At 73.4% G+C, this 46,706-nt stretch carries 45 protein-coding genes; 28 read left to right on the forward strand and 17 right to left on the reverse strand.

Annotated elements, in window-relative coordinates:
- Window positions 1-150: 150 nt before the first annotated feature.
- The 3 genes from ORI94_RS32600 (at window position 151) to ORI94_RS32610 (ending at window position 3,962) form a co-directional block, all read left to right on the forward strand.
- Window positions 151-405 carry an acyl carrier protein gene (locus ORI94_RS32600; RefSeq protein WP_042168405.1) on the forward strand — a complete coding sequence of 85 codons (255 nt, stop codon included), beginning with the start codon at window positions 151-153 and terminating at the stop codon, window positions 403-405.
- Between the two features lie 234 nt (window positions 406-639).
- Window positions 640-2,919: a lantibiotic dehydratase gene (locus ORI94_RS32605; protein WP_266082327.1), complete on the forward strand. Its 2,280-nt coding sequence runs from the start codon at window positions 640-642 to the stop codon at window positions 2,917-2,919.
- A 128-nt stretch (window positions 2,920-3,047) separates the two neighbouring features.
- On the forward strand, window positions 3,048-3,962 hold the full coding sequence (locus tag ORI94_RS32610) for a DUF2510 domain-containing protein (RefSeq protein ID WP_266082414.1): 915 nt from the start codon (window positions 3,048-3,050) through the stop codon (window positions 3,960-3,962).
- A gap of 181 nt (window positions 3,963-4,143) precedes the next feature.
- Here the strand turns inward: ORI94_RS32610 and ORI94_RS32615 are convergent, their stop codons facing one another.
- Window positions 4,144-5,346, reverse strand: a complete 1,203-nt coding sequence (locus ORI94_RS32615; protein ID WP_266082329.1) for an amino acid deaminase/aldolase — start codon at window positions 5,344-5,346, stop codon at window positions 4,144-4,146.
- A 752-nt stretch (window positions 5,347-6,098) separates the two neighbouring features.
- Between ORI94_RS32615 and ORI94_RS32620 the strand changes: the two genes are divergently transcribed.
- The gene (locus tag ORI94_RS32620; protein WP_266082331.1) at window positions 6,099-7,376 is read left to right on the forward strand and encodes a hypothetical protein; all 1,278 of its coding nucleotides are present in this window, start codon (window positions 6,099-6,101) and stop codon (window positions 7,374-7,376) included.
- Window positions 7,373-8,548, forward strand: a complete 1,176-nt coding sequence (gene mycP / locus ORI94_RS32625; protein WP_266082333.1) for a type VII secretion-associated serine protease mycosin — start codon at window positions 7,373-7,375, stop codon at window positions 8,546-8,548. Before ORI94_RS32620 ends, mycP begins: the two co-directional genes overlap by 4 nt.
- Here mycP and ORI94_RS32630 read toward each other — a convergent pair.
- Window positions 8,545-9,333: a serine hydrolase gene (locus tag ORI94_RS32630; protein ID WP_266082416.1), complete on the reverse strand. Its 789-nt coding sequence runs from the start codon at window positions 9,331-9,333 to the stop codon at window positions 8,545-8,547. The genes mycP and ORI94_RS32630 overlap by 4 nt on opposite strands.
- 105 nt (window positions 9,334-9,438) lie before the next feature.
- Here ORI94_RS32630 and ORI94_RS32635 point away from each other — a divergent pair, with 105 nt between their 5' ends.
- Window positions 9,439-10,170 carry an SseB family protein gene (locus tag ORI94_RS32635; protein WP_266082335.1) on the forward strand — a complete coding sequence of 244 codons (732 nt, stop codon included), beginning with the start codon at window positions 9,439-9,441 and terminating at the stop codon, window positions 10,168-10,170.
- 17 nt (window positions 10,171-10,187) lie between these two features.
- Here the strand turns inward: ORI94_RS32635 and ORI94_RS32640 are convergent, their stop codons facing one another.
- On the reverse strand, window positions 10,188-10,565 hold the full coding sequence (locus tag ORI94_RS32640; RefSeq protein ID WP_266082337.1) for a DUF1844 domain-containing protein: 378 nt from the start codon (window positions 10,563-10,565) through the stop codon (window positions 10,188-10,190).
- Window positions 10,566-10,970: 405 nt separating this feature from the next.
- Here ORI94_RS32640 and infC point away from each other — a divergent pair, with 405 nt between their 5' ends.
- The 10 genes from infC (at window position 10,971) to ORI94_RS32690 (ending at window position 22,446) form a co-directional block, all read left to right on the forward strand.
- A complete protein-coding gene (gene infC, locus ORI94_RS32645) occupies window positions 10,971-11,639 on the forward strand; it encodes a translation initiation factor IF-3 (protein WP_266082418.1) in 669 nt (222 codons plus the stop codon).
- Between the two features lie 119 nt (window positions 11,640-11,758).
- Window positions 11,759-11,953, forward strand: coding sequence for a 50S ribosomal protein L35 (gene rpmI / locus ORI94_RS32650; RefSeq protein ID WP_015661694.1), 195 nt, complete (start codon window positions 11,759-11,761; stop codon window positions 11,951-11,953).
- Between the two features lie 100 nt (window positions 11,954-12,053).
- The gene (rplT, locus tag ORI94_RS32655; RefSeq protein WP_004933571.1) at window positions 12,054-12,437 is read left to right on the forward strand and encodes a 50S ribosomal protein L20; all 384 of its coding nucleotides are present in this window, start codon (window positions 12,054-12,056) and stop codon (window positions 12,435-12,437) included.
- A 139-nt stretch (window positions 12,438-12,576) separates the two neighbouring features.
- Window positions 12,577-13,455 carry a TrmH family RNA methyltransferase gene (locus ORI94_RS32660; RefSeq protein ID WP_266082351.1) on the forward strand — a complete coding sequence of 293 codons (879 nt, stop codon included), beginning with the start codon at window positions 12,577-12,579 and terminating at the stop codon, window positions 13,453-13,455.
- 129 nt (window positions 13,456-13,584) lie between these two features.
- Window positions 13,585-14,730: a sensor histidine kinase gene (locus ORI94_RS32665; protein ID WP_266082353.1), complete on the forward strand. Its 1,146-nt coding sequence runs from the start codon at window positions 13,585-13,587 to the stop codon at window positions 14,728-14,730.
- Between the two features lie 148 nt (window positions 14,731-14,878).
- The gene (gene pheS, locus ORI94_RS32670; protein WP_062192348.1) at window positions 14,879-16,000 is read left to right on the forward strand and encodes a phenylalanine--tRNA ligase subunit alpha; all 1,122 of its coding nucleotides are present in this window, start codon (window positions 14,879-14,881) and stop codon (window positions 15,998-16,000) included.
- A complete protein-coding gene (pheT, locus tag ORI94_RS32675) occupies window positions 16,000-18,564 on the forward strand; it encodes a phenylalanine--tRNA ligase subunit beta (RefSeq protein ID WP_266082356.1) in 2,565 nt (854 codons plus the stop codon). The genes pheS and pheT overlap by 1 nt, the downstream gene beginning before the upstream one ends.
- Before the next feature lie 514 nt (window positions 18,565-19,078).
- The gene (locus ORI94_RS32680) at window positions 19,079-20,146 is read left to right on the forward strand and encodes a PP2C family protein-serine/threonine phosphatase (protein ID WP_266082358.1); all 1,068 of its coding nucleotides are present in this window, start codon (window positions 19,079-19,081) and stop codon (window positions 20,144-20,146) included.
- A 269-nt stretch (window positions 20,147-20,415) separates the two neighbouring features.
- Window positions 20,416-21,756: a transcriptional regulator gene (locus tag ORI94_RS32685; protein ID WP_266082361.1), complete on the forward strand. Its 1,341-nt coding sequence runs from the start codon at window positions 20,416-20,418 to the stop codon at window positions 21,754-21,756.
- Between the two features lie 144 nt (window positions 21,757-21,900).
- Complete coding sequence (locus ORI94_RS32690) at window positions 21,901-22,446, forward strand: NUDIX hydrolase (RefSeq protein WP_266082363.1); 546 nt, start codon at window positions 21,901-21,903, stop codon at window positions 22,444-22,446.
- A gap of 46 nt (window positions 22,447-22,492) precedes the next feature.
- Here ORI94_RS32690 and ORI94_RS32695 read toward each other — a convergent pair whose 3' ends face one another.
- Together ORI94_RS32695 and ORI94_RS32700 are read right to left on the reverse strand one after the other, a co-directional pair.
- Window positions 22,493-22,750: a hypothetical protein gene (locus tag ORI94_RS32695; RefSeq protein WP_266082365.1), complete on the reverse strand. Its 258-nt coding sequence runs from the start codon at window positions 22,748-22,750 to the stop codon at window positions 22,493-22,495.
- Window positions 22,751-22,990: 240 nt separating this feature from the next.
- Window positions 22,991-23,851: a 3-hydroxybutyryl-CoA dehydrogenase gene (locus ORI94_RS32700; protein WP_266082367.1), complete on the reverse strand. Its 861-nt coding sequence runs from the start codon at window positions 23,849-23,851 to the stop codon at window positions 22,991-22,993.
- A gap of 203 nt (window positions 23,852-24,054) precedes the next feature.
- Here ORI94_RS32700 and ORI94_RS32705 point away from each other — a divergent pair, with 203 nt between their 5' ends.
- Window positions 24,055-25,314 (forward strand): glycoside hydrolase family 10 protein, encoded by a 1,260-nt coding sequence (locus ORI94_RS32705; protein WP_266082369.1) that lies wholly within the window; start codon window positions 24,055-24,057, stop codon window positions 25,312-25,314.
- A 30-nt stretch (window positions 25,315-25,344) separates the two neighbouring features.
- On the opposite strand, the gene ORI94_RS32710 is transcribed toward ORI94_RS32705, so the two are convergent.
- Both ORI94_RS32710 and ORI94_RS32715 read right to left on the reverse strand, forming a co-directional pair.
- A complete protein-coding gene (locus tag ORI94_RS32710; protein WP_266082371.1) occupies window positions 25,345-25,539 on the reverse strand; it encodes a DUF1918 domain-containing protein in 195 nt (64 codons plus the stop codon).
- 299 nt (window positions 25,540-25,838) lie between these two features.
- Window positions 25,839-26,870 carry a DMT family transporter gene (locus ORI94_RS32715; RefSeq protein ID WP_266082373.1) on the reverse strand — a complete coding sequence of 344 codons (1,032 nt, stop codon included), beginning with the start codon at window positions 26,868-26,870 and terminating at the stop codon, window positions 25,839-25,841.
- Here ORI94_RS32715 and ORI94_RS32720 point away from each other — a divergent pair.
- A complete protein-coding gene (locus tag ORI94_RS32720; RefSeq protein WP_266082375.1) occupies window positions 26,869-28,371 on the forward strand; it encodes a PLP-dependent aminotransferase family protein in 1,503 nt (500 codons plus the stop codon). The genes ORI94_RS32715 and ORI94_RS32720 overlap by 2 nt on opposite strands.
- 104 nt (window positions 28,372-28,475) lie before the next feature.
- Window positions 28,476-29,069 (forward strand): histidine phosphatase family protein, encoded by a 594-nt coding sequence (locus ORI94_RS32725; RefSeq protein ID WP_266082377.1) that lies wholly within the window; start codon window positions 28,476-28,478, stop codon window positions 29,067-29,069.
- A gap of 65 nt (window positions 29,070-29,134) precedes the next feature.
- Here the strand turns inward: ORI94_RS32725 and ORI94_RS32730 are convergent, their stop codons facing one another.
- Complete coding sequence (locus tag ORI94_RS32730) at window positions 29,135-29,689, reverse strand: DUF6314 family protein (protein WP_266082379.1); 555 nt, start codon at window positions 29,687-29,689, stop codon at window positions 29,135-29,137.
- 165 nt (window positions 29,690-29,854) lie between these two features.
- Here ORI94_RS32730 and ORI94_RS32735 point away from each other — a divergent pair, with 165 nt between their 5' ends.
- Entirely contained in the window at window positions 29,855-32,356 is a 2,502-nt protein-coding gene (locus ORI94_RS32735) for an alpha-L-arabinofuranosidase C-terminal domain-containing protein (protein WP_266082381.1), read from the forward strand.
- Between the two features lie 75 nt (window positions 32,357-32,431).
- Here ORI94_RS32735 and ORI94_RS32740 read toward each other — a convergent pair whose 3' ends face one another.
- The 3 genes from ORI94_RS32740 to ORI94_RS32750 all read right to left on the reverse strand — a co-directional run bounded on the left by ORI94_RS32740 (window position 32,432) and on the right by ORI94_RS32750 (window position 34,205).
- Window positions 32,432-32,992, reverse strand: coding sequence for a DoxX family protein (locus ORI94_RS32740; protein ID WP_266082383.1), 561 nt, complete (start codon window positions 32,990-32,992; stop codon window positions 32,432-32,434).
- A 536-nt stretch (window positions 32,993-33,528) separates the two neighbouring features.
- On the reverse strand, window positions 33,529-33,915 hold the full coding sequence (locus tag ORI94_RS32745) for a VOC family protein (RefSeq protein WP_266082385.1): 387 nt from the start codon (window positions 33,913-33,915) through the stop codon (window positions 33,529-33,531).
- Window positions 33,912-34,205 (reverse strand): ArsR/SmtB family transcription factor, encoded by a 294-nt coding sequence (locus ORI94_RS32750; protein WP_266082387.1) that lies wholly within the window; start codon window positions 34,203-34,205, stop codon window positions 33,912-33,914. Before ORI94_RS32750 ends, ORI94_RS32745 begins: the two co-directional genes overlap by 4 nt.
- A gap of 193 nt (window positions 34,206-34,398) precedes the next feature.
- Between ORI94_RS32750 and ORI94_RS32755 the strand changes: the two genes are divergently transcribed.
- Window positions 34,399-34,914, forward strand: coding sequence for a Scr1 family TA system antitoxin-like transcriptional regulator (locus tag ORI94_RS32755; RefSeq protein ID WP_323056111.1), 516 nt, complete (start codon window positions 34,399-34,401; stop codon window positions 34,912-34,914).
- Window positions 34,914-35,189 (forward strand): Scr1 family TA system antitoxin-like transcriptional regulator, encoded by a 276-nt coding sequence (locus tag ORI94_RS35425; protein WP_323056112.1) that lies wholly within the window; start codon window positions 34,914-34,916, stop codon window positions 35,187-35,189. Before ORI94_RS32755 ends, ORI94_RS35425 begins: the two co-directional genes overlap by 1 nt.
- 23 nt (window positions 35,190-35,212) lie before the next feature.
- On the opposite strand, the gene ORI94_RS32760 is transcribed toward ORI94_RS35425, so the two are convergent.
- The gene (locus ORI94_RS32760; protein ID WP_266082389.1) at window positions 35,213-36,073 is read right to left on the reverse strand and encodes an AraC family transcriptional regulator; all 861 of its coding nucleotides are present in this window, start codon (window positions 36,071-36,073) and stop codon (window positions 35,213-35,215) included.
- A 457-nt stretch (window positions 36,074-36,530) separates the two neighbouring features.
- Here ORI94_RS32760 and ORI94_RS32765 point away from each other — a divergent pair, with 457 nt between their 5' ends.
- The 6 genes from ORI94_RS32765 (at window position 36,531) to ORI94_RS32790 (ending at window position 41,995) form a co-directional block, all read left to right on the forward strand.
- Window positions 36,531-37,001 (forward strand): DUF998 domain-containing protein, encoded by a 471-nt coding sequence (locus ORI94_RS32765; RefSeq protein WP_266082391.1) that lies wholly within the window; start codon window positions 36,531-36,533, stop codon window positions 36,999-37,001.
- A 45-nt stretch (window positions 37,002-37,046) separates the two neighbouring features.
- Window positions 37,047-38,087, forward strand: a complete 1,041-nt coding sequence (argC, locus tag ORI94_RS32770) for an N-acetyl-gamma-glutamyl-phosphate reductase (protein ID WP_266082393.1) — start codon at window positions 37,047-37,049, stop codon at window positions 38,085-38,087.
- The gene (argJ, locus tag ORI94_RS32775) at window positions 38,084-39,235 is read left to right on the forward strand and encodes a bifunctional glutamate N-acetyltransferase/amino-acid acetyltransferase ArgJ (protein ID WP_266082395.1); all 1,152 of its coding nucleotides are present in this window, start codon (window positions 38,084-38,086) and stop codon (window positions 39,233-39,235) included. Before argC ends, argJ begins: the two co-directional genes overlap by 4 nt.
- Complete coding sequence (argB, locus tag ORI94_RS32780) at window positions 39,232-40,146, forward strand: acetylglutamate kinase (protein ID WP_266082397.1); 915 nt, start codon at window positions 39,232-39,234, stop codon at window positions 40,144-40,146. Before argJ ends, argB begins: the two co-directional genes overlap by 4 nt.
- Entirely contained in the window at window positions 40,143-41,351 is a 1,209-nt protein-coding gene (locus tag ORI94_RS32785; RefSeq protein ID WP_266082399.1) for an acetylornithine transaminase, read from the forward strand. Before argB ends, ORI94_RS32785 begins: the two co-directional genes overlap by 4 nt.
- 104 nt (window positions 41,352-41,455) lie before the next feature.
- Entirely contained in the window at window positions 41,456-41,995 is a 540-nt protein-coding gene (locus ORI94_RS32790; protein ID WP_266082401.1) for an arginine repressor, read from the forward strand.
- Window positions 41,996-42,039: 44 nt separating this feature from the next.
- Here ORI94_RS32790 and ORI94_RS32795 read toward each other — a convergent pair whose 3' ends face one another.
- The 5 genes from ORI94_RS32795 to ORI94_RS32815 all read right to left on the reverse strand — a co-directional run.
- Window positions 42,040-42,840: an FAD:protein FMN transferase gene (locus tag ORI94_RS32795; protein WP_266082403.1), complete on the reverse strand. Its 801-nt coding sequence runs from the start codon at window positions 42,838-42,840 to the stop codon at window positions 42,040-42,042.
- A complete protein-coding gene (locus tag ORI94_RS32800; RefSeq protein WP_266082405.1) occupies window positions 42,833-43,675 on the reverse strand; it encodes an FMN-binding protein in 843 nt (280 codons plus the stop codon). Before ORI94_RS32800 ends, ORI94_RS32795 begins: the two co-directional genes overlap by 8 nt.
- Window positions 43,676-43,714: 39 nt before the next feature.
- Complete coding sequence (locus tag ORI94_RS32805) at window positions 43,715-45,097, reverse strand: ferredoxin reductase family protein (protein ID WP_266082407.1); 1,383 nt, start codon at window positions 45,095-45,097, stop codon at window positions 43,715-43,717.
- Between the two features lie 96 nt (window positions 45,098-45,193).
- The gene (locus ORI94_RS32810) at window positions 45,194-45,844 is read right to left on the reverse strand and encodes a pyridoxamine 5'-phosphate oxidase family protein (protein WP_266082410.1); all 651 of its coding nucleotides are present in this window, start codon (window positions 45,842-45,844) and stop codon (window positions 45,194-45,196) included.
- A gap of 137 nt (window positions 45,845-45,981) precedes the next feature.
- Window positions 45,982-46,706: hypothetical protein (locus ORI94_RS32815; RefSeq protein WP_266082412.1), on the reverse strand; the 725-nt coding region annotated here is incomplete at its 5' end.

Consider the following 46,706-nt stretch of genomic DNA (forward strand, 5'->3'; position numbering starts at 1 on the left):
GCGCGCCGGCCGCCGCGAACGGGCCGTGGTGGTCGTCTCCGGCGGCAACACCCCCGCCCGCCTGCACGCCCTTCTCCGCCCACGCACCGCGACACCCACGGAAAGAGCCGTGGAAGCACCCACCGCCACCACCATCGAGGAGCACACGTCATGACCGAGAACACCGCGACCGCCACCCGCACCGCCGACCTGCTCGTCGGGATCTTCCGCGACGTGCTCGGCCTGCCCGACCTGACCGCGGACACCGACTTCTACGAAGCGGGCGGCGACTCGCTCACCGCCTTCCAGATCACCGGCCGGCTCGAGGAGGTCCTCGGCGCGGAGGTGCCGGTGTCCCTGGTCTTCGCCTACCCCACACCGCGGGACCTGGCCGAGGTCGTCGACGCCGACTACGGCCGCCCCTGACCTCCACGGCACCCGCTGCCCCCTCCACCGTGCGCCCCACCGGTCCCCGGCCCCGACGCGACCGCACGAGGGCCGGGGGCCGGCGCGCGCCGCGCACCGGCCCCCGCCCCGCCCCGCGCCGGCCCGCACCCCTTCCCGCCCCGCCGCCGCGCCCTCGCGCGCCTCGTCCCGCCCCGACCCGCCCGCGCCGTGCCCCTCCGCCCGTCCCCCGCGCTCGCCAAGGAGAGCCCTGCCATGACCGAAGACCGCGTACCGTCCCTCGGCCGCTGGCGTCTGTGGGAGCAGTTCGCGCTGCGCGGCCCCGGCTTCCCCGCCGACGGGGTGCTGCGGCTGGCCCCGCCCGGACTGGCCGAGGCCGCCGACAAGTTCGCCCCGGAGGCCCCCCTCGACGGCGCGCGCTGGACGGATTTCGCCCGCCTGTTCGCCGACGCCGCCGTGGAGACCGCGCACACCCTCCAGGACATCGCCCGCACGCCGTCCTTCCGGGAGGCGGTGGCCTGGCAGAACCGCCCGGTCCTCACCTCCGGTATCGCCCCGTTCCTGCGCTGGACGCCGGGCGTGGACAGCCGCAGCAGCATGCCCCGCCAGCGCGAGGAACTGGTCGCCCACTACTGGCAGCGGTTCTGCGTGAAGAACGACACCATCGGCTTCTTCGGCCCCGTCGGCTGGGGCCGCTGGGACGCCGCGGTGTCCGGCGCCGCCGTCGACACCGGTTCCGGCATCGTCGCCGAGTCCACCGTCTACTGGGCGAGCTGGGGCGTCGACGCGCTGGCCAGGACCCTGGACGCCGATCCCGGCCTGCGGGAGTGGATCGCCCCTCGCCGGGTGCCCTTCGTGACGGTGGACGGCTGCCGGGTCCGCGTGCCCGGCCGGAGTCCGGTGACGGTCCCCGCCCGGACCGCGGCCGTCCTCGGCCTCTGCGACGGCGTCCGCCCGGCGCGGGCGATCGCCGCCGCGCTTCCGGACCACGACGTGCCCGCCGTCCTCGCCGACCTGGTCGCCCGCCGCTGGGTGGTATGGCGCCTGGACGTACCCGCGGGCACCCACCCCGACCGGGACCTGCGGGCCTGGCTGGAGACCGTCGGCGCGCCGGAACCGCGCCGACGGGGGCTCGCCGCGCTCGACCGGCTGGAGGAGGGCCGCGCGGCGGTGGCGGCCGCCCATGACGTGGACGCGCTGGTCGGCGCGCTGACCGGCCTGGAGCGGGACTTCACCGAACTGACCGACACCGCCGCCGTACGGGAGAAGTCCGCGTCGACCGCGCCGTGCCGGGCACTCGTGTACCACGACTCCCGCCGGTCCGCGACGGCCCGCCTCGGCCCCGAGGTGCTGGAGGCGCTGCGCCCGCTGCGGCTGCTCATGGACAGCGCCGGGTGGCTCACCTCACGGCTTGCCGCCGTCGTACGGACCGGGACGCGCGCGGTGTACGAACGCCTCGCCGCCGAGGGACCGGTAGACCTGGCCGCCCTCTGGTTCGCGTGCCTCCCGGTGCTGCACGGCACCGCGCGCGCCACCGCCGGCGAACTCCAGGAGGAGTTCGCCGCCACCTGGCGGCGGATCCTCGCGATCCCCCCGGACGCCCGCCGCGTGACCGTCCGCTCCGCGGACATCGAGGCGGCGGTGCGCGAGGAGTTCGCCGGTTCCGGCGGCTGGACGGCGGCCCGCTACCTGAGCCCGGACATCATGATCGCCGCCGACGGCACCGAGGCGGTGGCCCGCGGCGACTTCACCCTCGTCCTCGGCGAACTCCACCTGGCCGCCAACACGCTGGGCGCCTCCCTCTTCACCCACCAGCACCCGGACGCCGGCGAACTGCTCCGTCTGACCGACCGGGACCACCCCGGGCCGCGCCTGCTGCCGCTGATCCCCAAGGAGCACCGCGCGCGCCTGTCCGCCCGGGTCCGGAACACGCTGATCCGGCCCCAGGACTACCAGGTCGCCCTGACCGACTTCACCGCGGACCCCGCCCGCCCCCGGGCCGTGCTCAGCGCCGACGCCGTCGTCGAGGAGCGTGACGGCGACCTGGTCGTCCGGCTCCCGGACGGTGCGCGGTTTCCGGTGACGGACGTCTTCTCGCACGTCCTGACCACCCTGTCGATGGACCTCTTCCAACTCCTGCCGCCGAAGGGCCACACACCGCGCGTCACCGTCGACCGGCTGGTGGTGGCCCGGGAGACGTGGCGGCTGCCCGCGTCGGAGGCGGGGTTCGCCGACGACAAGGACGAGGCCCGGCGCTTCGTCCGCGCCCGGCACTGGCGCGCACGACTCGGCCTGCCCCGCTACGTCTTCGTCGTCTCCCCGACCGAGTCCCGGCCGTTCTACGTCGACTTCGACAGTCCCGTGTACGTCACGATCCTCGCCAAGGCGCTGCGCCGGCTGGCCCGCCGGGACCCGCGGGGCACGGTCACGTTCACGGAGATGCTGCCCTCACCGGAGCAGACCTGGCTCCGCGACGACGAGGGACGCCGGTACACCTCGGAACTGCGCTTCGTGGCGTTCGACACGGAGGCGTAGCCGCCGGGGCACCGCCGCCCCCCGCCGTCGCCGTCCGCACCCGGGACGGCGGCCCGTCCCGGGCGCGGACCGGTCGCGAGGACGACGACGGGCTTCGACGGTCCTCGCCCTAGAGTGCTCGGATGAGCATGACGCCCGCACCCGGCTGGTACCCCGACCCGCACGCCCCGCACCTGGAACGCTGGTGGGACGGCACGGCCTGGAGCGAGCACCGGCGCACCCCGGAGGCCCCCGGCGGGCCGGTGCCGACGCCCCCCGGTGGCACCGGCGGCCGTACCCGGGCGATCGCCCTCGCCACGGCGGCCGCCGTGCTCGTCGCCGCGGTCGTCACCGGCGCGGTGCTGCTGGGCGGCGACGACGGAGACCCGGAGACCAGGACCGGCCCGTCCACCGCGCCGTCCGCCCCCTCACCGGACGGCGACGGCCCAGCACCGTCCGTCTCCGCCTCCGCGTCCGAGCCCTCCGCCGACGACCCGAACACCGTCGAGGACCAGCTCAACGGCGTCACCTTCCCGCTCCTCGACGGCTGGGTCCGGCCGGAGAACGTCAGCCGGGACGACGTCGTCATGACCACTCCCGGTACCCACGACTGCCCCGGCGAGGGCAGCGCCTGTCGCCACGGCCTCGTCATCTCCCGCACGATGACCGGGACCGACGAGACCTCCCCCGAACTGCTCGCCGAGGAGGACGTCTCCGACGCGGCCGAGGACGCCTTCGAGGAGGACGCACTCGACCAGAGCCCCTACGGCGGCATCGAGTCCCACACGGTCCTGAAGTCCGGCCCGGTCGCGGTGGCGGGCCGCGCCGGGTACTACGTCCGCTGGCAGGTGACGACCGGCAGGGGCCCCGGCGGGTACGTGCAGTCGCTGGTCTTCCCCTCCACCGTCGGCACCGGGGCGCCGGTCGCCGTCCGCTACGTGTTCGAAGCAGGCGACGACGCACCGCCCCTGGCCGACATGGACCGCATCACCAAGGGCATCCGCGCGGCCGGCGACGCGGGCCCTGGCGGCGGTGTGGGCAACAGCGTCGGCCCCGCCTCCTGAGCCCGCCCCCTGGCCCGCGGCGGCACACCGGCCCCCTCGAACCGGGCCGGGCCCGGCCCGGCGCTGCGCCTCGCCGCGTTGCCAAAGAGCGCCGGCAACTCCGCCACTGGGGCTCTCCGGTGCCTTGCGAGGCACGGGACCGGACCACGCGACCCGATCGGACGCCCCCAGGGAAAGACCCCTAAAGGAACGTCATGCCCTCGCCGCGGTACGTCGGTACGGTGTCCGTCACCGCGTCGCCCTCGACCAGCCGCAGCGCGTCGAACCGCTCGCACAGCTCGCCCGCCTTGGCGTGCCGGAACCACACCTTGTCGCCGATCAGCAGGTCGTCGGCCGGTGGGCCCAGCAGCGGTGTCTGGACCTCGCCGGGCCCCTCCTGCGGGTCGTAGCGCAGCCCCCCGGGCAGATACGGCACCGGCAGCCGGTCGGTGCCGGCCGCGCCGGACGCCGGATAACCGCCGCCGAGCACCGTCACCACGCCCACACCCGGGCGCCGTACGACGGGCAGGGCGAAGAGAGCCGCCGGACGCCCGGTGAAGGACGTGTAGTTGTCGAACAGCCGTGGTACGTACAGTCCCGAACCCGCCGCGATCTCGGTGACCGCGTCCTCCTCGGCGGTGTACTGCACGCTGCCCGTGCCACCGCCGTTGACGAACTCCAGACCCGGCACGACCTCCCGTACCGCCCGCACCACCGCCGCTCGCCTCGCGGCGAGCTCCCGGCGGGCGGTGGCCTGCATCAGCCGTACGGCCCGGGACCGCAGCGGCTGCCCGGCCACCGCATCCCCGACCCCCGCGACATGCCCCTCGTACGCCATGATCCCCACCACCTCGAACCCGGGGCGCCGGACCACCGCGCGGGCCAGCTCGGCGACCTGCGCGGGGGAGTGGAGCGGGGAACGCCGGGCACCGACCCGCACCCGTCCGCCGAGCAACCTCAGCGAGGTGTCCAGCTCCAGGCAGACCCGCACCACCTCCCCGCCCCCGGCGCGCGCCGCGTCGATCAGGTCCAGTTGTGCCAGGTCGTCGACCATGACGGTGACGGCGGCGGCCAGTTTGGGATCGGCGGCCAGCTCGGCGTAACCAGAGCGGTCGGCGGAGGGGTAGGCGAGCAGGATGTCGTCGAAACCGGAGCGGGCCAGCCACAGGGACTCGGCGAGGGTGAACGACATGATGCCCGCGAAGCCGTCCCGGGCGAGCACCCGTTCGAGCAGGGCGCGGCAGCGCACGGACTTGCCGGCCACCCGCACCGGCTTCCCGCCGGCCCGCCGGAGCAGATCGTCCGCGTTGGCGTCGAAGGCGTCCAGATCGACGATCGCGAGCGGGGCGTCGAGGTGGGCGGTGGCCCGGTCGTAACGGGCCCGGTCGGAGGCGCGCACAGTCATGGACGCAGCCTGCCAGACGGGTTTGCCACAGGGGTAGGGGGATGTTCCGGGCAGATGCCGCGGGCCTGCGGACTGGTTCCCGTCCGGCCGGTGTCACGCCGTAGAGTGACGCGCACGTCCGGCGGCCCACGCCGGGCAAGGACCCGTGCCGGGATGATGCTCCTCCCGTGCGGGTATCTGTGCCCGGGACGGCTTCGTACCGGGTCCGGCGGCAGACACCGGCCCGCGGCGAGGAAACGGTCCGGGCACGAGGAAACGGGGGGTGCATGAGCACGGAAGCGCAGCGCGCCTCCCACCCTCCCCGCCCCACGCCCCCTCCGCCACCGTCCACGCCCCCGCCCCGCCCGCCGGCCGACGACACCCGCGGGCCGGGCCGGCGGCAGCCGGACGCCGGCACCGGGCCGCGCGGGACATCCGGCGCGACGCCCTCCGGGGGAGCGGCGAACGGCACCGACGGCGCCGCGCCGGTGCAGCCCAAGGGGCGGACCTCCGGCGGGACCGGCGCGTTCGACGTGCGCCGGCCGGCCGCGGCGCCGTCCGCCGACACCGGCGGAGCGGAGGGCGGCGCAGGGGGCGCGCCCGCTCCCGCCCCCTCCTCCCCGGCGTCTTCACCGTCCCGGCCCCCCTTCCCGGGGTTCGGCGCCGGTGGCCGAAGCGGCCGGGACGAACCGGCGGGCACGGGCAGTGGTACGGACGGCGCGGCACCGCCCCCGCCGAGGGTGTCCGCCCGTTTTCCGGACACCCCGCCGGCCGTGGACCGCGGGGCACCGTCCCCGGCCGCCTCGCCGAACGGCTCGGCCACCGTGCCGGTGCAGCCCACCCGCGGCCCCGACCGCCCGGGCCGGCAGCAGCCGCCCACCCGGCAGCGCCCCGCCGCGGGCCGCGCGGACGCCCGCCGTACCGAGGCACGCCCCGAGACCCCGGCGGAGACGACGACCCGCCTGCGCCCGGTCCCCGTCCGGGCATCCGCACCGGCTCGGCCCGCCGCGCCCCCGCCCCCGGCCGTGCCGCCCCCGGTCCCGCCGTCCCGGCCGGCCGCGCCCCCGCTCCGTCCAAAGCGGGACGGCGCGTGGGCTCCGGTTCCGCGTCCGGGTGCCGAGGAGCCGTACCGCTCCGGGCGGGACACCGCCGCGCACTACGGCCGGGGCACCCCCGACCCCGCGTTCTCCTGGAGCGCTTCCACGGAAGCCGGTGCCTCCGGCTCCGGCCGGCCGGTCGTGACGTTCGCGCAGCCCGAGGGGTACGACGAGAACGCCCGGCCGTACCCGCTCGGGCGGCGGTTGCGCTCCCAGGTCGTGGCCGCCGCGGTCTGTCTCGTCCTCGGCGTGGGCCTGATCGGCGGTGCTGTCGCCGGGAGCTGGCTCGCCGGGGACTCCGGCGAGGCGGGGGAGAGCAGCGGCTTCGCCGCCGCCGGCAGCATGTGGCACAACGTTCCGGTCGACGAACTGTTCCCGCCCACCCTTCAGGGCAAGGGCGCCGGCCCCGGTGACGCCGACCGGACCTGGACCCGGATAGCGGTGGCCCCGGACAGCGGCTGCGAGGGCGCCTTCGACCCGCTGCTGCGCAAGCTGCTCGCCCCCGCCGGCTGCGAACGACTGTTGCGCGCCACCTACACCGACGCCACCCAGAGCCATGTCACCACCGTCGGCCTGCTGTTCACCGAGGCCGACGCCGCCGCCATGGCCTCCCTCGCCGGCCGGTTCGACAAGGAACGCCTGGACCGCCGCAGCGATCTGATGCCCCGCCCGTACGCGGCGAAGGGGACCGCGGCCGCGGACTTCGGCGCCGGACAGCGTGCCGCGTGGGCGATCTCCGTCCTCACCGACGCCCCCGTCGTCGTCTACGCCGTGTCCGGCTGGGCCGACGGCCGCGGCGTCGACACCCCCCTGCCCGCCGAGGACGCCATGGAGTCCGGCACCACCACCGCCCCCGCCCAGGCAGGCCTCGGCCACGAGGCGCGGGGCCTCGCCGACCGGGTCGAACGCGGTCTGCGCAAGAACGTCGGTACGGCCACGGAGCAGCCTTCATGAGGCCCGCGACCGCCCGAGCCGCGGTCCTGAGCGTCCTGCTGGCCGCCGGCCTCGCCCTGCTCCCCGCCACCGCCGCGTACGCCGACAGCATCCGCGACCAGCAGTGGGGCCTGGACGCCCTGCACACCGACGAGGCCTGGCGCACCACGCGGGGCGCGGGTGTCACCGTCGCCGTCCTGGACACCGGGGTCGACGCCGAGCACCCCGACCTCGCCGGCAACGTCCTGGCCGGCAAGGACCTGGTCGGCTTCGGAGCCGAGGCCGGCGACCGCGCCTGGGCCCGGCACGGCACCGCCATGGCCGGCATCATCGCCGGTCACGGACACGGCGCCGGGAACGGCGAAGGCGTCCTGGGCATCGCGCCCGAGGCGAGGATCCTCCCCGTGCGGGTGATCCTGGAGGACGGCGACCCCTCCCGTGCCAAGGCCCGCAGCACCCGCGGCAACGCCCTCGCCGAAGGCATCCGCTGGGCCGCCGACCACGGTGCCGACGTCATCAACCTCTCCCTCGGCGACGACTCCGCCTCCGCACACCCCGAGTCCGGAGAGGACGAGGCCATCCAGTACGCCCTCCGCAAGGGCGTGGCCGTCGTCGCCTCCGCCGGGAACGGCGGAGAGAAGGGCGACCGTGTCTCCTACCCGGCCGCCTACCCGGGCGTCGTCGCCGTCACCGCCGTCGACCGCTACGGCACCCGTGCCCCCTTCTCCACCCGGCGCTGGTACGCCACGGTCAGCGCCCCGGGCGTCGACGTGATCATCGCCGACCCCGACCGCAAGTACTACGAGGGCTGGGGCACCAGCGCCGCCGCCGCGTTCGTCTCCGGTGCCGTCGCCCTGGTCAGGGCGGCCCACCCCGGGCTGACCCCGGCCCAGCTCAAGAGGCTCCTCGAGGACACCGCCCGCAACGCCCCCGCCGACGGCCGCGACGACTCCCGCGGCTTCGGCTTCGTCGACCCGGCCGCCGCCATCGAGGCCGCGGCCCGCCTGAGGCCCGAGAGCCCGGAGCCGGCGGCCTACGGCGAGCAGTACTTCGGCCCCGGCCCGGACACCGCCGGGTCCGACACCGGCACCGCCGACTGGGCCGCTCCCCTCGCGGGCGGCGCGGGCGGCGTCCTCCTGGTGGCCACGGTCGTCCTGTGGCGCGGCCGCCGGCCGGGCCACCAGGACGCCTAGGGCCGCCCTCCGTCCGGCGGACCGGGGCGGGGGCGGCCGGCGGCATCCCCGCGGCCGGGGCGAACGGGGCCGGGTGAGTGCGGCCGCACCGCCGACACCGCCGCCCGTGCCGCCGCCTCCACCAGAGAGACGCCCCGGGCCATCGTCGGGTTGCCGTCGGACAGCGCGGCCACCAGGAGCTCCCGGCCCCCGACCGTGACGCGGCCGACGCTGTTCACGGCCCACAGCCCGGTCGCGTCGCGCGGTACCCAGCCGTTCTTCACCGCCCACGCCGCGCCGCCCGCCGGCAGCGCGTCCGCCACCACCGGCACCCCCCACGCCTGCTCCGGGACGACCCGCTCCATCAGCCCCCGTACGTACGCCCGCGAGGCCGCGGTCAGTGCCGAGTCCGCCGGGTTCCCGAACACCTGGCGGAGCAGCAGGAGCTGATCGGCGGCCGTGGTCCGGGTCAACCCCCAGCGGGGGCCGTCGCCGCCCCCGGTGCCGGTCAGGCCGAGGCGGGTGTGCGCGGCGTCGAGGCCGCCCGCCCGCCCGATCGAGCGCCACAGCGCCGACGCCGCGTCGTTGTCGCTGCGCTCGATCATCGCCGCCGCGTACGAGCGCTCCTCCCCGCTGAGCGCCCGTCCCGCGTCCTGCGCCTTCAGCAGCAGCGCCGCCAGGATGCCGACCTTCACCACGCTCGCCGTGACGAACGCCCGGCCTCCGTGACGGAAACCCGCCCCGGAGACCGGGTCCAGCACCCCCACCGACACCTCGGCCCCGTCCGGCACGGCCACCGCCGCCATCGCCGCCGGCCACGCACCCCGCCCGTCGGACCCCACCGGCACCTCCCGCTCTCCGCGTCCGCCCGCGTGCGAGCCTGCCACCCCGGGCCGATAGGGTCGACGACCGTGGCGAACAAGAACATTCCCGACCCCGGCTACCGTGACGACGACGGCTCCGCGGACCCCCGGCTGAGCGCGGCGCTCGCCGCCTGGGCCGAGGACGGCAACGCCGTCGCGCCGGTCCTCGACGCGCTCAGGGGCACCCGGCTGCTGGTCCCCGTGGTGGCCGTCCTCGGCGAGACCGAGGAGGACGAACGAGGGCTGCGCCGCGAGAAGACCAGCGACATGGCCGTCCCCACACTGAAGGCCGGCGGCCGCACCGCGCTGCCCGCCTTCACCTCCACCGACTCGCTCGCCCGCTGGGACCCCCGGGCCCGCCCGGTCGCCGTACCACTGCACCAGGCCCTGCAGGCGGCCGCGCACGAGAAGGCGGACACGGTCGTCCTCGACCTGGCCGGGCCCGTGCCCTTCGAACTGACCGGCCCGCTGCTGCTCGCGCTCGCCGAAGGACGTACGACCGCCGACCCGCTGGCCGACCCCGCGGTCACCGGCGCCCTGCGCGCGGTCGTCGCCGCGGAACCCGCCGTCCTGCGCGCCCACCTCGGACCGGGACAGGCCGACGGCACCCTCGCCCTGGTCCTCGACCCCGCCGCCCCCGTCGCCGAGACCGCCCGCGCCGTGGCACAGCGGCTCGCCGCCGACGAAACACTGAGGGCCCGCCTGGTGCGCGGCCTCGACCTGGCGGTACTGCCGGCCGGAGCGACGCCACCGGGCGAGCCCTTCTACGTCCGCGGGTGACCCGTGCCCCGCCGCGCTCAGCCGTAGACCGCGCCCGTGTACTTCTCGCCCGGCCCCTGCCCCGGCTCGTCCTTGACGAGCGAGGCCTCGCGGAACGCCAGCTGGAGCGACTTCAGGCCGTCGCGCAGCGGTGCCGCGTGGAAGGAGCTGATCTCGGTCGCGGACGCGTCCAGCAGACCGGCCAGCGCGTGCACCAGCTTGCGGGCCTCGTCCAGGTCCCTGTGCTCGTCGCCCTCCTCGGTCAGACCGAGCTTCACGGCCGCGGCGCTCATCAGATTGACGGCGACCGTCACGATCACCTCGACGGCCGGGACCTCGGCGATGTCTCGGGCCATGGTGTCGAAGTCGGGGGTGTCGGCGGTTTCGGGGGTGCCCGCGGGGGAGGTCTCACTCATGCCCCACACGATAGGGCCCGGCGCGTGTCCCCTTGACAGCAGGAGGTGCGCCGACCAGGGCCCGGCGCAGGCGGTTAGCGTACCCTCGCGGAAGCTGCTAACCTTGTGTAACGACCGGTCGGACCCGTCTGCCCACAGCATGCGTGCCCGGCCCACAAGTGGAGGCTTTCGAACTCCCACCTGACCGTCCCCCGGACGGCAGGTCACCGGTCAGGCGGTCCCGCTCGACGGCGATCCGCCCGAAAGTGCGCCCCGCGGTCACCGCGGCGGTGCTCCGGTAGTTCGAGGAGCCCCGCCCGTGATCGTCCGGGGCGTTTTTGTTGCTTCGGCGCGGTCAGGTCTAACGAACACAGACGTTACGCGGCTGTCCGCCAGGCTGTCGCGTGGTGCTATCTAGGAGGATCCATCAGCGCCGAGCCCCGCATCAACGACCGGATTCGCGTTCCCGAGGTGCGACTTGTCGGTCCCAGTGGCGAGCAGGTGGGCATCGTCCCGCTGGCCAAGGCACTGGAGCTTGCGCAGGAGTACGACCTGGACCTGGTCGAGGTCGCGGCGAACGCCCGCCCGCCCGTGTGCAAGCTCATGGACTACGGGAAGTTCAAGTACGAGTCGGCCATGAAGGCCCGTGAGGCGCGCAAGAACCAGGCGCACACGGTCATCAAGGAGATGAAGCTCCGGCCGAAGATCGACCCGCACGACTACGACACCAAGAAGGGTCACGTCGTCCGGTTCCTCAAGCAGGGCGACAAGGTCAAGATCACGATCATGTTCCGTGGTCGCGAGCAGTCCCGGCCCGAGCTGGGCTACCGACTGCTGCAGCGGCTCGCGGAGGACGTCCAGGACCTCGGGTTCATCGAGTCGAACCCGAAGCAGGACGGCCGGAACATGATCATGGTTCTCGGTCCGCACAAGAAGAAGACCGAGGCGATGGCCGAGGCCCGTCAGGCACAGGAAGCCCGCAAGGCGGACGCGAAGGCCCACCCCGGCCGCTCGCAGAACGCCGCGGAGGCCGAGCAGTCGGACGACGCCGAGGCGCCGGCCGAGGTCCAGGCCGAGGCTCCCGCCGACGCGTGACCGCATGACCTCGGGGGTCCAGGCCCTCAGGGACACAACCGAAACAAGTACGACGCTCCACCGTGCCCGGTTTTCGTGACCGGGCACCGGAGCGCCACCGACGAGGAGATAACGGCGCCATGCCGAAGAACAAGTCGCACAGCGGTGCCAGCAAGCGCTTCAAGGTCACCGGCTCCGGCAAGGTGCTCCGCGAGCGCGCCGGCAAGCGCCACCTGCTCGAGCACAAGTCGTCCCGTGTGACGCGTCGCCTCACCGGCAACGCCGAGATGGCCCCGGGCGACGCCAAGAAGATCAAGAAGCTTCTCGGCAAGTGACGTTCCGGCGCTCCGGCGCCGTCAGCACGTCAGAACCGGGACCCAATCGATTTCGGGCCACGTGACCACCAACCGCGGCCCCGCTACAAGGAGTTAACAAGTGGCACGCGTCAAGCGGGCAGTCAACGCCCACAAGAAGCGCCGGGCGATCCTCGAGCAGGCCTCCGGCTACCGCGGTCAGCGTTCGCGCCTGTACCGCAAGGCCAAGGAGCAGGTCACCCACTCGCTGGTCTACAACTACAACGACCGCAAGAAGCGCAAGGGTGACTTCCGCCAGCTGTGGATCCAGCGCATCAACGCCGCTGCCCGCGCGAACGGCATCACGTACAACCGCTTCATCCAGGGTCTGAAGGCCGCGAACGTCGAGGTCGACCGCAAGATCCTGGCCGAGCTGGCCGTCAACGACGCCACCGCCTTCGCCGCGCTCGTCGAGGTCGCCCAGAAGGCGCTGCCGGCGGACGTGAACGCGCCCAAGGCCGCGTGACGCCGCGCCGGCCTCGAGACCGGCGTGATCCAACGGACCCGCAGGCGCCGCCTGCGGGTCCGTAGTCTGTCCGGATCCGGAAGCCGGCGCGGCACCCGCGCGGGAGCCGCCGCCGAAGCTGCGAGCGAAAGTGAACCGAATGCCCCCCGCCACCCCTGAGCTGATCTCCTCCCGCTCGCCCCGCGTGCTGGCCGCGCGGCGGCTGGCCAAGCGGAACTTCCGGGGCAAGGAGCGGCTGTTCCTCGCCGAGGGGCCACAGGCCGTACGGGAGGCCGCCGGGCACCGGGACGCCGGCGTGCACGGGAGCGCCGGCGCAGCCACGCTCGTCGAGCTGTTCGCCACCCCGGAGGCCGCCGAGCGGTACGCCGACATCATCGGCGCCGCCCGGGACGCCGGCGCCCGCGTCCACCTCGCCGCCGAGCAGGTCGTCGCCGACATCTCCACCACCGTCACCCCGCAGGGCCTCGTCGGGGTGTGCCGCTTCCTCGACACCCCCTTCGAGGAGATCCTCGCCGCCCGTCCCCGGCTCGTCGCCGTCCTCGCCCACGTCCGCGACCCCGGCAACGCCGGCACCGTCCTGCGGTGCGCCGACGCCGCCGGTGCCGAGGCCGTCGTCCTGACCGACGCCTCCGTGGACCTCTACAACCCCAAGGCCGTCCGCGCCTCCGTCGGATCGCTGTTCCACCTGCCCGTCGCCGTCGGCGTGCCCGTCGAGCACGCCGTGGCCGCCCTGCGGGACACCGGAGTACGGGTACTCGCCGCGGACGGCGCGGGCGGCCGCGACCTCGACGACGAACTCGACCGAGGCACCATGGGCGGGCCCACCGCCTGGGTCTTCGGCAACGAGGCATGGGGACTTCCCGAGGAGACCCGGGCGCTCAGCGACGCCGTCGTCCGTGTCCCGATCCACGGAAAGGCCGAAAGTCTGAACCTCGCCACCGCCGCCGCCGTATGTCTCTACGCGTCGGCGCGTGCACAGCGCGCCGTCGGAGGGTGCCGCTCCGTCACCGAGAGCTAGTAAGGTGACCTGCCCGGGGACCCTCCCCCAGCTCTCGGCCGTACCCCAGGCTCCCCGGCTCCGACCGGACCGGGGACCCCGCATGAGAGCGGGGCACCCCGAGGGAGTACGGAGAGGTGGGACACGGGGATGACCGTCGGCACGAGCAGCGCACCGGGAGCACCTCGGGCGGCGCGCCCGCCCGCGCCCCGGTCCGCCGGCCCCGCCGAGCTCGGCATCGATCCCGACCAGCTGCCCGACGGCCTCGTCGTCGCCGACGAGCACGGCAGGGTCATCTGCTTCAACGCCGCCGCCGCCCGCATCACCGCCGTCCCCGCCGAGCGGGCCCTCGGCAGGCGGCTCGACACGGCCCTGCCGCTGGAGGACCTGGAGGGCCGGCGATGGTGGCAGCTCACCGACCCCTACGGCGGCCTCTCCATCCGGGTGGGCCAGCCCGAGCGCAACCTGCTGCTGCCCGGCGGCCGGGAGGTCCTCGTCTCCGCGCGCTACGTCCGCACCCGGCCCACCGGACCCGTCCACCGCGTCGTCGTGTCGCTGCGCGACACCGAGGCCCGCCGCCGCACCGAACGCAGCCATGCCGAACTGATCGCCATCGTCGCCCACGAACTGCGCTCCCCGCTCACCTCCGTCAAGGGCTTCACCGCCACCCTGCTCGCCAAGTGGGAGCGCTTCACCGACGAGCAGAAACAGCTCATGCTGGAGACCGTCGACGCCGACGCCGACCGGGTCACCCGGCTCATCGCCGAACTCCTCGACATCTCCCGCATCGACTCCGGGCGCCTCGAGCTGCGCCGCCAGCCCGTCGACATCGGGGCCGCCGTCGGACGGCACATCCAGGCCTACGTCGCCGCCGGACAGAGCGCCGACCGGTTCCTGCTGCGCGTCCAGCACCCCCTGCCCGGCCTGTGGGCCGACCCCGACAAGGTCGACCAGGTGCTCAGCAACCTGCTGGAAAACGCGGTGCGCCACGGCGAGGGAACCGTCACCATCGACATCACGCCCTCGGCGTCCCCCCGCGACCGGGAGAACGGCGAGCACGCGGCCACGTCGGTCACCGTGAGCGACGAGGGCCCCGGCATCCCGGAGGAGTCCATGAACCGCGTCTTCACCCGCTTCTGGCGGGGCAGCAAGCGCGGCGGCACCGGCCTCGGGCTGTACATCGTCAAGGGCATCGTCGAGGCCCACGGCGGCACCATCACGGTCGGCCGCGCCCCCAGCGGCGGCGCGGAGCTCCGATTTACGTTGCCCGTGGCGGCCCCCGCGTATCTCACCTAGCGCGCACCCGGGGCCCCACGGGCGCATTCGCGGTCCCCCACCCCGTTAGACTCGGCCCCTGGCACCTTTGTGTCCCGCAGACGGAGACGCTTCGGCCACGAGCCGGTGACGGGGACCACCAGCCAGCCAATCGGAAGTACGGGAAGAGATGTCGGCACCCAATAAGTCGTACGACCCTGTCGAGGTCGAGGCGTTGAAACCGGAAGAGATCGAGCGCATGCGGGACGGGGCGCTCGCCGCCTTCGCCGCCGCGGACTCCCTCGACGCACTCCACGAGGCCAAGATCGCCCACACCGGCCCCGCCTCGCCGCTGGCTCTCGCCAACCGGGAGATCGGAGCCCTGCCCCCGCACGCCAAGGCCGACGCGGGCAAGCGCGTGGGCCAGGCGCGCGGCGCGGTGAACAAGGCCCTCGCCGGCCGCCAGAGCGAACTGGAGGCCGAGCGGGACGCCCGGGTCCTGGTGGAGGAGGCGGTCGACGTCACCCTGCCCCACGACCGGGTACCGTCCGGAGCCCGGCACCCGCTGACCACGCTGTCCGAGCGCATCGAGGACATCTTCGTGGCCATGGGCTACGAGGTGGCCGAGGGCCCCCAGGTGGAGGCCGAGTGGTTCAACTTCGACGCACTCAACATCGGCCCGGACCACCCGGCCCGCGGCGAGCACGACACCTTCTTCGTGCAGGGTCCTCAGGGCGGCACCGAGTCCGGCGTCGTGCTGCGCACCCACACCTCGCCCGTGCAGATCCGCTCCCTGCTCGGCCGCGAGCTGCCGGTCTACGTGATCTGCCCCGGCCGCGTCTACCGCACCGACGAGCTGGACGCGACCCACACCCCGGTCTTCCACCAGGTGGAGCTCCTCGCCGTGGACGAGGGCCTCACCATGGCGGACCTCAAGGGCACCCTGGACCACATGGTGCAGTCGCTGTTCGGCGAGGGCATGAAGACCAGGCTGCGGCCGAACTTCTTCCCCTTCACCGAGCCGAGCGCCGAGATGGACATGCTCTGCTACGTCTGCAAGGGCGAGTCCGTCGGAAACCCCGACCGCCCCTGCCGCACCTGCTCCTCCGAGGGCTGGATCGAGCTCGGCGGCTGCGGCATGGTCAACCCGCGGGTGCTCACCGCCTGCGGCGTCGACCCCGAGAAGTACAGCGGCTTCGCCTTCGGGTTCGGCATCGAGCGGATGCTGATGTTCCGCCACAACGTCGAGGACATGCGAGACATGGTCGAGGGTGACGTCCGGTTCACCCGGCCGTTCGGGATGGAGATCTGATGCGGGTCCCGCTTTCCTGGCTGCGGGAGTACGTCGACCTGCCGGCGACTGAGACCGGGCGCGACGTCCAGGCCAAGCTCATTTCGGCCGGCCTCGAGGTCGAGACGGTCGAACACCTCGGCGCCGACCTCAAGGGCCCCCTGGTCGTCGGCCGGGTGCTCACCATCGAGGAACTGGAGGGCTTCAAGAAGCCCATCCGCTTCTGCACGGTCGACGTCGGGCAGGCCAACGGCACCGGCGCGCCCCAGGAGATCGTCTGCGGCGCCCGCAACTTCGCGGTGGGCGACAAGGTCGTCGTGGTGCTCCCCGGCGCGGTGCTGCCCGGCGGGTTCGCGATCGCCGCCCGCAAGACCTACGGCAAGGTCTCGCACGGCATGATCTGCTCCGGCGACGAGCTGGGCATGGGCGACGACGGCAGCAAGGGCATCATCGTCCTGCCGCCCGAGACCGAGGCCGGCACGGACGCCGTGGAACTGCTCGAGCTGGTCGACGAGGTCCTCGACATCGCCGTCACCCCGGACCGCGGCTACTGCCTGTCGATGCGCGGCGTGGCCCGCGAGACCGCCACCGCCTACGGGCTGCCGCTGCGCGACCCGGCCCTGCTCGACGTCCCCGGGCCGAACGCCTTCGGCTACCCGGTGAAGGTCTCCGACCCCGTCGGCTGCGACCGCTTCACCGCCCGCACGGTGACGGGGCTCAGCCCCGACGCCCGCTCCCCGATCTGGCTCACCCGCCGACTGCAGAAGGCCGGCATGCGCCCGGTCTCCCTGGCCGTCGACGTCACCAACTACGTGATGCTGGAGCTCGGCCAGCCGCTGCACGCCTACGACCGCTCCCTGGTCCAGGGCGCCATCGGTGTGCGCCGCGCCGGGCAGGGTGAGAAGCTCACCACCCTCGACGGCGTGCGGCGCACCCTCGACGCCGGGGACCTGGTGATCACCGACGAGCGCGGCCCGATCGGGCTCGCCGGCGTCATGGGCGGCGCCGACACCGAGATCGCCGACCACGACGTCGAGAAGGCCACGGCCGACGTGGTGATCGAGGCCGCGCACTTCGACGCCGTGTCGATCGCGCGCACGGCCCGCCGGCACAAGCTGTCCTCCGAGGCGTCCCGGCGCTTCGAGCGCGGCGTCGACCCGCAGGCCGCCGCCGCTGCCGCGCAGCGCACCGTCGACCTGCTGGTGCTGCTCGCCGGCGGTACCGCCGAGGCCGGGGTCACCGAGGTCGTCGCCCCGTCCGCGCCCCACACGATCACCCTCCCGGCCGACCACCCCGACCGGGTCGCCGGTGTCGCCTACGGCCGGGAGACCGTCGTGCGCCGCCTCCAGCAGGTCGGCTGCGACGTGGTGGGCAACACCGCCGCGTGGAACGCGTCGTCGGGGAGTGCCGGCCGGGCGACGGGAGGGCAGGACGAGCTGATCGTCACCGTGCCGTCCTGGCGGCCCGACCTCACCGATCCGAACGACCTGGCCGAAGAGGTCATCCGGCTCGAGGGCTACGAGAACCTGCCCGCCACCCTGCCGCGGCCCCCCGCCGGACGCGGGCTGACCTCCCGGCAGCGGCTGCACCGCCGGACCGGCCGGGCCCTGGCCGGTGCCGGGTACGTCGAGGCGCCGAACTACCCGTTCGTCGGCGAGCAGGTCCTCGACCAGCTCGGCCTGGACGCCGACGACCCGGCCCGCAGGGTGGTGAAGCTGACCAACCCGCTCAACGACGAGGAGCCCGCGCTGCGCACCTCGCTGCTGCCCGGTCTGCTCGGCGCGCTGCGGCGCAACGACGGACGCGGCAGCCACGACCTCGCGCTGTTCGAGACCGGCCTCGTCTTCAAGCCGCGCGAGGAGCAGCGGACCGCTCCCCGGCTGCCCGTGGACCGCCGGCCCACCGACGAGGAACTCGCCGGCCTCGACGCGGCGCTGCCCCACCAGCCGCGGCACGTCGCCGTCGTCCTCGCCGGTGCCCGCGAACAGGCCGGCTGGTGGGGCGCGGACCGTCCGGCCGGCTGGGCCGACGCGGTCGAGGCCGCCCGCGGCGTCGCCGCCGAGGCGGGCGCCGAACTCGTCGTCCGCAAGGGCCAGTACGGTCCGTGGCACCCGGGCCGCTGCGCCGAACTGGCGGTCACCGTCGACGGCACCGAGCGGGTCGTCGGCCACGCCGGTGAGCTGCACCCGCGCGTGGTGAAGAACCTGGGCCTGCCTCCGCGCACCTGCGCGATGGAGGTCGACCTGGACGCCCTGGAGCAGGCCGGCCAAGGTATCCCGCAGGCTCCGGCCATCTCCACCTTCCCGGTCGCCACCCAGGACGTCGCCCTGGTCGTCGACGGGGCCGTGCCGGCCTCGGACGTCGAGGCGGCGCTGCGCGAGGGCGCCGGTGAACTGCTGGAGTCCATCCGGCTGTTCGACGTGTACGAGAACGCCGAGCAGCTGGGCGGGGGCCGCAAGTCCCTGGCGTACGCGCTGAGGTTCCGCGCGGCCGACCGGACACTGACGGTCGACGAGGCCTCCGCGGCCCGGGAGACGGCGGTCGCCCTCGCGGGCGAGCGCACCGGGGCGGTCCTGCGGGGCTGACACCCTCCGGGGTTCCGGAGGGCCCGCCGGAGACGGCGGGTTCTCCGGGGCCGTGTGGCCGGCCGGGCACGGTTCGCCGTGCCGCGGCCGGGCCCCCGGCCCCCCCGCGTGCCCGGGGTCCGGGATCCTGAGAGCGGGGGAGGGCTCGGGAAACCGACTGGTGGCTCCCGCCGGTGCCGCTGAGGCCGGAGGCCCCGGCGCATCCGACGGGTTCGGCGCGTCCCCGCCTTCCTCCGCCTCCTCGCCGGGCGCGGCGGTCCCGGTGCGGTCTCGCCGGACGGCACCGCCCAGCGCCTCCGGGCTCGACGTGCCGGACAGGACCAGCCGTCCCCCGTCACTCGGGGACCCATGCGTCCCCTGCGCATCTGTTCACATCCGTTCCCGACGGTCACCTCACTCGTTCGGGTGGCATTTCCGGGCGATACGTCCGGATAGGGTGATGCGGTCGACAGAATCGGACCGGCCTTTCCAGGCCGGTCTACGCTGTCAGGGCCAAGAGTGGGGGGCCATCGGCATGATCCTCTTCAAGGCTGGGCCGCCCCGCACGGGACGGTCCAGGACCACCTCATCGGGGCCGACCACCCCATGGGGGCCCGACCACTGTCCGCTGCGCCGGGCGCTCGCCCGTGGACTGCGGCCCGGCGTCCTCGGCGCCCTCGGTACCGGGCTGGCCCTGCACGTCGGGCGGAGCCTGCTGCGGGAGGTGCGGCGGAGCCGCACGACGGCCCGCTCCACGCAGCGGATGCTGCGGCCGCCTCCCCGTGTCGACGGGCTGGCCGTCGCCGCCGTCCAACTGTCCGCCGACCGGGGCGCCCGGGTCGGCGGCGATCTGTATGCGGTGGTCGCCACCGAGTACGGCGTACGGGCCGTCATCGGCGACGTCCGCGGGCACGGGGTCGCAGCGGCCCCCACCGTCGGTGCCGTTCTCGACGGTTTCCGTGAGGCCGTGCACGACGAGCCCGACCTGACCGGAGTCCTGCGCCGGCTGGAGCGGGCGATGGGCCGTCACCTGCGGGAGCGGGCGCGTGCCGAGCGCCTGCCGGCGGGCACCGGACACGACTTTTGGACCGCCGAGGAGTTCGTCACCGTCCTGCTGCTCGAGATCCTTCCCGACGGGCGGATGCGCGCGCTGAACTGCGGGCACCCCTGGCCCCACCTGCTGAGCGGTGCACGGGCCGAACCGGTCGCCCGCACCGGCCCGCTCCCGCCGCTCGGCCCGTTCCCGCTGCCCGCAAGGCTCCCCCTCGTTTCCTGCGGCAGGCTGCTGCCGGGCGACACGCTCGTCCTGCACACGGACGGAGTCGAGGACGCACGGGACGCCGACGGCACCTTCTTCCCGCTGTCCGAGGTGCTCGCCTCGGCCGCGTGCGAGGCCGTCCCGCCCACACCGCAGTCCGTCCTGCGGACGACCCTCACGGCGCTGGTCCGCCACACCGGTGGCCCGCCCAAGGACGACGTCGCCCTGCTGGTCCTCGGGAACGAGCGCCCGTCCTCCCGCGCACCCTCGGAGCCGCAGGGCACCGCTGGGCACCCGGGCGCGGCGGACCTCTCCCCGACGAACCCGCTGCAGTACCCGTCGTGACCGGCGCGGTCGCCGTCGTCGGGGCCGGCGGTGCCGTCCGCCCCGCCGCAAAGTGTCGGGCAGGCAGTGGGGCGGACGGCGCACAAGCGGGCCGCCGCACTGTACGAGGGGGAGCCGGCGGCCCGGCCGGCCTCTTTCGAGGCACCTCAGTCAACCGGTCGGCGACTCTCCGCGACAGTGCGTACACCCTGCGGATACGGGCACTCCGTTCACACCCCGTGTGAACGCCCACCCACTACTCTGTCGGCACCGATCCCCCGGGGGGCCTCATGCAGCCCAACACTCTGCTCGACGCGGTCCTGGACGAGGCCGGTATCTCGCACGCGGGCCTGGCCGCGCACATCAACCAGGCCGGCCGGACGCGCGGACTGTCCCTCAGATACGAACACACCGCCGTGGCACGCTGGCTGAAAGGACAGCGGCCCCGGGGCCAGGTGCCCGACCTGATCTGCGAGGTGCTGGCCACCCGGCTGCAGCGTCCGATCACCCTCGACGACATAGGCCTCGGCGTCCCCGGCGAACCCGCCGCCCCGCACACGGGCACGCTCTGTGGATTCGTGGAGCGGGCCACCGCGCTGTGGCGCTCCGACCAGCAGCGGCGCCCGCACATACTGGGCGCGCCCGCCGTCACCGGCACCCCCGCCGTGATGCCCGTCTGGGAGTGGGAGAACCCGCCCGAGGACGTCGACGTCTCGCGCGGCGGCCGGCACCGGGTCACCCCCGGCGACCTGGACATGCTGCGCGCCGCCCGCGGCCACTACGAGCAGATGTACCGCAAGGCCGGCGGCGTCGCGACCCGTGACCGCATCGTCGGCTTCCTCAACACCGAGGCCGCTCCGCTGCTCCGTGGCGGTTACACCGACGCCATGGGCCGTCAACTGCACCGGGCCACCGGCGGGTTGGTGGCAGTCGCCGGAATCTGCGCGTACGACTCCGACGCCCACGGCCTGGCCCAGCGCTACTTCCACCAGGCGCTGAGGCTGGCAAAAGCCAGCGGGGACCGGGGACTCGGCGCGTATGTGATCGCACTTCTCGTCAACCAGTCGCTGTTCATGCGGGAGTACCGGCAGGCCGTCGCCTTCGCGGAGGCCGCGCTCCGCGCCGCCGGGAAGCACATCACCCCGGCGCTCGCCTCCGACCTGTACGCGATGCAGGCCAAGGCGTACGCCCACCTCGGCGACAGCACCGGCGCGCTGTCGCGCATCCGGCGTGCCGAGCAGGCCGCCGAGCGCATCCGGCGCGGACACGAACCCGACGAGACCGGCTATGTCCAGCCCGGCCTGGTCAACGTGCAGGTGGCGGAGGCCCTGCTCAGCCTCGGCGAACTGGCCGCGGCGGGCGAGCACGCGGCCGCCGCCGTCGGCAACCCCGCGCACGACCGGGGCCGGGTGCACCGGCTCGCCATGCTCAGTACCATCGAGCTGCGGCAGGGCAACGCCGACAAAGCGGTCGCCATCGCCGTGCAGATGGCCGAGCAGGCCCGGGGAATGGAGTCGCAGCGGCTGCGCGACAGGCTTCGCGCCGTGCGTGAGCACCTGGTGCGCAACGGCTGTGAAGGGACCGCCGAGGCGGCCGAACTCATCGACGGGGCACTGCGCGTACCGCTGTAACCGCTGCCGGCGCTGTCGCCGGGCGCCCCGCACCGTGCGCCCGTACCGCGCCGTCCGCTGCGCCGCGGGCTCACTCCTGTGCGCCTGCTACCGAACCGTCACTGCTGCGATATTGCCACCCATCGAACGGAAGGTGGCATAACCGTGCAGTGGACGAACAAGAACGAACAAACCGTGTACGTCAACCGCTGGTTCAGCGTCAACCTCGCGGAGGTCGAGCTGCCGGACGGCCGGCAACTCGACCACTTCCTCATCCGGCTGCGGCCCGTCGCCGTGGCCACGGTGGTCAACGAGGCCAACGAGGTCCTCCTCCTGTGGCGCCACCGCTTCATCACCGACAGCTGGGGGTGGGAACTCGCGGCCGGAGTCGTCGAGGACGGCGAGGACGTCGTCCGGGCGGCGGCCAGGGAACTGGAGGAGGAGACCGGCTGGCGGCCGGGGCCCCTGCACCACCTCATGAGCGTGGAACCGTCCAACGGGCTCACCGACGCCCGGCACCACATCTACTGGGCCGACGAGGGCGAGTACCTCGGACACCCGGTGGACGACTTCGAGTCGGACCGCCGGGAGTGGGTACCGCTCAAGGTGGTTCCCGACCTGGTCGCCCGCGGCGAGGTCCCGGCCGCCAACATGGCGGCCGCGTTACTCCTGCTGCACCATCTCAGGCTGGGTCAGGACACCATGTCCTGACCCAGCCCCTTGTGCGGCCGTCGGCCGTCCGGCCCGGGTGCGTGGTTCAGCGGCCGAACGCCTGCCAGACCGTCACGACGAGCGCGCCCACGGCCGTGACGGCCGCGACCGCCTGGAGCGGCCAGCGGGCGTGTTCCAGGGTGACGATCCGGGTGTTCAGCTCGTCCAGCTCCCTGGCCGCCTCCTCGGTGCGATGGCTGAGCAGCGCCAGTCCACCCTCGACGCGGGCGTACGCCACGTCGAGGCGGCGCCGTAACTCCGCGAGTTCGCCCTGGACGGCGGGCTGTTCGGGATCGGCGGTCACAAGTCCGCTCCTCTCCGTCATCCTTCTCATCCCTTGCCTGCGAAGGATGAGTCAACTCCCCTGGTGGACGCGGGGTAAGAGTGTGCGAAAGGCATATGCGAGCCCGGAGCGCACACGGTGTGTGAACGCCGCGGGCCCGGTGCACCTGGCGATCCAGGGGCACCGGGCCCGTTCGCACGGCCGGAACGTGACGGTCGGTGAACGTGTCGGAGCGTCAGTTCTCCGTCACGGGCGGCCGTGTCAGCCGTAGCTGTAGAAGCCGGATCCGCTCTTGCGGCCCAGGCGGCCGGCGTCGACCATGCGCTGGAGCAGCGGGGGAGCGGCGTAGAGCGGCTCCTTGTACTCCTCGTACATCGAGTACGCGACCGAGGCCACCGTGTCCAGACCGATCAGGTCGGACAGCTTCAGCGGACCCATCGGGTGGGCGCAGCCCATCTCCATGCCGTTGTCGATGTCCTCGCGGCTGGCGATGCCCGACTCGAACATCCGGATCGCGGAGAGCAGGTACGGGATCAGCAGCGCGTTCACGACGAACCCGGAACGGTCCTGGGCGTGGATCGCGTGCTTGTCCAGCACCTTCTCGGCGAAGAGCTGCGCCCGGCTGATCGTGCCCTCGGAAGTGGTGAGCGCCGGGATCAGCTCGACCAGCTTCTGCACGGGGGCCGGGTTGAAGAAGTGGATGCCGATGACGTGGTCCGGCCGCGAGGTGGCGACCGCCAGCTTCACCAGCGGGATGGAGGAGGTGTTCGAGGCCAGGATCGCGTCCGGCCGGGTCACCACCTGGTCGAGCACCTGGAAGATCTCCGTCTTGACCTGCTCGTTCTCCACGACGGCCTCGATCACCAGATCGCGGTCCGCGAACTCGCCCAGGTCCGTGGTGAAGCTCAGCCGGGCCTGGGTGGCGTCCAGTTCCTCCGCCGTGACCTTGCCGCGCCCGGCCGCCTTCGTCAGCGAGTTGAACAGGCGGGTGCGGCCGATCTCCAGGGCCTCGCCGGTGGTCTCGGCGACCCTCACGTCCAGTCCGGCGCGGGCGCACACCTCGGCGATCCCCGCGCCCATCTGACCGCAGCCCACCACTCCGACGCGTTCGATGTCGGTCACATCGTCCCTTTCGCTTCCTGGCGCGGCACGGGTCCTTCTGGCCTGCACCGTCTACGACTCCTGGCAGGAGCACCGGGTTCCGGCCGCCTGCTCCGTTCGTGCACGTTACCCGGAAGTACCGATGATCGATCGCCGGGGGCGGGCATTCTGGGCGGGGAGCGGTCCGCGGCCGGGCGGATCGCGGCTTTTGCGGCGGGTGTGAAATGGGACGAGTGTCACGCAGGGCGTTCGCGGTGGCGGCGTTGTCGTCGGTGACGATGATGACGGCCGCGTCGGCCGCCCCGGGCCGGCCGATGTCCGGACCGGCGGGCGCGGCGGGCGGCCGGGGCGCAGCCGCCGGTGAGATGCGGGGCGTGTGGCTGGCGACCGTGGCCAACCGGGACTGGCCGTCCCGCCCGGGGCTGAGCGCCGCCGGACAGCGGGCCGAGCTGATCGCCCACCTCGACGCGGCCGTCCGCAACCGTCTGAACACCGTGATCCTCCAGGTACGGCCCACGGCCGACACCCTGTGGCCGTCCCCGTACGAACCGTGGTCCGCCTGCCTCACCGGCACCCAGGGCGTACACCCCGGCTGGGACCCGCTCGGCACCGCCGTCACCGAGGCCCACGCCCGTGGCCTGGAGCTGCACGCATGGTTCAACCCCTACCGGGTCGCCGCGCACACCGACCCCACCCGGCTCGCCGCCACGCACCCGGCCCGCCAGAACCCCGGCTGGGTGGTCCCGTACGGCGGGAAGCTCTACTACAACCCCGGTCTGCCCGAGGTCCGCGCCTTCGTCGAGGACGCCATGCTCGACGCGGTGCGCCGCTATCCCGTCGACGCGGTCCACTTCGACGACTACTTCTACCCGTACCCGGTGGCGGGCCTGACCTTCGACGACGACGCCGCCTACGACACCCACGGCGGCGCCTTCCCCGACCGGGCGGCCTGGCGACGGGACAACATCGACCGGCTGGTGCGCGAGACGGCGGCGCGGATCAAGGAGGCCAGGCCCGGCACCCGGTTCGGCATCAGCCCCTTCGGGGTCTGGCGCAACGCGGCGACCGATCCCCTCGGCCCGGACACCCGGGCCGGCGTGCAGACCTACGACGACCTGCACGCGGACACCCGCCGATGGGTGCGGGAGAACTGGATCGACTACATCTGCCCCCAGCTCTACTGGAACATCGGCTTCGCCGCCGCCGACTACGCGGAACTGCTGTCCTGGTGGTCCGCCGTCGTGGAGGGCTCCGGGACCCGGCTGTACGTGGGGGAGGCGCTCTACAAGGCGGGAGATCCGGCGCAGCCGGCCGCCTGGCAGGATCCGGCCGAGCTGTCCCGGCACCTCACGCTCGCGACGTCCTACCCCCAGGCGCGCGGGCACGTCTTCTTCGCCGCCAGGGAAGTGGCCGCCGACCCGACCGGTGCGATGGCCCGGGTGGTCGCCGACCACTACGGCCGGCCGGCACCACCTCCGGGCTGACGGGGCGGAGGAGCGGCGCCGGTCCTCGGTCTAGTGCTGGTGGTTCCTGTGCCGGATCTCGGAATCCGGGCCGGGTGAGCACACGGCCTCGTGTCCGTCCTCGAAGCGGACGCGGTAGGGCGGATCGCCCTGCCGTCCCATCACCTCGACGATCTCGGCGACCTTGTCGTGCTGACCGACCACCCTGCCGTGCTGGACAAGCTGGTCGCCCACGGTTGCGCGCATCGGGGTCTCCTCATCACGTGCGGGAGCAGCGGTCCGTGGTGTCGAGTCTACGGCGGATCCGGCCCTCCGGCAGGGCGTCCGACGGGCGGTCCGGTACTTCGCCGCCAGGACCTGTTGCGAAAGCGGCGCCGTCCGCCCCAAGGGCAGGGCCCGCGGTGTCCGGTGCGGTGCGCCGCAGGGCGGAGGCCGTCCGCGGGTGCACGGGGACGGTCCCGGCACCGCGGCGAGGCGCCGTGCCGGGCGTCGCGGGCCGGACGGGACTGTCGAAGCACACCCCGGGTGCGTGCGACGGGGGTTCCTCAGCCGCGGGCCCGCTGGGTGACGGCGATGCACACCAGTACCGCCGCCGCCGTCAGCGGGGCGGCCGCGGTCAGGTGCTCGCCCAGGAGGAACACCGACCACACCAGGGTGAGCAGCGGCTGGGCGAGCTGGAGCTGGCTGGCCCGGGGGATGCCGATCGCCGCCATGCCCCGGTACCAGACGACCAGCCCCAGGAACTGGGACCCCGCCGCCACCCACAGCACTCCGGCCACGCTGTGCGCGGTCAGCCGCACCGGCTCGACGGCCAGCGCCAGGGCCGCGGCCGGTACGGCGAGCGGCAGGCACAGCACCAGCGCCCAGCCGATCACCTGCCAGCCCGGCATCACCCGGGCCAGCCTGCCGCCCTCCGTGTACCCGGCCGCGCACACCACCAGCGCCGCGAAGAGGTACAGATCGGCCGTGGTCAGCGCGCCGCCGCTCTGCCGCACCGTGAAGACCGCCACCGCGGCGGCACCGGCCAGCGCCGCAGCCCAGAAGGTGCGTGACGGGCGGGAGCCGACGCGCAGGGCGGAGAACAGCGCGGTGGTGAGCGGGAGCAGGCCGACCACGACCGCCGCGTGCGCGGTGGTCGACGTCTGCAGGGCCAGCGTGGTCAGCAGCGGGAACCCGAGGACGACCCCGGCGGCGACCACCACGAGCCCCGGCCAGTGCCTGCGGGCGGGCAACGGCACACCGCGCCACCGCGTCAGACCCTTCCGGCGGCGCGCCGGGGCCCCCGCCGCTTCCGCCTCCGGGGCCCCCGCCGGCGTCCCCACCGCTTCCGTATCCGGGGCCCCCGCCCGCGTCCCCACCGCGAGCAGGCAGCCGCCGGCGATCAGCCCCGCCAGCACGCAGCGCACGGCCACCAGCGACCAGGGGCCGAAGCCCTCCAGTCCCCAGGCGGTGGCCGGGAAGGTGAGAGAGAAGGCGATGACGCCGAGGGCGGCCTGCAGGGTGCCGAAGCCGGCCCGGTCCCGTCGGGCGGGGACCGCTATCGGGGGCACGGTAGTAGCGCTACTCTGTGTTCTCATGCATGAGCGTAGCAGCGTTGCCGAACTGGCGGATCGACTGCGGCAGGAGCTGGACCGCTACTCGCCAGGTGGAAAGCTCCCGTCGAGCCGGGCCCTCGTGGAGCGGTTCCGGGTGAGCCCCGTGACCGTCTCGCGGGCGCTGGCGCAGCTCGCCGCCGAGGGGCTGGTGGTGACCCGGCCCGGCGCCGGCGCGTTCCGTGCCGTCGCCCGCCCCGCCTCCCCGGCCGCCGCGGCCGGTGACACCTCCTGGCAGGAGGTCGCCCTCAGCGCCGACGGTGCCGCCGATCTCGTCCCGCGCTCGGTCGACGCCTCCGGCGTCCTGGTCTCGCTCGCCGCCCCGGCGCCCGGCGTGATCGAGTTCAACGGCGGCTATCTCCACCCCTCGCTGCAGCCGGAGCGCGCGATGGCGGCGGCGCTGTCCCGGGCCGGGCGCCGGCCGGGAGCCTGGGGGAGACCGCCCGTGGAAGGGCTGTTGGAGCTGCGCGAGTGGTTCGCCCGCAGCATCGGGGGCGCGGTCACCGCGGCGGGGGTGCTGATCACCGCGGGCGGCCAGTCCGCGCTGACCACCGCCCTGCGCGCGCTCGCCCCGCCCGGTGCCCCCGTCCTCGTGGAATCGCCCACCTACCCCGGCATGCTGGCCGTCGCCCGTGCCGCCGGACTGCGCCCGGTGCCCGTCCCGGTGGACGCGGACGGCGTACGGCCACAGCTGCTCGCCGGCGCCTTCCGCGCCACCGGTGCCCGGGTCTTCGTCTGCCAGCCCCTGTTCCAGAACCCCACCGGCGCCGTACTCGCCCCCGAACGGCGCGGCGAGGTACTGCGCATCGCACGCGAGGCGGGGGCGTTCGTCGTCGAGGACGACTTCGTCCGACGCCTGGTCCACGAGGACGCGGGCCCGCTCCCGCGCCCGCTGGCCGCCGACGACCCCGACGGCGTCGTCGTCCACGTCTGCTCGCTCACCAAGGCGACCTCGCCGAGCTTCCGGGTGAGCGCCCTGGCCGCGCACGGCCCGGTCCTGGAACGGCTGCGCGCCATCCAGATCGTCGACACCTTCTTCGTCCCCCGCCCTCTCCAGGAGGCAGCGCTCGAACTCGTCGGCTCGCCCGCCTGGCCGCGCCATCTGCGTTCGGTCTCCGCCGAGCTGGGAGCCCGCCGGGACGCCATGACCGCCGCGCTCCGGCTCCGGCTGCCCGAACTCGCCCTGCCGCACATCCCGGCCGGCGGCTACCACCTGTGGCTGCGCCTGCCCGACGGCACCGGGGGCACCTCCCCGGCTTTCGGCCCCGGGGGAGAGTCCGCCCTGACCGCGGCGGCCCTGCGGGCCGGCGTGGCGGTCACCCCGGGCCGCCCGTACTTCAGCGCCGAGCCCTCGGCCTCGCACCTGCGGCTGAGCTTCGCCGCGGTCGCGGGCACCGGGGAGATCACCGAGGGCGTACGGCGACTTCGTGCCGCCTGCGACGAGGTACTGGGCCAGGCGGGGCGCGGACGCGGGAGCTTCGCGTGACTTGTCCGGCAGGTCCCGATCGGTGCCGTGCCGCCTGATGGACTCCGGGTAACGCCCTGGCCGCACCCCTTGATTTGCGTACTTCGGAGACCGACCATCGCGGCATGGCACTTCGGGTCACGTTCGTTGCCGCAGCGGGAAGCGCCTCGCGACTGACCGAGCGTTTCGAGGACGACCGGCCACTGGACCGTGCAGGGTGGGACGATGTGCAGCGAGTGGCCCGTGAGCTGCTGCCGCTCGCCGCGGCCGATCTGCGCTACTGCTCGCCGAACCCGCGCAGCCGTGCCACCGGGGAGGGCCTCGGTTACACCCCACTGGTCCAGCTCGCCCTGCGCGACTGCGCCATGGGCCGCTGGCGCGGGCTGACCCTGGGGGAGGCGATGGCCCGCGAACCGGAGGCCGTGGACGTCTGGCTCGCCGACCCGCGCGCCACCCCGCACGGCGGGGAGTCGCTGCTGGACTTCATCACCCGCGTCGGCAACTGGCTCGACACCCGGCCCGCCGAGGAGGACTGCCGGGTCGTCGCGGTGGCCGAACCGTCCGTCATCCGCGCCGCGCTGGTGTACGCGTTGAAGGCGCCGCCCGCGACCTACTGGAACATCGACGTCCGCTCGCTGTCACGGGTCGGCGTCGCCGGACGGGCGGGCCGCTGGAGCCTGCGCATCGAAGGGGTCGCCGCCCGGCCGACGCGCATCTAGGCCCCGTTCGCCGCCCGGCCGGCGCGGATCCGGGCCCCGTTCGCCGTCCGGGTGGCGGTGACCGTTCACCGGCCGGGGGTGGTGGCCGGCCGGTCCACGCGGACGTAGCCGGTGTCGAGCACGAGGTCCTTGGCCGGACCGCGCACCCGCCAGACCGTCCGCCAGCGCTCCTGGTCGCGGACGGTGAACTCGCCCCGGTAGAGGTCCGCGGAACAGGGGTGGTCGGCGACGTACCGGCCTGCCGAGAGGTCCAGGCGATGGAACGGCCGGCCGTCCGCGAACCGCACGTCCACCGCGCCGCCGGGGCGCGACCCGCGGCCCGCCGCCGGCAGGAAGCGCAGGGTGCGTTCCGCGGGGCGGGAAACGCCCTGCCAGGTGAAGGTGCCGGACTCCTGGTACAGCAGGCCGCCGTCCTCCGGCAGGCCGCCGTCCTCCGGCAGGCCGCCGTCCTCCGGCAGGCCGCCGTCCTCCGGTGGGCCGTCGCCCCTCAGCGGGCCGAAAGACGTGGTGCCCTCGAACCGTCCGAGACCGCCGCTCGTCAGGTCCCGCACGGTCCGGGACACCCGCCAGCTCCCCTTCAGATAGGCCAGTGCGTCCGGTACCGGCCAGAAATCGCCCATCCCGCACCGCTCCCCGTCGTCTCCGTCGCGCACGAGCCATTGACGTGCTCCTGTCTCCTCCCTATCTTGCCGTTCGAAGTGCTGACCGTCGCTCGAAATACCGAACAGATCTCGAGCATGCCAGGCGAAGCTCCACCCACTCCTACCGAGAGCCGCGGAGTATCCATGTCACGCACCGCCCGCACCCGTCCACGCGCCCGCGCCCGCCTCGGAACGGGGCTCACCACCACCGCGTTACTGGCCGCCGCCGCCCTGCTGCCGGCCCCCGCGCACGCCGAGGACGTCACCGACTACACGATCACCGTCGACCCGCGCGCCGAGGGCGCCGCGATCGACGACACGATGTACGGCGTCTTCTTCGAGGACATCAACCGCGCCGCCGACGGCGGGCTGTACGCCGAGCTCGTGCAGAACCGGTCCTTCGAGTACTCCACCGCCGACAACGGCTCCTACACGCCCCTGACCTCCTGGACGACCGGCGGCACGGCCGAGGCGCGCGACGACTCCGGTCGGCTCAACGAACGCAACCGCACCTACCTCTCCCTGGGCGCCGGTTCGTCCGTCACGAACGCGGGCTACAACACCGGCATCCGGGTGGAGCAGGGCAAGCGGTACGACTTCTCCGTCTGGGCCCGCGCCGAGAGCGGCAGCACCCTCGCCGTCACGCTCAAGGACGCCGCCGGCGCCCTCGCGAACGCCCGCCGGGTGGCCGTCAGGGGCGACTGGGCCCGGTACGAGGCCACCTTCACCGCGACCCGCACCAGCAGCCGCGGCCGCCTCGCGGTCGCCTCCTCCGGCGCCGCCGCCCTCGACATGGTGTCGCTGTTCCCGCGCGACACCTACAAGGGGCAGCGAAACGGCCTGCGCAAGGACCTCGCCGAGAAGATCGCCGCCCTGAACCCCGGATTCGTCCGCTTTCCCGGCGGCTGTCTGGTCAACACCGGGTCCATGGAGGACTACAGCGAGGACTCCGGCTGGCAGCGCAAGCGTTCCTACCAGTGGAAGGACACCGTCGGACCGGTCGAGGAGCGTGCCACCAACGCCAACTTCTGGGGCTACAACCAGAGCTACGGCCTCGGTTACTACGAGTACTTCCGGTTCGCCGAGGACGTCGGGGCGATGCCGCTCCCGGTCGTGCCCGCACTGGTCACCGGGTGCGGACAGAACAGGGCAACGGACGACGAGGAGCTGCTGGAGCGGCACATCCAGGACACCCTCGACCTGATCGAGTTCGCCAACGGCCCGGCCGACTCGACCTGGGGCAGGGTGCGTACCGAGATGGGCCACCGAAAGCCCTTCGGCCTCACCCACATCGGGGTCGGCAACGAGGAGAACCTGCCCAGGGAGTTCTACGCCCGCTTCGAGCGGTTCCGCACGGCGATCGAGGCCGAGTACCCGGACATCACCGTCGTCTCCAACTCCGGCCCGGACGACACCGGCACGACCTTCGACACCCTCTGGCAGCTCAACCGCGACGGCGACGTCGACATGGTCGACGAGCACTACTACAACAGCCCGCGGTGGTTCCTGCAGAACAACGACCGCTACGACTCCTACGACCGCGGCGGCCCGAAGGTCTTCCTCGGTGAGTACGCCTCACAGGGCAACACCTGGAAGAACGGCCTGGCCGAAGCCGCGTTCATGACCGGCCTGGAACGCAACGCGGACATCGTCGAACTCGCCTCGTACGCACCGCTGCTGGCCAACGAGGACTACGTGCAGTGGTCGCCGGACATGATCTGGTTCAACAACCACGCCTCCTGGGGCTCGGTCAACTACGAGGTCCAGAAGCTGTTCATGACCAACGCCGGGGACCGTGTCGTCCCGTCCGAGGCGAGCGGAACCCCGGACGTCAGCGGCCCCATCAGCGGCGCGGTCGGCCTGTCGACCTGGGCCACCAGCGCCGCCTACGACGACGTGCGGGTGACCGCCGCCGACGGCGCGACCCTGCTGAGCGACGACTTCTCCGGTGACGCCTCGCAGTGGACGCACCGTGGCGGCGGCAGCTGGAGCGTCCAGGACGGTCAGTACGTCCAGACCGACGAGGCCGCCGAGAACACCCTGGTCACGGCGGGCGACCCGGCCTGGCAGAACTACGACCTGCACGTGAGGGCGACCAAGAAGTCCGGCAAGGAAGGCTTCCTCGTCGCCTTCGGGGTCAAGGACACCGGAAACCACTACTGGTGGAACCTGGGCGGCTGGAACAACACCCAGTCCGCGGTCGAGCAGGCCGCGGACGGCGGCAAGTCGACGCTGCTCTCCAAGGCCGGGTCGATCGAGACGGGCCGCGCCTACGACATCGACATCAAGGTGCGCGGCCGCCAGGTGACCCTCTACCTCGACGGACAGGAATGGGGCGGCTTCACCGACGACAAGCCGGCCGAGCCGTTCCGCCAGGTCGTCACCGAGGACGACCGGACCGGTGACCTGATCGTCAAGGTCGTCAACGCCCAGCCGGCCGAGGCCCGCACGGAGATCGACCTCGGCGGTGCGAGGACCGCCTCCACCGCCCGGGTGACCACCCTGGCCGCCGACGCGGACGCGGTGAACACCGGGACGGACACGCCGGTGACCCCGGTCACGTCCACGCTCCGGGGCGTGTCCGACGGGTTCACGTACACGTTCCCGGCCAACTCGGTGACGTTCCTGAGGATCAGGCAGCGCTAGCGGTCCGGGTGCGGGCCGCCGTCCTCGGGGCGGCGGCCCGCACCCGGTACCGGCCGGGAACCCGCCTGCCGGGCCTCAGTGACGCAGCAGCAGGGTGACGCCGGCCACCACGGCACCGAGCACGACCGCGGCGACGCCGTACGCGAGGCGGTGCGAGCGCAGCCGGGGCAGCAGCCGGTCCACGGCGATCCGGCCGGGGCCGGTCAGGGCGAGCGCCACCGCGGCCAGGGTGATGAGGAGCTCGTACTCCACGCCCTCCGGGGCGAAGAAACCGCCGCTCCACTTCACGACGATCGCGTTGACCAGCGTGCCGGCGACGGCCGCGGCGGCCAGCGGGGTGAGCAGACCGAGCGCGAGGCCGAGCCCGCCCAGGGTCTCGGTGAGCCCGGCCACGACGGCGAACGCCTCGGGCGAGGGGTAGCCGAGGGACGTGAAGTACATCCCGGTGCCCTCGATCCCGCCCCCGCCGAACCAGCCGAACAGCTTCTGCGCGCCGTGCACGGCCATCGTCAGGCCGAGCACGAGACGCAGCACCAGCAGCCCGGCGTCGTAGGCGCGGGCGGGGGCGGCGGGGGTGTCCTGACCGGAGGCGGAGGCGGAGGCGGGGTGGGGCAAGGTGCTGGTGGGGCTGGTCATGGGGGGACTCCTCGAAAGGGGACGTCGAAGGCGGTCGGGTGGGGGTGCCGCACGTCACTGAGCGGCAGCCCGTTCCGGCAAGCTTGAAGGTTCAAGCTAAACCATGGCCGCCTTTGCTTCAATTTTCAAGCAGCTGGGGTGTGCCCGGCCGCGCCCGGCCCCCGGCCGGAGTCCTCGCCTGCGCTTTGCCCCGCCCCGCACCGTTCGAGGGGTGCGGTAGCCGTGCCGTGCACCGCCGCCTGGTCCGTCGGACCCGACCGCAGGCCCGGTGCACCGCCGGCCGTCACCCTGCACGGGCGGGGAGCGGACGAGGCGTCGTTCGCGCGGCTCGCTCCGCATCTGCCGCAGGGCGCCACGGTGGCTTTCGTGCGCGCCCCGCCGGCCGGAGGCGGCTGATGTGCGTGGTTCGTCAGCCGGGGTGCCGGGCGCCCGCTGCCCGGCTCCGTCGCGGCCGCGGCCGCCTGGCTCTCCGGCTGGTTCGGCACCGAGGCCGCCGCCTGAGGGCATGGCCCGGGGGAAGGCGCGCCCCCGGGTCCTTACCTGCTGTGCACGATCTGGATCAGGTTGCCGCAGGTGTCGTCCAGGACCGCGGTGGTGACCTGGCTCATTTCCAGCGGCTCCTGGGTGAACCGCACTCCGAGCCCGCGCAGCCGGTCGAACTCCGCGTGTACGTCGTCCACGGCGAAGGAGAGGGCCGGGATGCCGTCCTTGGCCAGCCCTGTCTTGTACGCCGCCACGGCGGGATGGCGGGAGGGCTCGAGCAGCAGTTCGGTCCCCTCGGGGTTCTCTGCCGAGACCACGGTCAGCCACCGGTCCCCGCCCAGCGGGAGGTCGTGCTTCTTCACGAATCCCAGCACCTCGGTGTAAAAGCGAAGGGCCTTCTCCTGGTCGTCGACGAAGGCGCTGGTCAGATGGATCCTCATGGCGTGCTCTCCGGTCTGTCGGGTTTGAGCCACCGGGCCGCGATGTGCTCGAGGGGCTCGGTGTTCAGATCATGGAACTTGTAACGGCCCTGGCGCCGCGTACGGACCAGTCCGGCGGCTTCCAGTACGCCCAGATGCTGGCTGACGGCCTGGCGGGACAGCCCCAGGCCGTGCTTGGTCACCAATCGCGTGCATATCTCGAACAGCGTCTGACCGTCCCGTTCCGCCAGCTCGTCGAGGATGCGCCGACGGGTGGGATCGGCCAGCGCCTTGAAGACGTCCTCCGCCATGCCGGCCACGATAGGCAAGCAATGACTTGCCTATCAAGTCGGGTGCGGACGGGTGCTCGCGCGATGAGGCGAACGGCGCGCACACGCCTGGGCGCTGTACGTCGCCCGTCGGTGCGTGTGTGCGGGGCGGAGCGTGCCGCTTCGACGCGGAGCCGCGTTGACAAGAGAGGCGGTGATGCACAGGAGCGAACTGATGGGACGGGCTGCCGAGGAGCCCGGCGCGGAGGAAGACGAGCGGGAAGCGGGGGCGAACTCCGGCATCCTGCGGGCCTTCGGGCGGCAGCTGAAGCGGTTCCGGATCCGGGCGGGCCTGGAACGGCCCGGGTTCGGTCCGGCGACGGGCTGCCCGGCCTCGACGATCGCCGCGTACGAACAGGGCCGCCGGGCCCCGCCGCCGAAGTCCATCGACCGGGCGGACGGCCTCCTGGACGCCGGCGGCGTCCTCCAGGGGATGAAGGAGGAGGTCGCGAGGGCGCGGTACCCGGCGTTCTTCCGGGACGCGGCGAGGCTGGAGGCGGAAGCGGCCGGACTGCACGTGTACGCGAATCAGGCGGTGCCGGGGCTGCCGCAGACAAAGGAGTACGCGCAGGCGGTGTTCGGGATGATGCGTCCGCCGCTCGACGAGGACGCCCTTGCCCGACGAGTCGCGGCACGCCCGGCGCGTCAAGAGGGCGTCAAGAGGTCCGTGTCAGGAGCCCTCAGCCGCTGATGAGCTTCGTCATCGACGAGTCCGTGCCGCGAAGGCCGATCGGCGGCCAGGACGTGTCGCGTGGCCAGTGGGAACAGGTTCTGCTGGCCGGACGGAAGCCGACGGTCGAGATCCAGGTCGTGACTCTGGGCAGCGAGGAGAATGCCGGCATGGCCGGTCCCTTCATCTTGGTCGAGACGACCGAAGCCGGTAGGGCTGTTTCCGCGGCTGCGCCTTCGGCGGGGCCGAGCGCTTCAGCCGGCCCGCCCGCTCGGCTGAAGCGCTCGTACTGGTGACAGTCGGCGCCCCGGCGCCGTGTTCACTCCCGCTCCACCGGCAGCCACAGTTCGGCGTCTGCTTCGGTTCCGTCCGGGGAGAGGCGGGTGCACAGGATTTCCGGGCCGTGGCGGCCGCGGTACGGGTTTGACGGGAACCACTGGGCGAACACGTCCCGCCACAGCTCCTGGATGGCCTGGGGAGCCGGTCCTGAGGTGGTGAAGACGGCCCAGGTGCCCGCCGGGACGGCCAGGGACGTCGTCCCCTCGGGGGCGGTCGCGGACGTGAGCACCCCGTGGTAGTAATCGAGTTCGGTACCTTCGGCGCGGCTGGGGTCCAGGTCGTCGCAGACCGCGACGATGCCCTGCGGATCCTGGTCCGACAGTTCCTCCAGGCGTTCCACGGTCCGCGGGTCGATGCCGCGCACGAAGTCGATGATCGCCCGGTTCGGCCCCGAGTGCACCAGCGGTACCCGGGCCTTGGGGCCGACGACGGTGAAGGCCGGCCGGTCCACCACTCGGTAGCGCATGCTGCTGCTCCCTTCGACAGTGAGGCGGAAGGTCAACCGGGGCTGGGAGACGAGTGCGCAGCCGGTGCGCCGGGCCTCGCCCGGACCGACCCCGTGCACGGCGCGGAACGCCCGTGCGAACGCCTCCCCGGAGCCGTACCCGTAGCGCACCGCGACCTCCAGCAGCGACTCACGGCCGGCGAGCACCTCGGCGCCCGCCACGGTCAGCCGCCGACGCCGGACATATTCCGACAACGGCATGCCCGCCAGCGCGGAGAACATCCGGCGCAGGTGATACTCCGAGGTCGTCGCGATACGCGCCAGCCCCGCCACGTCGACGGGCCCGTCGAGGTGGCGCTCGATGTGCTCCATGGCCTGGTTGAGCCGCTCCAGCACGCCCGGTCCCCTTCCTTCTTGTGTGCGATCACCACGCTAGGCGGCACGCGCCCCGCCGGACCCGACATCCTGTGCCCGATCCGGTCGGGCGCACCGGTGCAGCAGGCCGGGCACGTCCTCGGCGGACCCGTAGTCGTGCTTCAGCCCCGCCCGGTCGACCGCTCCCGGCCCTTCCCGCATGGACGGGACCCCAGCGTCACGTCCGGCTGTGACGGAGCGCTGCAGTGGGCCCACGGGCGGCGGGCGAGGCGTGTTCCGTGGGAGCGGCCGGGTGCCCGTGATCCGGCTCGCACCGTTCGGAGCGATGACTTCGCCGGTCTCTGCCGGTCGGACGAGCGACGACACCACGCGAGGAAGGCTCGTTCATGACCCACACGCTCAGCGCGTCACAGCGCGTCACAGCGCGTCGCTCCCGTGGCGCCCGCGTCCCGCGCGGCAGTGCGTCGGTGTCTGGCCGGTGGCATGGCGGCGGGTCCGGTGTTCCCCGCGGTCGGCGCTGCGCAGGGACTCGCCCGACGGCTTCGACTTCCGCCGGAACGCGATCAGCCGGCTCGCGCTCGGTGAGGCGGGCTGGGTCCGGACGGTGAACTTCCTGCTCGCCGGCGCCCTGCTGGTCGCGGGTGCGGTCGGTCTGCGCCGGGTGCCGGGCGGGGGCACGGGCGGCGCCCGGAGCCCGGTCCTGGTCGGTGTCTTCGGTGCCTCCTTCTGGGCCGCGGCGGCCTTCCCGGCCGACGCCGGCGCGGGCTTTCCCGCCGGATCCCCCGAAGCGGCCGTGACGAGCGGGCCCGGTGCCGTCCACATGGTCGCCGGAACGGTCGGTTACCTCGCTCTGCGCGCCGCGTTCGTCCTCCTGGCCCGCCCTCTCGCCGCCCGCGGCCACCGCGGCCGGGCCGTGGCCTCGCGTCTCGTCCCGGCCCCCGTTGCATAAACGTGCGCATGTACGTATAGTCATGCCATCGATGAGGAGGTTTCCGTGAGCGTACGAGTGGCTGTGGCCGGGGCCAGTGGATATGCGGGCGGGGAGCTCTTGAGGCTGCTGCTCGCGCACCCGGGGGTGGAGATCGGTGCGCTGACCGGGAACTCCAGCGCCGGCCGGCGGCTCGGGAGTCTGCAGCCGCATCTGGTGCCGCTCGCCGAGCGGGTGCTGGAGCCGACCACGGCCGAGGTGCTCGCCGGGCAGGGCCGACGGCACGACGTGGTCTTCCTCGCGCTGCCGCACGGCCGGTCCGCCGCCGTCGCCGAGCAGCTCGGGCCGGACGTGCTCGTCGTCGACATGGGCGCCGACCACCGGCTCGCCGACACCGGCGACTGGGAGAGGTTCTACGGCTCCCCGCACGCCGGTACCTGGCCCTACGGCCTGCCCGAACTGCCGGGTGGCCGCGCCGCGCTGGAGGGGTCCAAGCGCATCGCGGTGCCCGGTTGCTACCCGACCGCCGTCTCGCTCGCCCTGTTCCCGGCGTACACGGCGGGCCTCGCCGAGGCCGAGGCGGTGATCGTCGCCGCCTCCGGCACCTCCGGCGCCGGCAAGACGGCCAAGCCGCATCTGCTGGGCAGCGAGGTCATGGGGTCGATGTCGCCCTACGGCGTCGGCGGCGTCCACCGGCACACCCCCGAGATGATCCAGAACCTCAGCGCCGCGGCGGGGGAGCGGGTCCTGGTCTCCTTCACCCCGACGCTCGCGCCGATGCCCCGCGGCATCCTCGCCACCTGCACCGCCAAGGCCCGGCCCGGCGTCACCGCCGCGGCCGTCCGGGCCGCCTACGAGAAGGCGTTCGCCGACGAACCCTTCGTCCACCTCCTCCCCGAGGGCCAGTGGCCCGCGACGGCGTCCGTCCACGGTTCCAACGCCGTTCAGGTCCAGGTCGCGTACGACGAGGCCGCGGGGCGGATCATCGCGATCAGCGCCATCGACAACCTCACCAAGGGCACCGCGGGCGGCGCCCTGCAGAGCATGAACATCGCCCTCGGGCTCGACGAGTCCACCGGACTGACCACGATCGGAGTCGCGCCGTGAGTGTGACGGCAGCAAAGGGATTCACGGCGGCGGGCATCGCCGCCGGGATCAAGGAGAACGGCAACCCCGACCTGGCCCTCGTGGTCAACAACGGGCCGCGCCGCGCCGCCGCGGGCGTCTTCACCTCCAACCGAGTCAAGGCCGCACCCGTACTCTGGTCCGAGCAGGTGCTCAAGAGCGGCCAGGTCGGCGCCGTCGTCCTCAACTCCGGTGGTGCCAACGCCTGTACGGGCCCCAAGGGATTCCAGGACACCCACGCCACCGCCGAGCGGGCCGCGGAGATCCTCGGTACGGGCGCGGGCGAGATCGCCGTCTGCTCCACCGGGCTCATCGGCGTCACCCTCCCCATGGACAAGTTGCTGCCGGGGCTGGAGACGGCCGCCGGTCAGCTGTCCGAGCACGGCGGCGAGAAGGCCGCCATCGCCATCAAGACCACGGACAGCGTGCACAAGACCGCTGTCGTGACGAGGAACGGCTGGACCGTCGGCGGCATGGCCAAGGGCGCCGGCATGCTCGCCCCCGGCCTCGCCACCATGCTGGTCGTCCTCACCACCGACGCCGACGTCGAAGCCGAGGCGCTGGACCGGGCCCTGCGCGCCGCCACCCGGGTCACCTTCGACCGCGTCGACTCCGACGGCTGCATGTCCACCAACGACACCGTGCTGCTGCTCGCCTCCGGCGCCACCGGCGTCACCCCCGCCCACGAGGAGTTCGCCGAGGCCGTACGCGCCGTCTGCGACGACCTCGGACAGCAGCTCGTCCGTGACGCCGAGGGCGCCAGCAAGGACATCAAGATCGAGGTGGTGGGCGCCGCGACCGAGGACGACGCCGTCGAGGTGGGCCGCTCCATCGCCCGCAACAACCTCCTCAAGTGCGCCATCCACGGCGAGGACCCCAACTGGGGCCGGGTGCTGTCCGCGATCGGCACGACGAAGGCCGCCTTCGAGCCCGACGGACTCGACGTCGCCATCAACGGCGTCTGGGTGTGCAAGAACGGCGGCGTCGGCGAGGACCGCGACAAGGTCGACATGCGCTACCGCGAGGTCCACATCGTCGCCGATCTGGGCGCCGGTGACGCGACCGCCACCATCTGGACCAACGACCTCACCGCCGACTACGTCCACGAGAACAGCGCGTACTCCTCATGAGCACCACCCGCAAGCACACCGCCCTGCCCAAGGCGCAGATCCTCATCGAGGCACTGCCCTGGCTGACCCGGCACCACGGGAAGACCGTCGTCATCAAGTTCGGCGGCAACGCCATGGTGGACGAGGAACTGAAGAACGCCTTCGCCCAGGACGTCGTCTTCCTGCGGCATGCCGGCCTCAAGCCGGTCGTCGTGCACGGTGGCGGCCCCCAGATCAGCGCCGCGCTCGACCGGCACGGCATCGTCAGCGAGTTCAAGGCCGGCCTCAGGGTGACCACCGAGGACGCCATGGACGTCGTACGGATGGTGCTCGCCGGACAGGTGCAGCGCGAGCTGGTCGGACTGCTCAACCGGCACGGCCCCTTCGCCGTCGGCCTCACCGGCGAGGACGCGCACACCCTCACCGCGACCCGCCACCGGCCCGAGATCGACGGCGAGTCCGTCGACATCGGACGGGTCGGCGAGATCACCGAGATCGACACCGGTGCCATCGAGGCCCTGCTCGCCGACGGCCGTATACCGGTCGTCTCGTCCATCGCCCGGAGCCAGGACGACCACCATGTCTACAACGTCAATGCTGATACGGCGGCTGCGGCACTCGCTGCTGCTCTGGACGCCGAGACCCTCATGGTCCTCACCGACGTCGAGGGGCTCTACGAGGACTGGCCGAACTCCGACGAGGTGATCAGCCGCCTCACCGCGTCCCAGCTCGAGAAGCTGCTGCCGGAGCTGTCCTCCGGCATGGTGCCGAAGATGGAGGGTTGCCTGCACGCCGTCCGAGGCGGCGTGACCACCGCCCGCGTCATCGACGGCCGGGTCCAGCACTCGATCCTGCTGGAGATCTTCACCGACGAGGGCATCGGCACCATGGTCGTGCCCGACGGGACACCGCACGCACAGGGGGAGTCATGAGCAACGAGGAGCTGAGCGCGCGCTGGCAGCGCGCGCTCATGAACAACTACGGCACTCCGAAGCTGTCCCTGGTCGGCGGCGTGGGCACCACCGTCCGCGACGCCGACGGCAAGGAGTACGCCGATTTCGTCGGCGGCATCGCCGTCAACGCGCTCGGCCACGCCCACCCGGCCGTCGTCGAGGCCGTCAGCCGGCAGATCGCCTCCCTCGGCCATGTCTCCAACCTGTTCGTCGCCGAGCCGCCCGTTGCGCTCGCCGAACGGCTCCTGAGGCTCTTCGGCCGCGACGGCCGGGTCTACTTCTGCAACTCGGGGGCCGAGGCCAACGAGGCCGCGTTCAAGATCGGACGGCTCACCGGCCGGGCCCGCATGGTCGCCACCGACGGCGGCTTCCACGGCCGCACCATGGGCGCCCTCGCGCTCACCGGCCAGCCGGGCAAGCGGGAGCCGTTCGCACCGCTGCCCGGGGACGTCACCCACGTCCCCTACGGCGACGCGCAGGCGCTGGCCGCCGCGGTCACCGACGACACGGCGCTGGTGATCATCGAGCCGGTCCAGGGCGAGAACGGGGTCGTGGTGCCCCCGCCCGGTTATCTGAAGGCCGCCCGCGCCATCACGGCAGCCACGGGCGCGCTGCTCGTCCTGGACGAGGTGCAGACCGGCATCGGCCGCACCGGCAACTGGTTCGAGTACCAGGCCCACGAAGGTGTCCTGCCCGACGTCGTCACCCTCGCCAAGGGGCTCGGCGGCGGGCTGCCGATCGGCGCGACGGTCGCCTTCGGACGCGCCGCGGGCCTGCTGCACCCCGGCCAGCACGGCACGACCTTCGGGGGCAACCCGGTCGCCTGTGCCGCCGGACTCGCCGTCCTCGACACCATCGAGAACGAAGGGCTGCTCGAGAACGTCAAGCGGCAGGGCGAGCGGTTGCGCGACGGGATCGAGTCCCTCGGCGACCCGTTGATCAGCCATGTCCGGGGTGTCGGCCTGCTCCTGGGTATCGTGCTCACCGAACCGCTCGCGCCCCGGGTGCAACAGGCGGCTCAGGATGCCGGTTTCCTGGTGAACGCGCCCGCTCCCGATGTCGTACGGCTCATGCCGCCGCTGATCCTCGGGGAGGACACGGTGGACGCCTTCCTCGGGGCGCTGCCCGGCATCCTGGACGCCGTCGGCCGGGCGGCGGACGCAGAGGGACGAGCCGGACAGTGAGCCGGACGACGAGCCGGGCGAGACCCGGACGACGGGCAGGGCGATGAACCGGATCACGAGGCGTCCGGAGCACGCCCCGAGGACGACCGGAGAATGAGACGACGATGAGCCACGATCAGGACCACGGACAGCCTGCCGGGCCTGCCGTACCGCAGACCCGCACCGCGCGCCACCGCCGGATCGTGGACATCCTCAACCGGCGACCCGTGCGCTCGCAGAGCCAGTTGGCGAAGCTGCTCGCCGACCACGGACTGACCGTCACCCAGGCGACGCTCTCCCGGGACCTGGACGAGCTGAACGCGGTGAAGATCCGCGACACCGACGGCGACCTCATCTACGCGGTGCCGAGCGAGGGAGGCTTCCGCACTCCGCGCGCACCGCTCGGGGAGTCCGCGAAGGAGGAACGGATGCGGCGGCTCTCCCAGGAGCTGCTGATCTCCGCGGAGGCGTCCGCCAACCTCGTCGTCCTGCGCACCCCGCCGGGCGCCGCCCAGTTCCTGGCCTCGGCGATCGACCAGGCCGAACTGCACGACATCCTGGGGACCATCGCGGGTGACGACACCCTCATGCTGATCAGCCGCGACCCGGTGGGCGGACAGGCGCTGGCCGAGCACATGCTGAGGCTGGCGCAGAACGGGAACTGAACGGGTCCGCGGGGCCGCTTGCCGCTCACGGGGCCCGGCGCCCCTCACCCCAGACGGGACGCCAGGCCCCCCGTGCAGCGCACCTCGTCGCCCGCGGTGATCAGCAGCGCCTCCACGCCGGGCAGTGTCTCCAGCCAGGCGAGGCCCTCCCGCGACCCCATCGCGAAGGCGGCCGTGGCCCAGCAGTCGGCCCAGGTCAGCCTGGGCGCCACCACGGTCACCGCGACCAGGTCGGTGACCGCGGAGCGGCCGGTGCGCGGGTCGACGATGTGATCGCCGCGCTCGACGGTGCCCGAGGTGGCGACGGCCAGCTCGTCGGCCCCGGCGGCGGAGACGACGGCCGCGAGGCCGCCCGGACGGAGCGGGTCCGCCACCCCCACCCGCCACGGCCGCCCGGCGCCCGGCGTACCCAGCAGCTGCACGTCGCCGCCGCCGTTGAGGCTCACCCCGACCGCCCCGGCCCGAGCGAGCCGCCGCGCGGCCCGCTCGGTCGCCCAGCCCTTGACGATGCCGGTCGGGTCGAGCCGGCCGCGGTAGCGCGTGCTGAACCAGCCGTCGCTCACCCGTTCCGCCTCCGCGGCCAGCTCCAGGACCTCGGCGACCTCGGGGTCGCATTCCCCGACCGCCAGCTCGCCGCGTGCCAGCCGCGAGATCTGTGAGTCGTCGCGGTAGGTGCTGAACACCTTGTCGACGCGGCGCAGCCCGGCAGCCGCGTCCTCCAACGCCGCGTGCACGGCGGCGGATTCCCCGCCGCGGACGTCGAAGGAGAAGACGGTCCCCATCGTCTCCTCGGTGCGACGCACCGCGGCGGGAGCCTGTGCGGACCCGGCCACCGTCTCAGCCACCGGCCTGGTCCAGTGCGGACTGCAGCGACTTCTTGTATCCGGCGCTGGTGTACGTGGCCCCCGACACGGCGTCGATGTCCGCGCCGCCGGTCTTCACGACGGCCTGGTTGAGCCTCGGGACCGACAGGTTGGTGACCCGGTCGCTCTGGCCGCCCTTGGGAGCCCGCACCGCCTCGGCCTTGGTGATCCTCCCGCCCTCGACGGTGATCCGGACCTGCACGGCTCCGTACTCCGTCTGCGCCGCGTCACCGGTCACCGCGCCGTCCTCGAGGGCGGCCTGGGCGTTCCCGCCCCCTTCGCCCCGCCCGCTCCCGGTGGAACCGTCTTGGGCGGAGGCGTCACCGGCGGAACCGTCTTGGACGGAGTCGCCCCCGCTCCCGGCGGCTCCGGCGGCCTTCGCCTTGTCCAGGGCGGACTGCAGCGACTTCTTGTATCCGGCGCTGGTGTAGGTGGCGCCGGACACCGCGTCGATCTCGCCGCCCTGCGCGGCGACCGCGGCCTGGTTGAGTTTCGGTACGGCGTTGGCGTTGATCTGGTCGCTCTGGCCGCCCTTGGGGGACTGGACGGCCTCGGCCTTGGTGATCCTTCCGCCGCTCACGGTCAGGCGCACCTGCACCGCGCCGTACTGGGTGTCGGCCGCTTCACCGGTGACCGTGCCGTTCGCGATGGCCTGGGTGCCGCCCTGCGGGGACTGCGCGGCCGCGGGCGGGACGGCGCCGGCCGCGTCCGCCGAGCCCTGGTCGGAATCGGGCTTCAGCGTCAGCAGCAGCACGATCCCGGAGACGGTGGCGGCGGTGGCCAGCACGGCACGCCGGACGGGGTGACTCTTCCTCATCGTTTCTCAAGCTCCTGATGGGTGTGGATGACCCGTCGCTCACATCTCGAACGACTCGTGGTGGATACGGCGGGCGGGGACCCCGGCGCCGCGCAGTGCGTCGTAGACCGACTGGGCGAACCCGGGCGGGCCGCACATGAAGACGTCGTGGTCGTCGATGTCGGGAATCTTGCGGCGCAGGCTCTCCGCGGAGATGTCGGGGCGTTCTCCCTCGGGGCTGTTCACCGCGTACATCAGACGGGCGCCGCGCTCGTCGGCGATCTTGGCGAGCTCGCTCCACAGGGCCAGGTCATGGGTGCTGTTGGCCCGGTAGAGCAGGGTGATGTCGCCGGAGGCGCCGGGCAGCGTCTCGAACAGGGCCCGCATCGGCGTGATGCCCACGCCGCCGGCGACCAGCAGCACCTTGCCGCGGCTGCGGCGCTGGGCGGTCAGCGCCCCGTAGGGGCCCTCCGCCCACACCCGGGTGCCGGGCTCCAGCTCGCGCAGCCGGGTGGTGTGGTCGCCGATCGCCTTCACCGTGATCCGCAGCATGTCGGGGCGGGGCGCCGCCGACAGCGAGTACGGGTGGGAGCTGAACCGCATCCCCGGCGCCAGGAACCGCCAGCGGAAGAACTGCCCCGCCTCGGCGCCGATGCGGTGCAGCCTGCGCCCGCCGATCAGCACCGACACGATGCCCGGCGTCTCCTCGACGACCGCCTCGACCCGCATCCGGTGCCGCAGGTTCAGCCGGACCGGGGTGATCACCCGGTACCAGAGGACCAGTGCGGTGACGGCGCCGTAGAGCCCGTACCAGAAGGTCTTCGCGGACGGCTCCACGGCGAACTCGTTGCCTGTGGTGATCTGGTGCCAGAACGTCAGGTACATCGCCGCGTACGTCAGCAGGTGCACGTGGTACCAGCTGTCGTACGGCAGCCGGCGGCGGACCGGGCCGATCGAGAGGAAGGCGATCAGGAACAGCAGACCCGTGCCGATGGCGGCCTTGCCCATGTCCGGCAGCTGACCGACCGAGGTGATCGTCTGCTGGACGATGTCGCCGAGACCCCTGCCCGCCTGGAGGGCGTAGCCCCACATGATGAGGAAGACGTGGGCGACGACCAGGCTGACGGTGTAGCGCCCGCTCATCGCGTGCCAGCGGGCGACCCGGTCCGAGCCCACCCGGCGCTCCAGCGCGGGCACCCGGGCCATCTGCAGCACCACGAGGGCCATCAGATAGCCGCCCAGCAGACCGGTGATGCGGCCCGCGGCGATGATCCGGCCGGTGGTGTCCGAGATGGACGGTGTGTTGTTCCACCACAACCACAGCACGGCCACCGCGCCCGCCCCCACGGCGAGCAGCAGGGGCACGGCGGGGGAGCGGCGCGGACGGATGCGGCGCATCGTCTGGCGGCGGGCGGCACGTCCGCCTGCGAGCGTGGTGGTCACGGTTCCTCCGTGGGACTTGACCCTTGGCCCACACATACGTGCCGTGGAACGGGAGCGTTCAGCGGTGTCCGGAGGCAGGACGGGAGCGTGAGGCCGTCACCCGTCCCGGGGCGCGGGCGCGGGCGCGGGCGTGGGGGTGGGCACGGGCGTGGACGTGGAGGGGCGCGGGGACGGGGGCAGCGGCAGGGGCAGCCCGGGAAGGCCGTCGAGGCTCGTCGCGACGTGGTCCTTCTTGGTGAAGTACGCGTCCAGTGAGGTGTCGTCCTCGCGCGCGAACCGCTTCCCGTGCAGGTCGCGGTCCGCCTCGTACGCCATGTGGGGGACGGCGTAGCCGCAGGTGTCGCGGATGAGGTCGGCGGTCACGACGACGATCGCGCGCAGGCCGTGGGCCGTCGGGTCGATGGCGGGGAAGCGGGCGAGCAGGTCCGAAAAGCGCGGGTCGTCCCGGAAGACGGGCTCGCCGCGGCCGTGCACGCGCACGATGGCGGGCGGCCCCTGGAAGGCGCACCACATCAGGGTGATGCGGCCGTTCTCCCGCAGATGGGCGATGGTCTCGGCGTTGGAACCGGCGAAGTCGAGGTAGGCCACGGTGAGTTCGTCGAGAACCGCGAAGGACCCCGTGAGGCCCTTGGGTGAGAGGTTGACCGTGCCGTCGGCGGACAGGGGTGCGGTCGCGGTGAAGAAGACCGGCTGCGCCTCGATGAACGTGCGCAGGCGGCCGTCTATGCGCTCATAGGTCTTTCCCATGTCCACCGAGTATGGACCCGGTTCGTTCGCCTGTCTGAGGAAAAGGAAAGGGGTGGAGGGGGAGTCCGGACGGTGCCGGGGACCCTCCCGTGGCCGCCCCGGCCGGCGTGTGCGGGGCGGCCACGGCGCCTGTCACGTCACTTGGTGAACGTGCAGGCGGCCAGGGAGTCGAGTCCGGCGGGGCGTTCGGCGGTGCGGCCGATGGCGGTGGCGATGCGGTTGATGGCGGCGACGCGCTTGTCCTCGAGGGGGCCGAGGATGGCGTTCTGGACGAAGTCGGGTCCGCCCTGGCCGACGGTGTCGACGAGGCGCTGGTTGGCCTCGTCGATCTGGGTGGCGAGCTGGCCGAGGTTGCGGTCGACCTCGGCCTGGGCGGAGGCGGGGACCGGGGGGAGGTCCGGGGCGACGTCGGGGCAGCCGACCGTGCCCACAGCGGCGTTACCGGCATCGCCCGCGCCGCCCCCGTCCTCCTGGCCCGCGTCGCCCCGGTCCGCTCCCTGACCGGCGTCGTCGGCGGGCGGTGCGGTGGCTTCCTCCCCGACGCCGTCGCCGCCTGCCTGCCCTCCCGTGTCCGCCGCGCCCTGGGCGTCGAGCGTGCAGGCGGCCAGGGAGTCGAGTCCGGCGGGGCGTTCGGCGGTGCGGCCGATGGCGGTGGCGATGCGGTTGATGGCGGCGACGCGCTTGTCCTCGAGGGGGCCGAGGATGGCGTTCTGGACGAAGTCGGGTCCGCCCTGGCCGACGGTGTCGACGAGGCGCTGGTTGGCCTCGTCGATCTGGGTGGCGAGCTGGCCGAGGTTGCGGTCGACCTCGGCCTGGGCGGAGGCGGGGACCGGGGGGAGGTCCGGGGCGACGTCGGGGCAGC

It is taken from the genome of Streptomyces sp. NEAU-W12 (assembly GCF_026242095.1).
Classification (GTDB): Bacteria; Actinomycetota; Actinomycetes; order Streptomycetales; family Streptomycetaceae; genus Streptomyces.

What these genes read in the sequence shown, in the direction of transcription:
- ORI94_RS35425 (WP_323056112.1), top strand. Translation starts at nt 34,914, where the DNA reads ATGAGCTTCGTCATCGACGAGTCCGTGCCGCGAAGGCCGATCGGCGGC.
- ORI94_RS32740 (WP_266082383.1), bottom strand. Translation starts at nt 32,992, where the DNA reads ATGACCAGCCCCACCAGCACCTTGCCCCACCCCGCCTCCGCCTCCGCC.
- ORI94_RS32810 (WP_266082410.1), bottom strand. Translation starts at nt 45,844, where the DNA reads ATGGGAAAGACCTATGAGCGCATAGACGGCCGCCTGCGCACGTTCATC.
- ORI94_RS32745 (WP_266082385.1), bottom strand. Translation starts at nt 33,915, where the DNA reads ATGAGGATCCATCTGACCAGCGCCTTCGTCGACGACCAGGAGAAGGCC.
- ORI94_RS32720 (WP_266082375.1), top strand. Translation starts at nt 26,869, where the DNA reads ATGCATGAGCGTAGCAGCGTTGCCGAACTGGCGGATCGACTGCGGCAG.
- ORI94_RS32750 (WP_266082387.1), bottom strand. Translation starts at nt 34,205, where the DNA reads ATGGCGGAGGACGTCTTCAAGGCGCTGGCCGATCCCACCCGTCGGCGC.
- ORI94_RS32665 (WP_266082353.1), top strand. Translation starts at nt 13,585, where the DNA reads ATGACCGTCGGCACGAGCAGCGCACCGGGAGCACCTCGGGCGGCGCGC.
- ORI94_RS32660 (WP_266082351.1), top strand. Translation starts at nt 12,577, where the DNA reads ATGCCCCCCGCCACCCCTGAGCTGATCTCCTCCCGCTCGCCCCGCGTG.
- ORI94_RS32710 (WP_266082371.1), bottom strand. Translation starts at nt 25,539, where the DNA reads ATGCGCGCAACCGTGGGCGACCAGCTTGTCCAGCACGGCAGGGTGGTC.
- ORI94_RS32730 (WP_266082379.1), bottom strand. Translation starts at nt 29,689, where the DNA reads ATGGGCGATTTCTGGCCGGTACCGGACGCACTGGCCTATCTGAAGGGG.
- ORI94_RS32800 (WP_266082405.1), bottom strand. Translation starts at nt 43,675, where the DNA reads ATGAGGAAGAGTCACCCCGTCCGGCGTGCCGTGCTGGCCACCGCCGCC.
- ORI94_RS32600 (WP_042168405.1), top strand. Translation starts at nt 151, where the DNA reads ATGACCGAGAACACCGCGACCGCCACCCGCACCGCCGACCTGCTCGTC.
- ORI94_RS32680 (WP_266082358.1), top strand. Translation starts at nt 19,079, where the DNA reads ATGATCCTCTTCAAGGCTGGGCCGCCCCGCACGGGACGGTCCAGGACC.
- ORI94_RS32785 (WP_266082399.1), top strand. Translation starts at nt 40,143, where the DNA reads ATGAGCAACGAGGAGCTGAGCGCGCGCTGGCAGCGCGCGCTCATGAAC.
- ORI94_RS32685 (WP_266082361.1), top strand. Translation starts at nt 20,416, where the DNA reads ATGCAGCCCAACACTCTGCTCGACGCGGTCCTGGACGAGGCCGGTATC.
- ORI94_RS32630 (WP_266082416.1), bottom strand. Translation starts at nt 9,333, where the DNA reads ATGGCGGCGGTGGCCGTGCCGGACGGGGCCGAGGTGTCGGTGGGGGTG.
- ORI94_RS32640 (WP_266082337.1), bottom strand. Translation starts at nt 10,565, where the DNA reads ATGAGTGAGACCTCCCCCGCGGGCACCCCCGAAACCGCCGACACCCCC.
- ORI94_RS32735 (WP_266082381.1), top strand. Translation starts at nt 29,855, where the DNA reads ATGTCACGCACCGCCCGCACCCGTCCACGCGCCCGCGCCCGCCTCGGA.
- ORI94_RS32725 (WP_266082377.1), top strand. Translation starts at nt 28,476, where the DNA reads ATGGCACTTCGGGTCACGTTCGTTGCCGCAGCGGGAAGCGCCTCGCGA.
- ORI94_RS32610 (WP_266082414.1), top strand. Translation starts at nt 3,048, where the DNA reads ATGACGCCCGCACCCGGCTGGTACCCCGACCCGCACGCCCCGCACCTG.
- rpmI (WP_015661694.1), top strand. Translation starts at nt 11,759, where the DNA reads ATGCCGAAGAACAAGTCGCACAGCGGTGCCAGCAAGCGCTTCAAGGTC.
- argB (WP_266082397.1), top strand. Translation starts at nt 39,232, where the DNA reads ATGAGCACCACCCGCAAGCACACCGCCCTGCCCAAGGCGCAGATCCTC.
- ORI94_RS32615 (WP_266082329.1), bottom strand. Translation starts at nt 5,346, where the DNA reads ATGACTGTGCGCGCCTCCGACCGGGCCCGTTACGACCGGGCCACCGCC.
- pheT (WP_266082356.1), top strand. Translation starts at nt 16,000, where the DNA reads ATGCGGGTCCCGCTTTCCTGGCTGCGGGAGTACGTCGACCTGCCGGCG.
- ORI94_RS32790 (WP_266082401.1), top strand. Translation starts at nt 41,456, where the DNA reads ATGAGCCACGATCAGGACCACGGACAGCCTGCCGGGCCTGCCGTACCG.
- ORI94_RS32605 (WP_266082327.1), top strand. Translation starts at nt 640, where the DNA reads ATGACCGAAGACCGCGTACCGTCCCTCGGCCGCTGGCGTCTGTGGGAG.
- ORI94_RS32715 (WP_266082373.1), bottom strand. Translation starts at nt 26,870, where the DNA reads ATGAGAACACAGAGTAGCGCTACTACCGTGCCCCCGATAGCGGTCCCC.
- ORI94_RS32705 (WP_266082369.1), top strand. Translation starts at nt 24,055, where the DNA reads ATGGGACGAGTGTCACGCAGGGCGTTCGCGGTGGCGGCGTTGTCGTCG.
- ORI94_RS32755 (WP_323056111.1), top strand. Translation starts at nt 34,399, where the DNA reads ATGGGACGGGCTGCCGAGGAGCCCGGCGCGGAGGAAGACGAGCGGGAA.
- mycP (WP_266082333.1), top strand. Translation starts at nt 7,373, where the DNA reads ATGAGGCCCGCGACCGCCCGAGCCGCGGTCCTGAGCGTCCTGCTGGCC.
- pheS (WP_062192348.1), top strand. Translation starts at nt 14,879, where the DNA reads ATGTCGGCACCCAATAAGTCGTACGACCCTGTCGAGGTCGAGGCGTTG.